Raw genomic sequence first — 55,296 nt, forward strand, 5'->3', positions numbered from 1 at the left:
ATTGCTGCTGCTGTTGCCGACGGCGGTGGTCAGCCTGCCGATCTGGCGCGCGCTCAGCAGCGTGCTGGATCATTCGATCCATGCGCAGGAGTGGGCGACACGCTTCAACGGCAGCATGTTCAGTGACGTCATGACGGCACTCAACATGTCCAACTGGTTCGGCGGCATCGCCTTGCTGGGCATGGTGCTGACCGCCCTGCTGTCGCCATTCCTCACCGGCATGGTGGTGGGTACCGGCCGCGCGGGTCGCACGCTGGGCTTCAGTCATCTGCTCCAGTGCGGCATCGTCGAATACGGTCGCATGTTCCGCCTGATGCTGTGGTCGATCCTGCCCTACGTGGTGATGGGCGCCCTGATCGGCGTGGCGATGCACATGGCCGACGACGTCGGCGACAAGGCCGTCCTGCAGTCGCAGGCTGATCGGGCCTCGCACCTGGCGCTGTTCGTCGCCGGCGTGCTGTTCGTGCTGGCCCAGTCGATTGTCGAGTCCAGCCGCGCCGCGTTCATCGCGGACGCCGGGCTGCGTTCGGCCACCCGCGCCCTGGGTCGCGGCTTCATGCAGTTGCTGCGTCGTCCGCTCAGCACCTTGCTCAGCTATCTGCTGATCAGCGTGATCGGTTACGTGATCGCCATGGCGATCGGGATCGGGCGGGTGAACACGCCCGCAGTGGGCGTGGCCGGACTGGTCATCGCCGTGCTGCTGGCCCAGTTGGTAGTGCTGGTGATCGGCTGGATGCGGGTGGCACGCCTGTTCGCGCTGGCCGAGGTGGCCCGCTCGCTGGTCTCGTCGCGCTCAGCCAGCGGGTTGCCGCCGGCGCTTTGACGAGGGGGCGGAGGGCGCTCACGCCCTCCGCCATCCGATGGCGCGGGTTTTCCGGCGCGCCCGCGAAGAGAAATCGTGGAGCTCAGCCGTAGGCGCGGCGCGGCTCGCGATGCGGCGGGTAGTAGGCAAACACGTGGCTGTGGCTGCCGTAGAAGTCCATGTCTTCGATGTGCTCGCCGCCCAGCCGCTCGGCGACCCGGTCCGAAGCTTCGTTGCCGATGCGCACCAGGCTGATCACCCGCTGCGCGTGCAGCTGGTTCCAGGCGAATTCCAGCACCGCCGTGCCCGCCTCGGTGGCGTAGCCGTGGTGGCGGTGTTCGGGCTTGAGCATCCAGCCCATTTCCAAGTCGGGCCAGCCATCGGGATACATCAGGCCGGCGCGACCGATGAACTCGCCGGTGGCTTTCAGTTCCAGCGCCCACATGCCGCAGCCGCGCAGTTGCCAGTGGCCCAGCAGCATGGCCAGCGAGCGCCAGGCATTGGTGCGGTCCAGTGGCTGGCCGTCGCCGATCCAGCGGGTGCTGGCAGGGTCGGCCAGCATCGAGGCGTAGTCGTCGAAATGACGTTCGGTCAGCGCAGTCAGGCACAAGCGCGCCGTTTCAATGGTTGGGATATCAAACATCACGATCAGCGGTGGGCGGCAACCAGCAGTTCGGCCAGTGCATGAGTGCTGCTGGCGAGGCTTTCTTGCCAGGACAATCCGGTGATTGTCTCACCTGTGACCGAATCGACAAAATCCTCGGCCTGGCCCGGCGGCAGCAGGTGCCGGTAGTCCACCGTGATCTCGGTCCCCGGCGGGAGCTCGGCCAGGGCAAACACGAAGCCCAGGTGCCACAACCCGTTGGGCGCGAAGCTGTGGTTGATGTAGCACTCGTCGGGCCAGTCCGGCGACAGCGTGTAGCGATCCTCGAACCAGCGGGCGCTGGCGTGGAACTGCGCGCGCAGCTCCGCCGAGGCCATGATGTCGGCGTAGCGGAAGGTCTGCGTGATGGCGTCCGGTGCGGTGATGATGCTGCCCGCGGCCACCGTTTCGTCGAGGAACAGCCCGTTGCCGGCGCCGTGGATGGCCGAAGCGGCAATGTGATAGCGCGGCAGGATCATGACCGGGATGGCGGTGAGCTGGGCGCGCGAGTGTAACGCAAGCGGCGCGGCCCGCCATGGACCGCGCCGCCACTGCCGGCCTGCCGGGGCCGCTTATTTCTCGCTCGCGGCCTTCCTGCTCTTGTGGGCGGGTTTGGCGGGCGCGTCGGCCTGGGCGACCGCTTCCGGCGTGTCCCCCGCCTCCAGCTGGATCGCGCTGCGATTGCGCTCGATCGTGGCCTTGCCGATGCCCTTGACGTGCTTGAGGTCGTCGGCCTTCTTGAACGGGCCGTGCGCCTCGCGCCAGGCCACGATGGCCTCGGCCTTGGCCTGGCCGATGCCGTCCAGCGACTTGGCGATGGTGGCCGCATCCGCCTGGTTGATGTTGACCGGGGTGGCCGCCAGCAGCAGGCCGGGCAGGGCGAGCGTCAGCGCGAGCGCAACAGCGACGAGTTTGTTGAACATGGCTTTCTCCTTGGGCGGTGGTCACGGCATCCGTGTGCCGTCGGCGAACTATCCCGCCGCCGCCCGGCCTCGCACAGTCGGAAGCGCGACAGGTCGCGCGTGCGTGGTCGTCGTGCGCCCGCGTGGGGCGCGGCCCGTCGGTTGTCGGTGCGACGGAAGCGCGCTGGTACAATGGCGCACTTGTCTGCCTGCTGGAGTGATACCGATGGATACTGCCCGCCTCTCGCGTTTTGTCAGTGGCCTCTGGGACGACGAGATCGTGCCGCAGCTGGTGGAATACATCCGCATTCCCAACAAGTCGCCGATGTTCGACAAGGACTGGGTGGCGCACGGCTACATGGATGCGGCGGTGAAGCTGATGGAAACCTGGGCGCGCTCCAAGCTGGGCCAGCTGCCGGGTGCCACGCTGGAAGTGGTGCGGCTGGAAGGACGCACGCCGCTGATCTACATCGAAGTGCCGGGCACCGGCGACGACACCGTAATGTTGTACGGCCACCTGGACAAGCAGCCGGAGATGACCGGCTGGGCCGAGGGCCTCGGCCCGTGGACGCCGGTGATCAAGGGCGACAAGCTGTATGGCCGCGGTGGCGCCGACGACGGCTACGCGATCTTCGGTTCGCTGGCCGCCTTGCTGGCGCTGCACGAACAGGGCATCCCCCACGCGCGCTGCGTGGTGATGATCGAGGCCTGCGAGGAATCGGGCAGCTACGACCTGCCGTTCTACGTCGACCACCTGGCCGAGCGCATTGGCAGCCCGTCGCTGGTGGTCTGCCTGGATTCGGGCTGCGGCAACTACGACCAGCTGTGGCTGACCACCTCGCTGCGCGGCATGACCGGCGGCAACCTCAGCGTGCAGGTGCTGGAGGAAGGCGTGCACTCGGGTGACGCCTCCGGCGTGGTGCCGTCCAGCTTCCGCATCCTGCGCGAGTTGCTGTCGCGGCTGGAGGACCCGGCCACCGGCACGATCAAGCCGAAGGAGCTGTACGTCGACATCCCGCAGCAGCGCATCGACCAGGCCAAGCTTTCGGCCGAGGTGCTGGGCGACGACATCTACGACAAGTTCCCCTGGGTCGACGGCATGCAGCCGGTAACCAGGGACCTGGCCGAGCTGGTGCTCAACCGCACCTGGCGTCCGCAGCTGGCGGTCACCGGCATCGGCGGCATCCCGCCGCTGGAAAGCGCCGGCAACGTGCTGCGTCCGTTCACCTCGGTGAAACTGAGCCTGCGCGTGCCGCCCACGCTGAGCGGCGCCAAGGCCGGCGAGTTCGTCAAGCAGTTGCTGGAGAAGGACCCGCCGTACGGCGCCAAGGTCACGTTCACCCTGGAAAAGGACGGCTCGGGCTGGAACGCGCCGGCGCTGTCGCCGTGGCTGGAACAGGCGGTCAGCGACGCCTCGCAGAACCACTTCGGCGCACCGGCCACCTACATGGGCGAGGGTGGCAGCATCCCGTTCATGGGCATGCTGGGCGAAAAATTCCCCCAGGCACAGTTCCTGATCACCGGCGTGCTGGGGCCGCATTCCAACGCCCACGGTCCGAACGAGTTCCTGCACATCCCCACCGGCAAGAAGGTCAGCATGGTGGTGGCCGAGGTGGTGGCGAAGCACTTCGCGCAAGGCTGAGAGCGAGGAGTGAGAGGAGAGGGGTGAGGAGTGGGAGAAGGCCGCGTCACGCTTCGCTCCTCTCTCACTCCTTAACTCCTCATTTCTCACTCCTTTCCCGCGGAGTCCGCAAGATGCCTACCCCCTCCCACCTTGCCGCCAACTGGTCCGACATCCGCCGCCGGGTGGATGAGGCCTGCCGTGCCGCCGGGCGCGACCCGGCCGAGGTCGACGTCCTGCCGGTCAGCAAGACCTTCGGGCCGGAGCTGATCCGGGCCGGCGTGGCGTTGGGCATGCACCGCTTCGGCGAGAACAAGGTGCAGGAGATCCGCGACAAGTCGCCGCTGCTGGCCGACTGCGGCATCGACTGGGTGATGATCGGCCACCTGCAGACCAACAAGGCGAAAGACGTGGCGCGGCTGGCCAGCGAAGTGCAGTCGCTGGACCGGCTGGAACTGGCCGAGGCACTGGATCGGCGGCTGCAGCACGAGGGTCGCGGCATCGACGTGCTGGTGCAGGTGAAGACCTCCGTCGAACCCAGCAAATACGGTCTCCCGCCTGAACAGCTGGCCGACTTCCTGAACGCCTTGCGCGGCTATCACAGCTTGCGCGTCCGTGGCCTGATGACCTTGGCCATCCACTCCGTCGACGCTGACGAGGTACGGGCCTGCTTCCGGCTGCTGCGCGAGCTGCGCGACCGCTCCATGCTGCAAGGTCATGATATCCCACGGTTATCCATGGGGATGAGCGGTGATTTCGGGCTGGCCATCGCCGAAGGGGCGACTGAGGTGCGGATCGGCACGGCGATCTTCGGCCAGCGTGCCTACCCGGACTCGCACTACTGGCCCGAAGCTGGCGCCTGAGCCATTATTTCAATAAAAATCATTGGCTTGTGTAAAGTGTGCGCGCTATCCCGATTTTTCGGAACGGCAGAGTTCAGTTAACCTCAATCCAACATCTGCACGCCATCTTCTTGTTAAGTTCACTCCATCGTCACGTCGTCGGCACCTGCTGTGCGGCCAATCCTGTGAACAACAAGGGATTTTTCCCAGCATGTCCTTCAAGCACCTGATTGCCGCCACCGCGCTCCTTTCCGTGCTGCTGGTTTCCGCTCCGCTTCAAGCGAAGTCCCTTGCTCCCCTCGCCGTCGTTGCCGGCCAGACCGCCACGGCGGCTCCCGCCGTGCTCGATGATGCCGCGATCGCGCGCGTCAGCGCACCGCTGCTGGGGCAGTTGCCGATCTTCAATCCGACGGCCGGGCTGGCCCAGGCCGTGGTTCCCGACGCCGGCGCCATGATCGCCGTGAAGGCCGCCGTTGCCGCCGACACCAGCGAGCAGAGCGACGCCGCTGCCAGGGTCAGCGCCAACATCACCGACCTGCGCAAGTCGTTGCTGGTCGTGGCGATGGGCCTGCGCGACACCCGTTACGTCCGCGGTGGTCGCGACCCGTCCACCGGCTTCGACTGCAGCGGTTTCGTGCGTTACGTGTTCGCCCATGCGGTGGGCATGCAGCTGCCGCGCAACTCGGCCTCGCAGTTCCTGGCCGGCCTCAAGGTCAAGCGGGCCGACATGCAGCCGGGCGACCTGGTGTTTTTCCGTACGCACGGCAAGCGCGCCATTTCGCACGTGGGCATCTACATCTCGAACGGCCGCTTCATCCACTCGCCGGCCACCGGCAAGTCGGTGGAGATCTCCAGCCTGAAGGAAGGCTACTGGGCCAAGCGCTTCGCCGGCGCCAAGCGTCCGGAAGCGATGGCGCAGGTGGCCGACAAGGGCTGAGCGCGGCCGCACACGTTTTCCGTGGAGCCGCCGCGAGGCGGCTTTTTTCTGCCTGCCGTGGCTGAACGAAAGCGGCGCGGCGCGGTCATCAAGCGAAGCCACCCACGCCTTGCCAAGGCACTCTCCGGAACCTGTTGATGCCTTTTGACCTGCCGCCCGTGACCCGCAACCTGCTGATCGCCAACGTCGCGGTGTTCCTGCTGCAGAAGGTGATGGGGCAGGCGTTGCTGATGAACTTCGCGCTGTGGCCGCTGGGTTCGGGCCTGTTCGGGGTGTGGCAGATCGTCACCAGCGCGTTCATGCATGGCAGCCTCGCCCATATCGCGTTCAACATGATCGCGCTGTACATGTTCGGCGGCACCATCGAGCGCACCTTCGGCGCACGCAATTTCACCATCTACTACTTCGTCTGCGCCATCTCCGCCTCGCTGCTGCAGCTGGCCGTGCTGTGGTTCTTTCCGGGCCAGGTCGGCCCCACGCTGGGCGCGTCGGGCGCGATCTTCGGCTTGCTGCTGGCGTTCGGCATGCTGTATCCGCAGGAGAAGGTGATGCTGATCTTCCTGCCGATCCCGATGCCGGCGTGGCTGTTCGTGAGCCTGTACGCGGCCGCGGAGCTGACCATGGGCGTGACCGGCATCGAGCCGGGCGTCGCCCACTTCGCCCATCTCGGCGGCATGCTGGGCGGCATCGTGCTGATCCAGTACTGGCGCGGGCGGCTGCCGTGGAAGCCGCGGCGACGCCTGCTGCGCTGAGAGGTTGTGATTTTTCAACCTCGAAGCCCGGCCATGGTGAGGGCATGGATGCCCGAATTGAGGCAACGCAGGAGCAATTGCTCGATGGCCGGACGTGGATCGGTCACGCAAGTGACTGATTCACGTGAGCACGTCCGGGCATGTACCGGACGTGCGATAGAAGAAAACCACAGGAAGTGGTTTTCTTCACAGGCTCTGAGCGGTGAAGCAGCCCTGCGAGGTTCGGGCAGGGGCCGGCGTCAGCGCAGGGCGAGGAAGTCCGCGCTGACCACGAAGCGTACGGCGTCCAGGCGCAGCCGTGACTGCGGCAGGGCGCCCAGCAGTTCGGAGCGTTCGGCGACGACCGCGGCGATTTCCGCCTCGCTGACCGACGGATTGACCGCACGCAGCGCCAGCAGCCGCGACAGCTCGGCATCCAGCGTCGTGGTGGCCAGGTCGGTGGCTTCCTCGATCCGCGTCTTCGCCTGCACGCCGGCCAGTGCCTCGGCGCGCTCCAGCATCGGCGGTACCAGCTTGCCCAGGAACTTGCGGTAGCGCACCACTTCAATGTTGCGGTCGCCCGCCTTGCGCAGCGCGATGTCGCTGGGTTCGAAATCGGCGCGTTCGGCGAGTCGGGTGTCCACCGTGATCACGATCGGCAGGATCGGCAGGAAGCGCTCGGCGTCGAGCCGGCGATCGGCGACGCACTCGAGCAGGAACACCGCCTGCAGCAGCGCGCTGCGCGGCGGCAGCGCGTCGTCGACCATGAACGCGGCGTTGCCCTGCTCGCCGGACAGCGCCAGGTCCATCGCGCCGGCGACCAGCGGGTGGTCGAGCCGCAACAGCGGCAGTTCCTCGCGGGCCAGCGCCACGTCGCGCACGAAGGTGACCGATTGCGGACCGTCGGCGAAACCGGGCAGGGCATCGGTGGACAGGTATTGCGGATCGAGCAGCAATACCTGGCCGCCCAGCTCCTCGGGATGGATGCCGAACGCTTCCAGCAGGCGCTGCACGAAGGCGTCGCGGGCGGGGTCGTGGTCTTCGCGGGCGAACGCCTGCTGCAGTTCGTCGGCGTGCAGGTCGCGGGTGGCGGCCAGTTCCAGCAGGTGGTCGCGGCCACCGCGGATCAGCTCGGCCATCTGTTCATGGCTGGCATGGGTTTCGGCCAGCAGGGCGTCCAGTTCCTGATCGCGGTTGTCGTCGCCGCGGGCGTGCTCGTCGGCCAGCCGGGTCAGCAGCTCGCCGTAGCGGCGCAGCAGTTCGCGGCCGTCGGCCGGGCTCATGCGGAACGCGTCGACGCCTTCGTCGTACCAGCGCGCCAGCACGTGCTGGGCGCTGTCGGCCACGGCCAGGATGTGGATGTTGATGTCGTGTTTCTGGCCGATGCGGTCGAGTCGGCCGATGCGCTGTTCGAGCAGGTCCGGGTCCAGCGGCAGGTCCCACAGGATCAGTCGATGTGCGAACTGGAAGTTGCGCCCCTCCGAGCCGATCTCCGAACACAGCAGCAATCGCGCGCCGTCAGGCTGGGCGAAGTAGGCGGCGTTGCGGTCGCGCTGGATGATGCCGAGGCCTTCGTGGAAGCGCGCCACGCCGACGCCGCTGCGGGTGCGCAGCACTTCTTCCAGCGCCAGCACCTTGGCCTGGCTGCGGCAGATCAGCAGGAACTTGTCCTGCGGGTGCTGCTCCAGCAGGCCGATCAGCGCATCCACCCGCGGGTCGGCGCTGTAGTCGATCTCGATCAGCGCCGGCGGCTGCAGGATGTCGGCATGGAACTCGGCCAGCAGCGACTGGCGCGTGCTTTCGTCCACCGTGTCCGCGTCCAGCAGGTGCCATTCGGGCAAGCGCTTCGGGAAGCCGCCCACGCCGGCGCGGTTGTTGCGGAACATCGCGCGGCCGGTGCCGTGGCGATCGATCAGCGCGGCCAGCAGTTCGCGGGCATTGGCCGGACTGGTCGAGTCGGCCAGTCGCGCGGTGAGCGCCGCGTCGCCGTGGAAGGCGTCGGCGAGGGTGGCGCGCTGCAGGTCGTCCAGCGGCTCGCCGTCGAGCAGCCGGTCGGCGATCTTCGACAGCGCCTGGTAGGTATCGGCCTCGGCCAGATAGCCGTCCAGATCGTGGTAACGCTGGGGGTCGAGCAGGCGCAGGCGGGCGAAGTGGCCGCTGCGTCCGAGCTGTTCGGGGGTGGCGGTGAGCAGGATCACGCCGGGAATCGCCGCGGCCAGTCGCTCCACCATCGTGTAGCGCGGGCTGGCCGCTTCCGGCGACCACGCCAGGTGATGGGCTTCGTCCACCACCAGCAGGTCCCACGGCGCTTCCAGCAATTGCTTCGCGTATTTCGGCGAGCTTTCCAGGAAGCCGAAGTCGGCGATCACCAGTTGCTCGTCCTCGAACGGATTGCCGGCGTCGCCGGCCTGTTCGAGTGCCTCGCAGCGCTCCTCGTCGTAGATCGCGAAGCTGAGGTTGAAGCGGCGCAGCATCTCGACGAACCACTGGTAGACCAGGGTGTCGGGCAACAGCAGCAGCACCCGCGAGGCGCGGCCGGTGGCAAGCTGGCGCGCGATGATCATGCCCGCCTCGATGGTCTTGCCCAGGCCGACCTCGTCGGCCAGCAGCACGCGGGGCGGCCGACGGGCGGAGGCAATCCCGGCCACGCGCAGCTGGTGCGGCACCAGTCCGATCCGCGCCGCGCCCAGGCCCCACATCGGCGAACGGCGCGCCTCGGCGCGCCGCTTCAGGCCTTCCAGGCGCAGCTCGAAGTGCGCCACGGTGTCGGTGCGGCCGCCGATCAGGCGGTCGTCGGCCTGGCTCACGCTCTGCTCGTCGTCGAGCTGGCCTTCCTCCAGTTCGCGCCCTTCGCCCCGATAGATCAGCAGTTCATCGCGGATCTCCACCCGCTCGACCAGGAACGCGATGCCCTTGCCGGCCACGCGCTGGCCGGCGCGGAACTCGGCGCGCAGCAGCGGCGCCGAATCCATCGCGTAGGGGCGCAGTACCCCGGCCTTGGCGAACAGCACCTGCACGCCGCGTCCCTCGACGCGCAGTACGGTGCCGAGGCCGAGCTCGGGTTCGGCGGAGGAGATCCAGCGTTGACCAGGAACAAACATGTTTCAGCCGCGTTTTGCAGGGGGTCGACAATTATCCGCTCCGCGGCGCGCGGTGGGAACCGTTGTCTGCGGTCGGCCCGGCTCAGCGCCTGTGAAGAAAACCACTTCCTGTGGCTTTCTTCCATCGCATGTCCGGTACATGCCCGGACGTGCTCACGCGAATCAGTCACTTGTGACTGCTCCGCGACCGGCCGTCCGTGGCCGACCCGAGAGGTTGAAAAACTCAACCTCTCAGGTCTCCGACCACTGCCGCAGCAGGTTGTGGTAGACGCCGGTCAGTTGCAGCACCGCCGCCGGGTCGGCAGCCGTTTGCGTCAGGCGCTGGATCGAGCCGTCCAGTTCGAACAGCAGGCGACGGCGGCTGTCGTCGCGGACCAGGCTTTGCACCCAGAAGAAGGAGGCCACCCGCGCGCCGCGGGTCACCGGGGCGACCCGGTGCAGGCTGCTGGACGGGTAGACGATCAGGTCACCAGCCGGCAGCTTCACCTCGTGCTCGCCGTAGGTGTCGTTGACGATCAGCTCGCCGCCGTCGTATTCGTCCGGTTCGCTGAGGAACAGCGTGCAGGACACGTCGCTGCGCAACTGCGCGTCGGCGGACAGCGCCATCACCGCGCCGTCGACGTGGTAGCCGTATTCGCCGCCGCCCTCGTAACGGTTGAAGCGTGGCGGCAGGGTGCGCAGCGGCAGGGCCGCCGCGTGATAGAGCGGATTCTTCGCCAGCGCCGCCTGCACCAGCTGGCCCAGTTGCAGGCGCAGTGGCGAGGCGTCGGGCAATTGCAGGTTGCGCTTGACCTTCGCCCCCTGCACGCCGACGGTTTCGCGGCCGTCGGTCCACGCGGCCGCGTCCAGCTCGGCGCGAATCCGGGCGACCTGCGCGGGATCGAGTACCTCGGGGATGTGCAGCAGCATGAAGCACCTGTGACTTAGGGCGGGAAGCCGAGGATCAGAAACGGATGTTGGCAGTGAGCATCGCCGCGCGCGGCGTGCCCGGGGTGTAACGGTAGCCGCTCTTGTTGATCGCCGCGACGTAGTCCTTGTCGAACAGGTTGTACAGGTTCAACTGCAGGTCGAAATGCTTGCTGACCGGATAGCTGGCCATCGCGTCGAACACCCAGTACGCCTCGGTGAACGCCGGCGTGCCGATCGCGCCGTCGGTGCCGCGCTTCATTTCGCCGGCATAACGGGCACCGCCGCCGATGGTGAGGTTGAACGGCAGGTGGTAGGTGGTCCAGGCGGTGAATGCGCTCTTCGGGGTATAGGCCAGGTCGCTGGAACCGTCGTTGGCGACGGCCTTGCCGCTGGTCACCCTGGCGTCCATCGTGGTGTAGCCGGCGCTGACCGCCCAGTTGTCGGTGAGCTTGCCGACCATGCTCAGCTCGATGCCCTGCACGCGCTTCTCGCCGACCTGGTAATACTGCAGGTCGACCGGGTCCTGCACCAGGTCATTGGTGACGGTGGTGCGGTACAACGCGCCGGTCAGCAGCAGTCTTTCGCCGAGCAGGTCCCACTTGCTGCCCAGCTCGACGGTGCGGGCCTTCTGCGGATCGAAGTCGGGGTTGTCGGCGCTGTTGGCCGAACCGCTCAGGGTCAAGGTGTTGCCGCCCGGCGGCTCCTGCGACACGGCAAAGTTCGCATAGATGCTGCCATTGGCGGCCGGCTTGTACAGCACGCCGAGCTTGTAGCTGGGCAGGTTGCCGGACTTGTCGGCGTCCACGCCCGGCAGCACGCTGCCGGCGGGCAGGGTGCCGCAGGCCGGGGCGTTGCGGGAGCCGCAGACGACCATGCTGTCAAAGTCGGTCTGGTAGTGGTCCAGGCGCAGGCCGGCATTGACCTGCCACTGCTCGTCGAACTTCAGCGTGTCGAACAGGTAGGCCGCTTCGGTATCGGTCTGGCCATGCGTGTCGGCGCCGTTGCTGCCGTAGAGCAGCCCGCTGACGTCGGCCTCGGGGTGGTAGAGATTCGCGGCGGGCCAGGCGCTGCCGGCCAGGGTGGCCATGCCGATGGTGTCGGCCTTTTCGCGGGTCAGCTCGATGCCGGCGCTGAGGTTGTGCGTGACGCTGCCGGTGTCGAAGCTGGCGGTGAGGTTGGTCTGGTTGGTGACGATGCGGTTGGTCTGGTTCTTGTACGTCGGCAGGCTGCGCGCGATGGTCCAGGTCGAGGGATCGGCGGCGTCCGGGGTGAGCAGGTTGGCGGTATCGCCGCGGAACGAAGTCAGCAGGTAGTCCTGGTGGGTGCGGCCCCAGCGCGTGGTGTTGTGCAGCGCCACGTCGGTCGTGAAGTCGTGCTCGACGATGACGGTGAACATGTCCGCCTTGACGTCGTCATGGTCGGAGGTGGTGCCGTAGAAGTTCGACGGATCGACCATCGGCGCGTCGGCGAGGAACGGCCGGGTGGCATCCGGGCTGCTGTAACCGGGCAGGCCCAGGGTCGGCACGCCGCCGTCGGGCAGGTTGTTCTGCTGCACGTGCAGGAAGTCGATGTAGACCCGAGTCGGCGTCTTCAGGCCGAACGCCAGCGACGGCGCGACGCCCCAGCGGTTCGCTTCGACCTTGTCGCGCCCCGGCGAGCCGCTGTCCTGGCCCATCAGGTTGAGGCGGAACGCGGAGTTGGCGCCCAGGGTCTGGTTCCAGTCGGCGGTGGCGCGGCGGTGCTGGCCGCTGCCGTAGCCGATTGATCCGGAGATGCCGTCGCCCAGTTGCGGCTGCTTGCTGGCCAGGTTGACCGAGCCGGTGGGCGCGGTGCGACCGTAGTCGGTGCCGGCCGGACCCTTGGCCACTTCCACCTGTTCGATGTTGAACACGTCGCGCGAGATCGAGCCGAGGTCGCGCACGCCGTCCACGAAGATGCTGCCCGAGGTGTCGAAGCCGCGCATGTAGATGCTGTCGCCGGTGTTGGTGCTGCCGTTCTCGCCGACGTAGAAGGTGCCCACGCCCGGGCTGTTGCGCAGCGCTTCGGTCAGCGTGGTGGCGCCCTGCTGCTGGATCAGTTCCTTGGTGATCACGCTGATGGTCTGCGTGGTGTCCAGCAGCGGCTGGGTGTATTTCGGCGAGGACAGCTTGTCGACGCGGTAGTCGTTGCCGGTGACCGCTTCCACCTGCACGCCGGGCAGGCTCTTGGCCTGCGCCACTTGCGCGCCGGTGAAATCGGCGGGTGTGGTATCCGTGGCGGCCGCGGGGAAAGCCAGCGCCAGGCCGGTGAACAGGGTTGCCGCCTTCAGCGCGCTCGTCGTCGGGACCTGCCGCTGCGAGGCGACGGGATGCTTGCGCGATTTGATCGGTGTCATGAGAGCTCCATGGGTGAACGGGATTTGCATGCGGACAGGGCCTGGCGGGTCTGGCGCATGCAAAGGTCTTGCATTGGCTGGATGCAGGTTTCGGGGCCAGCCGAACGCGCACCGAAGCAGATCAGCGTGCGTCGTGTCGTCCGACGGGAAACAACCTGGAAATGGCGAACATTCCGGCTTGCTGCGCGAATGCGCTGGCGGCCGGAGAAGGTGCCTAAGATACTTTAATGAGAATGATTTGCAATACCCAACAAGCCGGCATCTGTCATCCCGCGCTGCAGCGGCAGGGCGCACACCATGAAAAAGGCCCCGCATTCGCATGCGGGGCCTTCGTTTCAAGCCGCGATGAATTGCGGCCGGTGTCGATATGGAATTACCAGATCTTCACCTGCTTGTCGGCCGGGGCCACCATCGCGTCGCCGCTCTTGCACTGGAACGCGCTGGCGAAGGTCGGCATGTTGGACGGCGCGCCCATCGCGCGGAACTTCATCGGCGAGTGCGGATCGGCATTCAGATAGACCATCTGCGCCTTTTCGCGGATGTCGCCACGCCACACGCGGGCCCAGTTCAGGAAGAAGCGCTGGTCCTGGGTGTAGCCCTCGATCTTCGAGGCCGCTTCGGTCGGGTTCTTCTTCAGCGCGGTCTGCAGCGCGTCATAGGCGATGTTGAGGCCGCCCAGGTCGGCGATGTTCTCGCCCAGGGTCAGCTTGCCGTTGACGTGCAGCTCGGGGTGGTCGGCCAGCGGGGCGTAGCCGTTGAACTGGTCGACCAGCTTGCCGGTGCGTGCCTCGAACTGTTTCTTGTCCGCGTCGCTCCACCAGTTGAGGTTGTTGCCGTCGCCGTCGAACTGGCTGCCCTGGTCGTCGAAGCCGTGGCTGGCCTCGTGGCCGATCACCGCGCCGATGCCGCCGTAGTTGATCGCGTCATCCGCCTTGGCATCGAAGAACGGCGGCTGCAGGATCGCGGCCGGGAAGTTGATCGTGTTGTCGGTGGGGTTGTAGTACGCGTTGACCGTCTGCGGGGTCATGCCCCAGTCCTTGCGGTCGGTCGGCTTGCCGATCTTGGCGATGTCGTACTCGTAGTTGAACTTGCTGGCCGCCTGCATGTTGGCGTAGTAGTTGTCCTTGGTGATGGTCAGGCCATCCCAGTTGCGCCAGGTTTCCGGGTAGCCGATCTTCGGCAGGAACTTCGACCACTTGTCCAGCGCCTTGGTCTTGGTCTCGGCGCTCATCCAGTCGAGGTTCTCGATGCGCGTCTTCAGCGCGTCACGCACGTTGGTGACCAGCTCCTCTGCGCGGGTCTTCGCCTCGGGGGTGAAGTACTTGGCCACGTACAGCTGGCCCAGGGCCTGGCCCATCGCGCCGTTGACCGAACCCAGCGAACGCTTCCACTGCGGCTGCTGCTGCGGCTGGCCGCGCAGGGTCTTGCCGTAGAAATCGAACTGCGCATCGACGAACGGTTCGGACAGGGCAGCGGCCGAGTTGGAGATCGTGCGGGCCTTCAGGTAGGCCTTCCACTCGTCCATCGGCGCGCTGGCGAGCAGCTTGTCGAACTCGGCGAAGAACTTCGGCTGCGACAGCGAGAAGCCCTTGTCGATGGTGACGCCCTGCGCCTTGAAGAACGCGTTCCAGTCGAAGTGCGGGGTGACCTTGTTCGCTTCGGCCACGGTCGCGAAGTGGTACTGGTTCTCCGGCTTGCGCATTTCCACCCGCGGGATGGAGTGCTGCGCCAGGTCGGTTTCGAACTTCATCGCCAGCGCGGCCTGCTTGCTGGCGTCGGCGGCGCTGCTGCCGGTCATCTCGAACAGCTTGGCGAGGTACTTGACGTAGGCGTCGCGCACTTCCTTGTTCTTCGCATCGGTGTAGTAGTCCGGCGTGGGCAGGCCGAGGCCGCTCTGCTCGGTGTAGGCGATCTGGATCTTGGCGTCCTTGAAGTCGGCGCCCGAACCGAAGTTGAACACCGCGCCGTCGCCCTTGGCGAAGGACTGGTTCAGCCAGGTCGGGAGCTCCTTGTTGGACTTCAGCGCGTCGATGCCGGCCAGGTCGGCCTTGATCGGCTCGAAGCCGGCCTTGTTGCGCGCGTCCATGTCCATGCTGGAGTGGTACAGCCAGCCGATCTTCTGCTCGATCGAACCGGCCTTGGCGCTGTCGGCGTTCTTTTCCGCGTCGTCAACCAGCTGGTGCTGGTCGGCCAGGCTCTTCTCGTGCAGCACGCTGAAGGCGCCCCACACGGTCTGGTCGGCCGGGATCGGGTTGGCCTTGACCCACTTCGCGTTGACGAAGCCGTTGAAGTCCTGGCAGGCCAGCGCGCTGTCGCCCAGTTCGCTGACGTCGAAGATGCTCTTGCCGAGGTCGGCCGCGGCGGTGCCGGCCGCGGCCGGCGCGGTGCTGGCCGGCGCCGGCGCGTTGTCGGCGGCGTCGTGCTTGCCGCAGGCGGCCAGCGCCAGGCTGACGGCGAGCGCCAGTGCCATGGGCTTCAGATACTGCTTGGTCATGGATGTCCCTTGTAGGTGGTGGTGAGTGTGCTTGTTCGGCCGCGTCACAAGTCCCCCCGGACGCGGACGCATGCCCATCCACGCTAGGCCAAACGTCATGGGCCAGACAGTGTCAAAGGTCAGGGGCACCGGCCGGGGAAAAAAAGGCCCCGCATCTGCATGCGGGGCCCTGGGGTCGCATCAGGTCGCGATGCATCGCGACCGGGATGATCGCCGGATTACCAGATCTTCACCTGCTTGTCGTCGCCGCGCACCATCGCGTCGCCGGGCTTGCACTGGAACGCGGTGGCGAACGCCGGCATGTTCGACGGCGCGCCGATCGCGCGCAGCGAGGCCGGTGCATGCGGATCGGTGTTCAGGCGCAGCAGCGCCTGCTTCTCGCGGATGTTGCCGCGCCACACGCGGGCCCAGTTGAGGAAGAAACGCTGGTCCTCGGTGTAGCCGTCGATCTTCTTGCCCGCTTCCTCCGGGTGCTGCTTCAGGGCCACCTGCAGCGCGTCGTAGGCCACGTTCAGGCCGCCCAGGTCGGCGATGTTCTCGCCCAGGGTCAGCTTGCCGTTGACGTGCGCGTCCGGCTGGTCCTTGATCGGCGTGTAGTCGTTGAACTGCTGCACCAGCTTGGCGGTGCGGGCGTCGAACTTGGCACGGTCGGCCTCGCTCCACCAGTTGACGTTGTTGCCGGCGCCGTCGAACTGGCTGCCTTCGTCGTCGAAGCCGTGGCTGGCCTCGTGGCCGATCACCGCGCCGATGCCGCCGTAGTTGATCGCGTCGTCGGCCTTGGCATCGAAGAACGGCGGCTGCAGGATCGCGGCGGGGAAGTTGATCGTGTTGTCGGTCGGGTTGTAGTACGCGTTGACCGTCTGCGGGGTCATGCCCCATTCCTTGCGGTCGGTCGGCTTGCCGATCTTGGCGATGTCGTACTCGTAGTTGAACTTGCCGGCCGCTTCGAGGTTGGCGTAGTAGTTGTCCGGCACGATCGTGAGGCCGGTCCAGTCGCGCCACTTGTCCGGGTAGCCGATCTTGGGCAGGAAGGTGTCCCACTTGGCGATCGCCTTGGCCTTGGTCTCGTCGCTCATCCAGTCGAGGTTCTGGATGCGTGCCTTCAGCGCGTTGCGCACGTTGGTCACCAGCTCCTCGGCGCGGCTCTTCGCTTCGGGGGTGAACTCGGTCTTGACGTACAGCTCGCCCAGCGCCATGCCCATCGAGCCGTTGACCGCGCCCAGCACCTGCTTCCAGCGCGGCTTCTGCTCCGGCTGGCCGGACAGCGTCTTGCCGTAGAAGGCGAACTTGTTGTCGCGGAAATTCTTGCTCAGCGCGTCGGAGGCGTCATCGATGGTGTGGAAGCGCAGGTAGGCCTGCCACTGGCTGACCGGTGCGCTGGCCAGCAGCTTGTCGAACTCGGCGAAGAACTTCGGCTGCGACAGCGAGAAGCCCTTGTCGATGGTCACGCCCTGGGCCTTGAAGAAGTTCTCCCAGTTGAAGTGCGGGGTGACCTTGTTCGCTTCGGCGACGCTGACGAAGTGGTACTGGTTTTCCGGTGTGCGCAGTTCCACGGGTGCCAGCGACGCGGCAGCCAGCTTCGTCTCGAACGCCATCACTTCATCGGCCTGCTTCTTCGCGTCGGCGGCGGACACGCCGGTCAGCTGCAGCGTCTTGGCGATGTAGTCGAGGTAGGCCTTGCGCAGGTCAGCCTGCTTCGGGTCGGTGTAGTAATCCTTGGTCGGCAGGCCCAGGCCCGCCTGGAAGGTGTAGCCGATCTGGGTTTCGGCGTGCTTGAAGTCGGCGCCGGAGCCGAACTGGAACACCTGCATGTCACCTTCGGCGAAGCTCTTGTCGAGGTATCCGGCTACGTCCTTGCCGTTCTTCAGCTGGTCGATCGCGGCCAGCTTCGGCTTGATCGGATCGAAGCCGGCCTTGTCGATGGCGGCCTCGTCCATGCCGGACTTGTACAGGTTGCCGATCTTCTGCTCGATCGAGCCGGCGGCGGCCTGGTCGGCGCCCTTGGCGGCGTCCTCGACGATCTTGTGCTGGGTGTTCAGGCTGTCCTCGGCCAGCTTGTCGAACGCGCCCCAGCGGGTGCGATCGGCCGGGATCGGGTTGGCGGCCACCCACTGGCTGTTGACGAAGCCGTTGAAGTCGGCGCAGGCGTTGATCTTCGGATCCAGTTCGCTGACGTCGAAGATGCTCTTGCCGAGGTCGGCTGCCGCGGTGGTGGCGGCTGCGGCGGGCGCGCTGGTGCTGGCGGCCGGCGCCGACTCCTGCTTGCCGCAGGCGGTCAGGGCAAGCGCCACGCTGATCGCCAGCGCGATGGGCTTCAGATACTGCTTGGTCATGGATATCCCTCTGTATGGATGGATGCCGGCGGTGGCCGGGGAGCTTTCATGATCGTGCCTCCGCGTCCCCCCGGCGGCCGTCAAGACCGCCGACGCTAGGCCAAACGTCATGGGCGATACAGTGTCATAGGTCAGGGGTGGGCAGGGGAAGCCTGGCCCGGCAGTGCCCTGAGCTGCGCCGGGTCCAGCCGCAGCACCGGGTAGGCGCCCACGTGCTGGTCGGCGTACCAGGGCGAACGCTGGAAAAACCAGTGCAGCCTGGCGTAACCGTTGGCGGCGAAGGCGGGGTCGTCGTGCAGCTTCTGTTCGAACGAGGCCTTCAGTGCAGGGTCCTTCGCCATCATCTCGCGCGCCAGTTTTTCCAGCACGCGCGGTTCGCCGTATTCCTTGGCCTCGAAGATCGCATCGAGGTCACCCCACTGCAGCAGCGAATCCGGCGCCTGCGGTTCGAGCAGGTTGATCGCCACGTTGGCCGCCCGCTGGTTCATCGGCACGATCACCGAACCGGCCGGCAGGGTGGCTTCGCGCGCCACGGGATGCAGCTTGAAGTCGCGCAGCATCACGTGTCCTTCGAACGACTTGTTCGCCCATTGCGGGTCATCCAGCTGATAGCCCGTCGCGCGGATCGTCATCGGCGCGCTGGTGCGCCGGTAGACGATGCCGTGCGCGTCGAGCTTGTCGATGATCTGCGTCCATTGCACGGGCACCACGTAGGCCGCCGGCGGCGTCACGGAAATGGCCGGCAGCAGGCCATTCCAGTTCGGGATGGTGTACGTCTTCGGCTGGCTCGGGTCGTAGCGGATCCACGGGCTGTTGGAGATGTCGCTCGGGGTCAGCGTGAACGCAAAACCCTTCAGCGTGTACGGCGTGGATTGCGGATCGGGCCTGAACGTGAGCGGCACCGTGGCGTCCGCGTCGGCGGCGCGGGCGACGGTATCGGCATCGGCCTTCGCGGTGGCTGCGAGCAGGGCGGCGGGATGGCGGTTGACCTGCTCCAGCATCAGCTCGACCAGGTCGTACACGGCGTGCACGCGGTTCGCATAGGACTTCAACATGTGCGTTTCGATCAGCAGCGCCGGCCGGTTCTGCAGCGCCGCGTAGCCGGTGGAAAAGCGCGGTCCCGAACCGAAGTTCACGATGCCCTGGCGTGGATCGGTGCCGTCCTTGAACTCCAGGTAGATCGAGGCGAGGTGGCCGCGCTTCTCGTACGCCGGCAGCGCGTGCCTGACGATCGTGTCCTGCTGCCACTGGCTCACCGCCGGATCGAGCTTGTGCGGGTCCTCGGTGTACCAGGTGAGGTCGTACTGGTAGTCCGCGCCGTCGGTGGTGTGCACGTCGATCAGGAAATCCGGCAGCCACTGCTGCCACAGCTTCAGCCACGCGCGCATTTCCGGCGCATCGGCCTTGACGTAGTCGCGGTTGAGGTTGAGGTACTGCGACTGGCCGCGAAAGCCCATGCTGGCCGGGCCGTTCTGGTTGATGCGGTGGTACGGGCTGGAATTCTCGTGGCCATCCACGCTGAACACCGGGATGTAGACCAGCACCAGGTGATCGAGCACGTGCGGATACTTCTTCGTGATCGCGATATCGCGCAGCAGCATCAGCCCGGCATCCTTGCCCTCGATCTCGCCCGGGTGGATGCCCGCCTGCACCAGCACCACCGGCTTGTGCGCGGCGCGTGCGGCAGCCGGGTCGAACGTGCCGTCGGCGCTGGCGATCACCACCGTCATCGGGCGGCCTTCAGGGGTGCTGCCGAAGGTTTCCAGATGGATCATCCCCGGCGCCGCCTGCTGTAGCCGCTGCAGGTAGGCCAGCGTGTCGGCGTAGCTCGGCGTAGTGCGGAACTGCGCGGCTTCCGCCGGCGTGGTCCAGTCAGTGTCGGCGGCATGAGCGCCGCACGCCGCTGCGCCGAGCAGGGCGAAACACAGGAAGTGGCGGAGGTTCATGCGTGCGGCTCCGGGGTGTCCTGGCGCAACTGGGGTGGCGAGGCCGGCAAGGTGTCGGGCGCCACCGCGCCGCCGGAAATGATGAAGGCCATCGCCTGATCCATGGTCCAGTCTGTCGGCGTCAGCTCATCCACCGGCACCAGTTCCAGATAGCCGCCGGTGGGGTTGGGCGTGGTCGGAATATAGACAGCCGCCATCTCCCGACCGCTGCCTTCCTCGATCATCACCCGGGTGACGAAACCCACCACCTTCATGCCGCGACGGGGAAAGTCGATCAGCACCACCCGCTGCATGCCGCTGGGCTTGTTCTGCAGCACCGCCATCAGCTTCTTGGTGCCGCCGTAGATCGTCTGCACCAGCGGGATGCGTGCCAGCAACCCGTCGAACGCCGTGAGGAAGCGCTGGCCGATCACCCGGTTCGCAATGAAGCCGAGCAGGTACAGCGCCACCAGGGTGATCACCAGCGCAAGAATGAAATTCAGCCACTCCATGTTCAGCGACTCGGCGGTGCGCGGAGCCACCAGCGCCAGCGTGCCGAGCAACCCCGCCACCAGCGGCGCGCCGATGCCGGCCAGCATCCCGAGGATGAACTTGAACACCAGCCAGGTCACCCACAGCGGGATGAAGGTGAGCAGGCCGGTGAGCAGGTAGCGCTTGACGCGAAACGGTCGCATGGGGTGAGGGTCCGGGATGCGGGGGATGCCCGCATTGTAGGTGGGGGCGAGTCGCCGCGTCGCCGGGGAGCATGGTCGGGCCGTTCCGGCGAAGGCCGGCGTCGCGCTCGCTGTTGGGGGTGACGCTTTTGCGTGGCCTTGTGCATCAGAGCAAGAGCTTTCGCCCTCCTGCGGAGTGAGAGTCACTTTCCGCCTCTTGCTTCGATGTGCCTAGAAGCAAAAGCTTCAAGTGCAGAGCGGTCGATCGCCTTCGGCGACCGAGTCACTTTTCTCTTGCGTGGCCAAGAGAAAAGTAACCAAAAGAGAAGGCCACCCCGCTTGGCGCTTGTTGGGCATCCTGCCCAACAAGTCCGTGAGCCGGGGCCGGGCTTTTCGAACGGGCATCCTGCCCGTGCGAAAAGGCGTTGCCATCCCTGGCAACGCCCGCTGCGCGGCCTGTCGACCCCGGCTCACCGCCGCACAAGGGACCCCGGTAAAGCAGCGGGCCATCGTGGCCCGCACTCGGTGATGAAGCTGAAAGGCAAAAGCAAAAAGCCAGAGCAAAAGCTCCGGGTCGCCGCTTTGCTCTTGATCCCGCTCTTCTGAAAAGTGCGGGCCACGATGGCCCGCTGCTCTACCCGGGGCCCCTCTGCAGCGGCGAGGCGGGGTCGACAGGCCGCGCAGCGGGAGCCGACAGGGATGTCGGCTCCTTTTCGCCAGGGCAGGATGCCCTGTCGAAAAGCCCGGCCCCGGCTCGCGAACCTTGCGGACAGGATGTCCGCAAGGCGCGGAAGCGGGGTGGCCTTTCTCTTGGGTTACTTTCTCTTTGGCCACTCAAAGAGAAAGTGACTCGCCCTCCGTAGGAGGACGAAAGCTCTTGCTCTGAACGCACCAAGTGCATCGCGCACAAGGTGCACTCCTACAGATACGGAGGATGAAAGCTCATGCTTCACCACTTTTGATTCTCCGGAAAACGCACGATACAAGCAGGACCACCGTAGCGAAACGCACCAGACGCCAGCGCGGAATTGCGCATCAACGCCCACCAGCACGAACGTGCGCCCAGCGCGCGCGATCCATTAGGCTATGCGCCAGCATCACCCAGCCACACTCACACCGCCAAGGAATGCCCATGTCAAACGCTACCCCTCGGGATCAATCTGTGTTGGCCATCGTCGCTGTCGCCCTGTTCTTTGCTGCGCTGGCCTGCGGTCTACCCCTTGCCGGCATCGCCGGTGTAACGATTGCCCTGGCGGGCATGGCATGGCGGCGGCAGCCGGCGCATCGCAAGGCCGGCACCGCGCTCGTCTTCGGAGGCTTCGTGCTCGTACTGGTGGCGATGATGTTCAACGTGGGCTACCAGTTGGGCAAGGACATGGCCCATCGCGACCACATGCGGGAAACGGCCGCGCACATCCGCCTGCCGTGAGCGTGGTCGCGCGGCGAGGGTGTCACCGCAACGGATGCCGTCGCCCCTCAACGCGGAAACCGCGATACCCGCGAGCGAAGGCGCCGCCAGCCACGAGTACCCACACCAGCAGGCTGACGTAGACGCCGATGGCCGGTATCACGCGCAGGAAATCGAGCTGCAGCGCCCGCGCCAGTTCGTAGGTGCCGACCGTGTACATGCCCAGCGGAAACACGATGTCCCAGTCATCCGCCTCGTAGCGCAGCGGCACATGGCGCCAGGCGTGGCGCCAGAGCTCCAGCATCACCAGCAGCGGAATCCACCACGTCGCGGTGGCCCAGAAGAACACGGTGAAACCTTTCACGAACGGCATCAACTCATGCAGCGGGCTGGTGGCCGGCGTATGCAGCACGAGCAGACTGCCGGCGAGGGTGGTGATCGCCAGGGCGCCCATGTCGATCCAGTACGGCGGGGTGAATTCGCGGGCGCGCAGCGGAAAGAACACCATGCGGTAGACGACCAGGGTGATGATCAGCAGGTACAGCGCGCCGCCGAGCAGGTACAGGCACAGCGCGCCGAACAGCCAGCCGGGGCCGGCGGCGGGATCGTTCGCGATCAGCAGGGTCATCAGCACGGCCAGCGCCTGGGTCGACACCACCGCGACCAGCCAGCCGCCGTTGATGCTGCGGGTGAAGCCGGGCTTGATCCGTGCGGTGATGGCGGCGGCGAAGAACAGGTAAATCAGTGCTGCCCAGAACAGCGCGCCGAGCAGGGCGAGCGCGCGGGCCAGTGTCGGCAGGTGCACCACCATCAGGCACTGGCTGCCGAACACGCAGGTGGCCGCGGCCAGGGTGAGGAAGCCGGCGCCGCGGCCCGGGTGCACGAAATCGGCGACCAGTTCGCGGCGGAAGCGGACCAGTCGCACGGCAGTGAGTGCCAGCAGGATCAGCCAGGCCAGCAGGTTCGCGCCGAACAGCACCAGCGCCAGTGCGCGCAGGCCGTGCTGGTTGAGGTCGATCGAGACGATGCCGGTGGCCATGACCAGGGCGAAGCTGCCGGGGCTCAGGTGGCGTGCGCGGGACAACACGAAATCGACAGCCGTCATCGCAGCCTCCGTGGCGAAGGGGCGGATTCGATGCATAGTGCGCCTGCCGGGCGGCAACCGCCGTGATTTTTTTCGCGGCCCTGCGAATCATGGGATGAACAAGGGGAAGATCAGCATCCATGACGGCCAGACCACACCAGCAACGCTTCGAATCGCTGCTGCACGAACATCGCCGGATCGTGTTCAAGGTCGCCGGCCTGTACAGCCGCAGCGCCGCCGACCGCGACGACCTGGTGCAGGAGATCAGCGCGCAGCTGTGGCGTTCGTTCGGCGGGTATGACGAGGCGCGCGCGAAGTTCTCCACCTGGATGTACCGCATCGCGTTGAACGTGGCGATCTCGCAAGCGCGGCGCGAGCGCTGGTCGGAATCCGACCGTTTCGAGCCGCTGGAAACGCACCACCTGGAGACGGTCGGCGGAGGCGAGGGCATCGCCGAACCGGACGAACGGCTGACCGCGCTGTACGCCTTCATCGGCCAGCTCGATCCGCTCAATCGCGCGCTGATCCTGCTGTACCTGGAAGACCGCAACTACACCGAGATGGCCGAGATCCTCGGCATCAGCGAAACCAACGTGGCGACCAAGATCAGCCGCATCAAGCAGAAGCTGCGCGGCCAGATGACCGCCGCACAAACCACCGGAGCATGACGATGGAACTGGATGACATGAAGCTGGCCTGGCAGGTGCTGGATCGCCGGTTGGCGCAACAGCATTCGCTGAACCTGCAGCTGTTTCGGGACGGCAAACTGGAGCATGTGCGCCGGCGCCTGCGACCGCTGGCGTGGACCTTTGCCCTGCAGATACCGCTGGGTATCGCGATGATGCTGTGGGGCATCAGCTTCTGGTCGACCCACCTGGGCGATACCGGCTCGATGGCGTGCGGGATCGTCATGCAGGTCTTCGGCACCCTGTCGGTGTTCTTCCCGGCGCGGGCGCTCGCGCTGGTGCAGGCGATCGACTATGCCTCGCCGGTGCTGGAAATCCAGCGGCGTATCGCCGATCTCCGCGCATGGCGGGTCAAGGTGGAGGCGCCGGTCTTTGCGGTCATCGGCTGCGTGATCTGGATTCCCGCCTTGATGATGCTTGCGCAATACGAAGGCGACCGCGTCGGGGTGAGCCTGTGGGACCACCTCCGTCCGGGGACGGCGAGCTGGCTGGTGCTGTCCGCGGTCGTCCCGTTGGCCGCGGTGGGCCTGGCCTGCCTCGTGCTGCGCCGGATGGGCCGACTGCCATGGCTTGCGAACCGCCTGGCCGGCGCAGCCGTGCAGCGCGCCGAGGCCGAACTCGAAGCGGTGATGCGCTTCGAGCGGGAGAACGGCTGAGCCCGGGTCAGCGCACTCGTGGCTTGAGCCGCACGTAGATCTGCTTGCGCACCACGGCGATGACCTTGCCTGACGCCGTGGTCACTTCAGTCTCGAACCAGCGCAACACCTTCTCGCCGCCGGCGGCGGCCGCGCGCAGTTCGTCGACCACGCCGGGTTCGAGCTTGAAGTGGGCGTAGACGTCCTCGTAGCCCGGTGCCACGAAGTCGATCGTGCCGGCCTTGTCCCACACGAAGTAGTCGCTGCCCAGCTGGTGCATCGCCAGCAGCATCCAGAACGGATCGACCATGGCGAACAGGTTGCCGCCGAACTGGCTCTTCACGTAATTGCGGTTCCACGGGCGCAGCCGCAGCACCACCTTCGCCTCGGTGTAGTCGTCGCTGAGCGACTGCAGGCGGATCGCGTTGAACAGGAACGGCGGCCACAGGTTCAGCAGGCGGCGGAAGGTGGAGGCGCGCATGGGGATTCGTCGGATGCCGGGGGAATGACGGATCTTACATGAGCATACGGTGGCGTACGGATTGGCATGCCTCGCCTCGCGGCCGCCTTGCTCCTCCCCCAGCTTGCCCGGAGGGCGAACAGGGGAGGTTGGGAAGGGGTTGTGGAGGGTGGAATGCTTTGCGTTCCCCCGTGCCCAACAATCAGAACAACAGCGACGCCATCTTCCGCCGGTAGCGGCTGACCAGTTCGGCGTCGTCGAGGGTGGCGAAGGCCGCCAGCAGGCGCTTCTTGCCCTGGCCGTCGTTCCAGTCGCGGGCCTTCTGCAGGATCAGCAGGAACTGGTCGAGCCCGCCGGCGGCGTCGCCTTCGAGCAGCAGGCGCACGCCGAGTTGATCGTGGGCTTCCCAGTCCTCGGCGTTGGCTTGCAAGCGCTGTTGCAGCGTCGCCCGTTCCGGCGCGTCCTGCAGCGAATGGGCCAGCTCCAGTTCGCTGCGCAGGCGCACGGCGCGTGCGTCGGTGGCGAGGTTGGCAGGCAGGGCGGCGAGTTCGGCTTCGGCCGCGTCGATCTGCTCGTTGCGCATCAGGGCCACGGCCAGGTCCAGTTTCAGCTCGGGCTTGTTCGGCTCGGCGGCGATCGCCTGCTGCAGGCGGTTCACGGCCTGGGCGGGGTCCTCGGCGGCGGCGACTTCATCGCCCGCGGCTGCTTCCAGTGGCTGCACGTGGCGCAGCAGGAATTCGCGCAGCTGGCCTTCGGGCAAGGCGCCGGCGAAGCCGTCGAGCACCTGGCCATCCTTCACCAGCATCACGGTGGGGATGCTCTTGATGCCGAACATCCCGGCCAGCTCCTGCTGGCTGTCCACGTCGACCTTGCCCAGCCGGAACGCGCCGTTGAACTCGGCGGCGAGCTTTTCCAGCATCGGGCCCAGCGTCTTGCACGGTTCGCACCAGGTGGCCCAGAAGTCGACCAGGATCGGCGTGCTCAGCGAGGCCTGCAGCACGTCGGCTTCGAAGGTCTGCTGGTCCACGTCGAAGACGTGGGAAACGGTGGCAGCATCGGTCACGGGAAACTCCAGCTTGGTGAATGTCGGTTCAGATCAGGGTTCCCGCGCAGCATATCAAGCAGCGCGTTCACGCCAGATTTGCGAGAATCCACGGACTGTCACGCCGAAGCAAGGCACCGGGTGCATGGGCAAGGCCTATCCAGAAAAGCTGCTGATCTGCGAGCACTGCGACACGGTCTACCGCCGGCGCGCGCTGGAGCGTGGGGAAGTGGCGCGCTGTGCACTGTGTGCCGCGGAGCTGGAGCGGCACCATCTGCTGAGCGTGAACGCGATGCTGGCGCTGATCCTGACCGCGGCGATCGTGTTCGTGCAGGCCAACCTGTGGCCGATCGTGACCCTGGGCCTGAGCGGCCAGCACAGCAGCACCACCTTGTGGGGCGTGATCCTGGCGATGTGGCGCGAGCATTCGCAGATCGTCTCGGTGCTGGTGGCCGCCACGCTGTTCTTCTTCCCTCTGCTGAAGATGTCCCTGCTGGGCTGGCTGCTGTGGTTTGCCCGCGCCGGCCGCCGCGCGCCGGGTTTCGTGCCGCTGATGGTGATCCTGCACCGGCTGGGGCCGTGGACGATGAGCGAGGTGTTCGTGCTGGGTGCGCTGGTGGCGATCGTCAAGGCGCACACCTATTTCGACGTCACCGCCGATCCGGGCATCTACGCCTACGCGGCGCTGACCCTGCTGATCACCATCTTCGCGGGGGTGGATCTGCGCCAGTTGTGGAACGAGGACCTGGAGTCGGCCGCATGAGCGCCTTGCCGCGCGCCGCCGAGCTGGGCCTGATCGCCTGCACGGTATGCGGGCTAGTGTGCCGCAACGTGCCGGGCGACGCCCAGCTGGACGGCGACGGCGTGGACGATGCGATGGCCTGCCCGCGCTGCGCCAGCACGCTGCGCCGGCGCAAGCCGGACAGCTTCGCGCGGACCTGGGCGCTGCTGATCGCCGCGTTCCTGATGTACATCCCGGCCAACGTGCTGCCGATCATGCGCACCGCCAGCCTCAACGACATCGACGACAACACCATCATCAGCGGGGTGGTGGAGTTGTGGCGGGCCGGCTCGCCGAACCTGGCGGTGATCGTGTTCACCGCCAGCATCGTGGTGCCGGTGCTGAAGTTCCTCGCCCTCAGCGTGCTGCTGGTGAGCAGCCAGCAGGGCAGCGGCTGGGCCCGGCTGCAGCGTGCGAAGCTGTACCGGCTGGTCGAGCTGATCGGCTACTGGTCGATGCTGGACGTATTCGTGGTGGCGCTGCTGACGGCGCTGGTGCGCTTCAGCGTGCTGAGCCTGGTGGAACCACTGCCGGGCGTGATCTTTTTCGGGCTGACCGTGGTGCTGACCATGTTTGCCTCGATGAGTTTTGACCCCCGCCTGATCTGGGACGGCAAGGATTCGGATGACTGACGACATGCAAACCCAACCGGTACCGCCAGACGACGGCGACTTGCCGAGGCCGGTGGTGAAGCGGCGCCGCTTCAACGCCTCGCTGATCTGGCTGATTCCGGCGCTGGCGGCCCTGGTCGGCCTGTCGCTGGTGGTCAGCAACTGGCTGCAGGCGGGCCCGCACGTGGTGATCAGCTTCCAGAGCGCCGAAGGGCTGGAGGCGGGCAAGACGCCGGTGAAGTACAAGAACGTGGTGATCGGCCGGGTCAGCAAGATCCACCTCAGCAGCGACCGCAGCCACGTGCTGGTCAACGTGGCGCTGGAGAAGAGCGCCGAGGGTTTCGCCACCGCCGACACGCGGTTCTGGGTCGTGCGTCCGCGCATCGGGCTGGGCGGCGTGTCCGGCATCGACACCTTGCTGTCCGGCGCGTTCATCGGTGCCGACGTGGGTGACTCCACCGAGTACAAGGACGACTTCAAGGGCCTGGAGATTCCGCCGCCGGTGACCCACGGCGCGCCCGGTAGGAGTTTCGTCCTGCACAGCGACGACCTGGGCTCGCTCGACATCGGCTCGCCGATCTATTACCGGCGCATCCAGGTGGGTCGGGTGGTGTCCTACCAGCTGGACAAGGACGGCAAGGGCGTCTCGCTGCAGATCTTCATCGACGGTCCGAACGACCGCTTCGTCACCCGCTCCTCGCGCTTCTGGAATGCCAGCGGCGTGGATGTGTCGCTGGGCGCGAACGGACTGACCCTCAACACCCAGTCGCTGGCCACCGTGCTGGCCGGCGGCGTGGCCTTCCAGGACCCGCCCGGCCCGCACGACGGCACGCCGGCGCCGGAAGACAACGCCTTCAAGCTGTTCGGCGACCAGGCCACCGCGATGGCGCCGCCGGATGGCACGCCGCACTACATCCGCATGCGCTTCGAGCAGTCGGTGCGGGGCCTGGCGGTCGATGCGCCGGTGGAGTTCCTCGGCATCAACATCGGCAAGGTGGTGTCGGTGCGGCTGGATTACGACGAGCAGAAGCAGCGCTTCCCGGTGGTGGTGGGCGCGGTGATCTATCCGCAACGACTCGGCGCCGCCTACGACAAGCTGGAGGCACTGGCCCGGGAGCGCGGGGAGAATCCCGACCTTTCGCAGATGATCGGCCGGCTGGTTGACCACGGCCTGCGCGCCCAGGCGCGCACCGGCAACCTGCTCACCGGGCAGTTGTATGTGGCGCTGGACTTCGTGCCGAAGACACCGAAGGTGGCGTTCGACCCGAGCGCGAAACCGCTGACCCTGCCGACCGTGCCGGGCAGCTTCGACAAGCTGCAGGAGCAGCTGGCCGAGATCGTCGACAAGCTCGACAAGATCCCGTTCGACAGCATCGGCCAGAACCTGGACCAGACCCTGGCTGGCCTCAACGCCACGCTGAAGCAGGTCAATGGCGAGACGCTGCCGGCGGTGAAGGACACCCTGCACGGCGTGGAGCAGACCATGGGCACGGCCAACGATGCGCTGGCCAGTGATTCGCCGCTGCAGCAGAACCTGGGCGCCACGCTGGAACAGGTGCAGCGCATGGCGCGTTCGCTGCGCGTGTTGACCGATTACCTGGGCGGCCATCCGGAGTCGCTGATCCGCGGCCGTCGTCCGGACCCGGCGCCGTCGACCCCGAAAACCACCGCACCGAAAACCGCCGCGCCGGCGCCGCAGCCGGCCTCAGGGAGCAAGCCATGATCCGTCGCGTCACGCAGGTTTCAGCCACGCTGGCGGCGGCCCTGCTGCTGGCCGCCTGCGCTTCCGCACCGCTGCATTACTACACCCTGGTGGCGCCGGCCGATGCGGGCGCGCCGACCCCGGCCGCCGGGTCGCTGCCGTTCGAGCTGTTGCCGGTGGGTATCCCGGCCCAGGTCGACCAGCCGCAGCTGGTGGTGCGCGAGGGCGCCGAAGGCATGGCCGTGCTTGGCAGCGAACGCTGGATCGCGCCACTGGGCGACGAAGTGCGCAGTGCGCTGGCCGCCGATCTGGCGCGCGAGCTGCACAGCCAGGACGTCAGCGGCCTGCCGGCCGGCAGCCAGCCGCTGCTGCGGATCAAGCTGGACCTGCGCCGGTTCGATTCGCAACCCGGCGGCCAGGCGCTGATCGAGGGTGCGTGGAGCGTGCGCCTGCTACACGGCGCGCAAGCGGCCACGCTGTCGTGCACCAGCCTGGTCAGCGAGCCGGTGGGGCCGGGCTATCCGGCCCTGGTTCAAGGTCACCAGCGGGCGATCGCCCGCATCGCGGCGCAGATCGCCGCGGCCGGGCGTGCGCTGGGCGCAGGGCGGGCCGCCGCGTGCCTGCAGGAATAGCGTTCCGGCTTGGCGGCCGGCCCGCGCTGGGCTAGTCTGACCAGTTCCCTCGGGCCGGCTTTCGCCGGTCCGCATCAATCGCATATGGCAGCATGATCATGCAGGACACCCAAGCCCCGACCACCCCCGAGCAGGACGAAACCGGCTATCGCCCGCGGGCCGTGGAGGCCGCCGCCCAGCACTACTGGACCGCGCAGCGCGCGTACGAGGTGGTCGAGGACGACACGCGGCCGAAGTTCTACTGCCTGTCGATGCTGCCGTATCCGTCCGGCGCGCTGCACATGGGCCACGTGCGCAACTACACCATCGGCGACGTGATCAGCCGTTACCAGCGCATGCAGGGCAAGAACGTGCTGCAGCCGATGGGCTGGGACGCGTTCGGCCTGCCCGCCGAGAACGCCGCGATCAAGAACAGGACCGCGCCGGCCAAGTGGACCTACGCCAACATCGACCACATGCGCAGCCAGCTGAAGTCGCTGGGCTACGCGATCGACTGGACCCGCGAGTTCGCCACCTGCCGGCCGGGCTATTACCGCTGGGAACAGCTGATGTTCACCCGCCTGCTGAAGAAGGGCATGGCGTACCGCAAGAACGCGGTGGTGAACTGGGACCCGATCGACCAGACCGTGCTGGCCAACGAGCAGGTGGTCGACGGCCGCGGCTGGCGCTCGGGCGCCGTGGTGGAGAAGCGCGAGATCCCGCAGTGGTTCCTGAAGATCACCGACTACGCGCCCGAATTGCTCGACGGCCTGGACACGCTGCCGGGCTGGCCCGATGCGGTGAAGACCATGCAGCGCAACTGGCTGGGCCGCAGCGAGGGCCTGGAAATCCGCTTCGACGTCAACGACGACGAGGCGTCGGTCGAGCCGATCACGGTGTTCACCACCCGGCCGGACACGCTGATGGGCGTGACCTTCCTGTCGATCGCGGCCGAGCATCCGCTGGCCCAGTACGCGGCGCTGGCGCGTCCGGCGCTGGCCGAGTTCATCGCCGGCCTGCGCCAGGGCGGCGTCTCCGAAGCGGAAATGGAGACCCAGGAAAAGCGCGGCATGGACACCGGCCTGCGTGCCGTCCACCCGATCACCGGCGAGGCGCTGCCGGTGTACGTGGCGAACTTCGTGCTGATGAACTACGGCACCGGCGCGGTGATGGCGGTGCCCGGCCACGACCAGCGCGACTGGGAATTCGCCAAGCGCTACAGCCTGCCGATCAGGATGGTGGTGGTCGACCGCAGCGTGCTCGACGCGGTGCGCGAAATCGGCCATGACCTGTCCCTTGGCGTCGGCGCCGATCCGATGCGCGCGGCACTCGGCGGCGGCGATACCGATGCCTACGATACGAAGTCCGCGGTGCAGGTCATCGAGGATTTCGAGCAGCGGGTGATGGAGCAGTGCGCCTTCACCGAGCGCGGCATCCTGGTGAATTCCGGCGAGTACGACGGCCTCGACTTCCAGCAGGCGCTGGACGCGCTGGCCAGGCGCTTCGAGGCCGAGGGCCGCGGCCAGCGCCGGGTCAACTTCCGCCTGCGCGACTGGGGCGTCAGCCGCCAGCGCTACTGGGGCTGCCCGATCCCGGTGATCTACTGCCCGCAGTGCGAGGCGGTGCCGGTGCCGGAAGACCAGCTGCCGGTGGTGCTGCCCGAGGACGTCGCGTTCTCCGGCGTGCAGTCGCCGATCAAGGCCGATCCGGAGTGGCGCAAGACCACCTGCCCGCAGTGCGGCGGCCCGGCCGAACGCGAGACCGACACCTTCGACACCTTCATGGAGTCGAGCTGGTACTACGCGCGCTACACCAGCCCCGGCGCGAACGCGCAGATCGACGAGCGCGCCAACTACTGGCTGCCGGTCGACCAGTACGTCGGCGGCATCGAACACGCGATCATGCACCTGCTGTACTTCCGCTTCTATCACAAGCTGCTGCGCGACGCGGGCATGGTGCATTCGGACGAACCGGCGCAGAACCTGTTGTGCCAGGGCATGGTGATCGCCGAGACCTTCTACCGCGACAACGCCGACGGCTCGAAGGACTGGATCAATCCCGCCGATGTCGAGATCCAGCGTGACGACAAGGCGCGCGTGACCGGTGCCGTACTCAAGGCCGATGGCGAGCCGGTGAAGATCGGTGGTACCGAGAAGATGTCGAAGTCGAAGAACAACGGCATCGACCCGCAGACCATGGTGGACAAGTACGGCGCCGACACCGTGCGGCTGTTCTCGATGTTCGCCGCACCGCCGGAACAGTCGCTGGAATGGAGCGAGGCCGGCGTCGAAGGCATGGCCCGGTTCCTGAAGCGGCTGTGGCGCGAAGTGACTACGCATGCGGCAGGACCCGATCATGCGGTGACTGATCCGGCCAGCCTGGACGCAGGCCAGAAAGCCTTGCGTCGCCAATTGCACGAGACCATCCAGAAAGTCAGCGACGATTTCGGTCGCCGCCACGCGTTCAACACCGCGATCGCGGCGCTGATGGAACTGCTCAATGCGCTGGGCAAGTTCGCCGACCAGAGTGACCAGGGCCGCGCCGTGCGCCACGAGGCGCTCGAGGCGATGGTGCTGCTGCTGAACCCGGTGGTGCCGCACGTCAGCCACGCGCTGTGGCAGGTGCTGGGCCACCCCGAAAGCGTGCTGGAAGACCAGCCGTGGCCGCGGGTTGATCAGACCGCGCTGGTGCGCGACACGCTGACGCTGGCGGTGCAGGTCAACGGCAAATTGCGCGCTACCATCGAGGTCGCCGCCGGCGCCTCGAAGGAAGACGCCGAGGCCATGGCGCTGGCGCAACCGCAGGTGGCCCATTTCCTGGAAGGCTTGACCGTGCGCAAGGTGATCGTGGTGCCCGGCAAGATCGTCAACATCGTCGCAGGATGAACTTCATGAAAACCGCTCGCCTGTTGCAGCTCGCGTCGCTGCTGGCCACCACGCTGGTGCTGTCCGCCTGCGGCTTCCACCTGCGCGAGAACGCGAACCTGCCCGCCCAGATGCAGCGCATGCACGTCACCGTCAATGGCGGCGGCGAGCTCGAGCGCCGGCTGACCCGTGCGCTGGAAACCTCGGACGTCACGATCGAGGACGCTGCCGGCCCGGGCATCGCCGAGCTGCGTGTGCCGACGGCCCGGTTCAGCACCGAGACGCTGAGCGCCGGCGGTTACGTGCGGATCACCGAGTACGCGGTGCGCTACCACGTCGAGTTCGACGTGACCGATGCGGACGGCCATCCGCTGCTGCCGGTCCAGCGCATCGACATGTCGCGCGAGTACAGCTACGACGCCAGCAATACCGTCGGCAACGAATCGCAGGTGCAGGAGCTGCAGCGCAGCCTCAATGACGACATGGTGCAGGCGATCCTGTTCCGCCTGCAGGCGGCCAGCAAGCACCAGCTGGCCGAGCCGGCCAGCGCCGCCAGCACGCACTGATGCCGCTCAACCCCGGTCAGTGGCAGAAGGCGCTGGCGGGCGACAGCCTGCAGCCGGTCTACCTGCTGGCCGGCGAGCAGTTGCTGGTGCTCGAAGCTGCCGACGCCCTGCGCGCGCAGGCGCGCCGGCTTGGCTACGGCGAGCGCGAGGTGCTCGAGGTCGGCCAGCATTTCGACTGGAACGACCTGGCCCGCTCCGGCGCGGCGATGTCGCTGTTCGCCAGTCGGCGGCTGATCGATCTGCGCCTGCCCACCGGCCGTCCCGGCATCGAGGGCGCCAAGGCGATCACCGCGTTCTGCGCCGATCCGCCGCCGGACGTCACCTTGCTGATCACCGCGATGGAGTGGAGCAACAAGCACGACGGCGCCTGGAGCAGGAAGCTCGACGCCAGCGGCACGATGGTGGTGTTCAACGCGCCGCGACCGAACGAATGGGCCAGCTGGATCACCACGCGGCTGGCCTCGCGCAAGCTGTCCGCCACGCCTGACGCGGTGGCCCTGCTGGCGGAGCGCGTCGAGGGCAATCTGCTGGCCGCCGCGCAGGAAGTCGACAAGCTCGCCGTGCTGCACGGCGAAGGCCGCATCGATGCCGCCGAGATGGAGAACCTGGTCGCCGACAGCGCCCGCTACGACGTGTTCAAGCTCACCGACGCGGCCTTCCTGGGCGACGGCGCCCGCGCGCTGCGCATCCTGGCCGGGCTGCGCTCGGAAGGCGACGAGCTGCTGGCGCTGATGGGCTGGCTGGTCAATCAGCTGCAGCTCGCCCTGCGCCTGGCCAATGCATCGGACTTGGCTGCCCAGTTCCGCGCCGAACACCTGTGGCAGGCGCGCGAGAACCTGTTCCGCCAGGCGCTGCGCCGCGCGCCCCGCGAACACTGGCTGCAATGCCTGGCGCGCGCCTCGCGCATCGACCGCATGGTCAAGGGTCGCGAGCAGGGCAATCCGTGGCAGGAGGCCGAACGGCTGATCGCCGCACTGGCGGAGCCGCGGGCAGCCAGGGCGCTGGCGTGACCCTCGCGATCTTCGGCGGCACCTTCGATCCGGTGCACTTGGGACATCTCAGCGTGGCGTGGGAAGCGGCCGAACTGCTCGACGCCGAGGTGCGCCTGATGCCGGCCAGCGTGCCGCCGCATCGCGACGCGCCGATGGCTTCGGCAGCGCAGCGGGTGGCGATCCTGCGCGCGGCGCTGCAGGGCCAGACACGGCTCACCCTGGACACGCGCGAGCTGGATCGCGCCGGCCCTTCGTACACCATCGACACCTTGCACGAGTTGCGCGCGGAGCAGGGCGAGCGGCCGCTGGTGCTGCTGGTCGGCGCCGATGCCTTCGCCAACCTGGCCAGCTGGCATCGCTGGCGCGAACTGTTCGCGGTGGCCCATGTCGGTGTGCTGAGCCGGCCCGGCGTATCGGCCACCTTGCCGGATGAACTGGAAGACGAGGTGGCGGGCAGGCGCGTCGTCGACACCGCGGATGTGCGCGGCGCGCCGGCCGGCAAGGTCATCGAACTGGCGGTGACGCCGCTGGAAATCTCCGCCACCCGCATCCGCGAGTTGCTGGCCGCCGGCCGCGATCCGCGTTACCTGCTGCCGGCCGGGCTGTTCGACGAACCCGCCTTGCTGGCCCCTTACCGGGCCTGATCCGCCCACACGCTGTTGCCGTCACCGTGGCGGCTGCGCCGCGACGCCGCACGTGCCAGCGAGGCGAAGCCCGCCGCCAGCGCCAGCGCGCCCAGGTCGATCGCCAGCAACGCGCCGTGACCGGCCGCGGCGCTGCGCCAGAACCACCAGCCGGTGACGAAGCCATGGGCCAGCGGAACCAGCGCGGTGACGATCGCGGCGAGCCACAACAGTTCCCGGGCAGCACGCAGGGGCGCGCGCCATGCTGCCCAGGCCACGCACAGCGCCCAGCTGCCGAAGCAGATCCAGCGTTCGCCGGCATCGACGCGCCAGCCTAGCGCGGGCAGCAGTTGCGCCGCCACGAAGGCCGCGGAGATCGCCACGCAGACGCCGAGGCACACGCCGACCGTGGCGCGCGCCATCACGATCGAGGAGCGCCCCTGTTCGGCCTGCCGCCGCTTGCGCCGCGACTCGATCCACAACAGGTTGCCCGAATAGAACAGGAAGGCGCCGCCCAGGCCCAGCAGGAAGTACAGCCATCGCACCGCGACATTGCCGTAGTCGCCGAAGTGCAGCGCGTAGACCGCGGACAGCACCGCGTGGTTGGCGTCGCGCGAACCGGGCAGCTGGGTGGCCAGCACGGCGCCGCTGGTGGCATCCAGCGCCACCGCGCCGGCACCGAGTCCGCGCGGCGAGGTGCCGGTGATCTCGACCACGGCATGGGCATCGCCGGCATGGGCGAGTTTCAGATAGCCGGGCACGAAATCGGCGACGCCATGTTCCGCCGCCACCGCGATCGCGCGTGCGTGCCAGCTTGCCAGTGGCGACAGCGACCGGGAAACGTCCGCCTTCTGCACGATCGGCGCGGTGTCCATCGCCGCGGCCGACGCGGCCATCAGCTTGCCGTCGTGGACCAGCGGATTCAGCGCCAGCATCAGCACGAACAGCAGGCACAGCAGCGCGCCGGTGACCGCGAACACGATGTGGAACGGCAGGCTCAGCACGCCGATCACGTTGTGTGCGTCCTGCCAGAAGCGCTTGAGGTTGCGCCCCGGGCGCAGCGCGAACAGATCCTTGAACAGCCGCGGCAGATGGATCACGAAACCCGACACCAGCGCGACGCCGTACAGCAGGCTGACCAGCCCCATCAGCCAGGTGCCGACCAGCGGCAGGCCCAGCGTGTAATGCAGTTCGTTGACCAGCTCGGGCAGGCTGGCGCCCGGCGGGGTCGGGCTGCCGGCCAGCTGTTGCGGGGTGGCGAATTGCCAGACGCCTTGAGCGTCCTGCCAGTACGCGGTGGGCTCGGCCAGCTCGTAGCCGGGGAAGGTCATGCCCAGGTGTTCGCGTGCTTCCGGGTGGCGCGCCAGCACCTGGTCGAGCAGCTGTTGCGCATCGTCCAGCGAGGCGGTGGCGGCAAGCTGCGGGCTGGCCCATTGCTGCAGCGAATGATGGAACACGGTGATCGCGCCGGCGTAGAACGCCACGAACAGCGCGAAGCCCGCCAGCATGCCCACCCACGAATGCAGGGTGGTGAAGGTGCGCAAGGTGGCCGGTTTCAATTTCATCGTGACATGCTCAGCCGACCCAACCCGATGCCTGTAGCAACCGCAGCAGGCTTAAGCCCGCCACGGCCGCGATGCCCAGGCAGAGCCACGCGCGCCGTCCGCTGGAGAACCGCAGCGCGGCGCAGACGATGCCGATCCACAGCGGGAAGAACGCCAGCAGGCCGACCATGATGGTCGATTCCCACCTGCCGGGCAGCAGCCAGCTGACCAGCCCGAGCAGCGCGGCGGCGAGGAAGAAACCCGGCGCGATGCCGGCGCTGAGCCGCGCCCACATCAGCTCGCTTTCCTGCGGCGGCGGATCATGCTTTGTCATCCGCCGTGGTGTCGGCATCCGGGCTGCCGATGAACAGGGCCAGGTACGGTTGCGCGACCAGCACCAGCATCAGGCTGGCGAGCGTGGCGCCGAGGCCGGCGGCGACGCCGAACAGCTGCGTCCAGGCGAACAGGGACGCCAGCGCGAGCAGCGTGCCGATCAGCCGTGCGCTGCGCGGCCGCCCGCGCAACACGCGCCACATGCAATGCGGTGAGCCGGCGTACAACGCGACGGCGGACAGTGCCGCCATCGCGAAGGCCACCACGCCGAGCCAGGCCGTCATGCGCTTACCAGCGGTAACGCGCGCTGGCGGTGACCGTGCGCTCGTAGCCGTAGTAGCACCACACGGCGCTGTTGCAGGCCGAAACGTAGGTCTTGTCGGTGAGGTTGCTGACGTTCAACTGCAGTCGCCAGCCACCGGTGTCGTAGTGCACGGCCGCGTCGAGCAAGGTGTACGACGGCGTCTTCCAGTCGTTGTAGATGTCGCCGTAGTGCTCGCCCACGTAACGCACGCCGCCGCCGAAACCGAGCCCGGCCAGGGTTCCGCCGACGATGGTGTAGTCGGCGCCCAGCGAGGCCTGCTGTTTCGGCAGCAGGGCGATCTGCCTGCCTAGCGAGGGCAGGTCGTTGGTCCGGGTGACCTTCGAATCGCTGTACGTGTAGTCGCCGTACACGCTGAGGTTGCGGCCGATGTTCCAGCGGCCTTCCAGCTCCACGCCGCGCAGGCGCGTTTCACCCTGCTGCACCTGGTACAGCGTGTGATTCGGGTCGATCGTCAGCGAGTTCTGCTGGGTGATCTGGTAGACGGATGCGCTGAGCAGGCCATTGCCGCCGGCCGGCTGGTATTTCAGGCCCGCTTCGTACTGGTCGCCGGTGGTCGGGCTGAACGCCTTGCCCGCGAAGTCGGTGCCCACGGTGGGCTGGAACGAATGCGACCAGGACACGTATGGCGCCAGGCCGCTGTCGAACAGGTAGTTGACGCCGACGCGGCCGGAGAATGCATCGTCGGTCTGGCCCGTGGTGGTGCCGCCGATCAGGTTGTCGGTGGCGGTTTTCACGTGATCCTGGCGACCGCCGACGGTGATGCCCCAGCGCCCCAGCTTGATCTGGTCCTGCAGATAGACGCCCAATTGCGTTTGCGTCTGCAGCGTGTGACTGGTGTACGCAGGCACCGTCACCGGACTGCCGTAGACCGGGTCGAACACGTCCAGTCCGCCCACGTTGAAGTCGAACGCCGAGGCGTAGTCGTCCTTCGCGCGGCGATAGTCCACGCCGGCCAGCACGATGTGCTGCACGCTGCCTGCGTCGAAGGTGTACTGCAGGTTGTTGTCGACGCCGAAGGTCTTCGTGTGGTTCTCGTTCGGGAACAGGTAGCGCAGCAGGGTGCGACCGTCGCCGAGCAGGCCGAACGCACCCACGTTGCCGCCGTTGTTGTCCACGTCGGCCTTGCCGTAGCGCAGGTTCTGGTTGAAGGCCAGGCCGCTGGCGAAGTCGTGGTGGAACTCGTAGCCGATCGAGGCCAGCGTCTTGTCGTAATCGTTCTGACCCGGCTCGCCGGTGAAGCGATGGCGCGGGATCTTGCCGTTGGGGCTGGGCAGCAGGGTGCCTTCGGCGGGCAGGAAGCCACCGCCGGACGCGGTCGCGGATTTCTGGAAGTGCGACAGCACGGTCAGCGAGGTGCTGTTGTCGGGCTTCCAGGTCAGCGCCGGCGCCAGGTAATAACGATCATCCTTGATGTGGTCGACCATGGTGTCGCTGTTGCGGGCCAGGCCCGTGAGCCGGTACAGCAGCGTGCCTGAATCATTCAGCGGGCCGCCGAAGTCGAACGTGCCCTGACGCAGGTCGAAGCTGCCGACTTCCACGCCCACCTCATGCAGCGGCTGTTCGGTCGGCCGCTTGCTGACCATGTTGACCATGCCGCCCGGCGGCATCGCGCCGTAGACCACCGACGAGGGGCCCTTCAGCACTTCCAGTCGCTCCAGCCCGTACGGTTCGATGCGGGTGATGCCGGTGCCCGAGCCTTCGGCCAGCGCCAGCCCGTCCATGTAGCGCGCCGGGGTGAAACCACGCACCAGCAGCCAGTCGCTGCGAGAATCGGGGCCGTAGCCGCCGCCCTGGGCGCCGGCGGTGTACCACACCGCTTCCTCGATGCCCTGGATGCCACGCAGGCTCATCTGTTCATCGGTGATCACCGACACCGACTGCGGGATCTCGATGATCGGCGTATCGGTCTTGGTCACCGAATTGCTGTCTTTGGCGATCGGCGCGGTGACCTGCACGCCTTCCAGCGTGGTCGCGGCGTTCTGTTGCGCGTCGCCGCCGGTGTTCGTGGCGGCCGGGGTGTCGGCGGCATGGGCGGAGACGCCGAAGCTGACCAGCGTCGCCAGCCATGCCATGCGGATCGCGTGCGGCAGCGCGGAGCGGTGGCGCGGAGCGGTGCTCGCCACGGACGAAGAGGGGATCGATGACATCGGAAGCCTTGTGAGCAGGTTGGCGGGAAGCGGCTGCACGCGTCGAGGCGGACCGGGATGTTGACCCGGCCGCCACCGCGCGATGGCTGTGTTCCTGCACCGGATGGCGACAGGCGCGCGTCGACCGCCACGCCATGCCGGGGAGCCATCAGGTGAGAATGATTCTTATTGTAGGAGTGGCCGGCTTGCCCGGCAACCGATGCCGCGCCGTTGCCCCGCGGCGCAATGCCGCGGGACAACGTGGCTCATCAGCCGGACAACTGCGCGCTCACGTCGTTGATCGAATCGCGGATGCGCTTGCTGAAGACCGAATCGTCGTGGTGGATCAGCAGCAGGTGTTCGGTGGCGCGGGTCATCGCCACGTAGAGCAGGCGGGCTTCGTCGGCTTCGCTCTGGCCTTCCTTGGGCAGGCCGCCGATGCCGGGGATGATCACGAACGGGAACTCCAGGCCCTTGCTGGAGTGCATGGTGACCAGCTTCACGCTGTCCTCGACCACGAACAGCGTCTGCTTGCCGGCGTTGTCGGCCAGCCGGCTGGGGATGTCCAGGCGCTTGAGCACTTCGTGCAATTTCTCGCCTTCCCACTGGTTGCGATAGATCACCGCCATCTCCGAATACGGACGGCCGTGCGCGTGCTCGTCGCGCAGCCGGGCGATCAGCACGTCCATCTGCGCGCGGGCGGTGTCGGTGCGCACCAGCTCGGGCACGGCGCCGCGGCGGCCAGCGCTTTCCGGCGGGATCAGCGGCACGCCGTCGCCGTCGGCATCGTCGAGGCGCGCGGCCAGCAGGTCCTGGGCGAAGGCGCGCGCCACCGAGAGGATTTCCAGCGTGTTGCGGTAGTTGAGCTTGAGGATGGTGGTGCGGCCCTGGGCCTGCACGCCGAGGCTTTTCCAGCTGATCTTGCGGCGATTCGGGTTGCCGTAGATGTTCTGCGCGTCGTCGTACAGCACCAGCAGCGAATTGGTGGCCGGGTCGATCATCTGCACGATCAGCTTGTACCAGTCCGGCTCGAAGTCGTGGCCTTCGTCGACCAGCACCGCGCCGTACTGGGCGCGCGGAATCTGGCTGCGGTCGACGCCGGCGATCACCGCCGGCGGCAGCGCCTCGATGAAGGCCTTGCCGCTGCCTGCCGGCAGCGGCTCGTTGTACGCCACCAGCATCTTGCGGCACCACTTGTGGAAGTTGTAGACCTGCACCTTCTCGCCCAGGCCGCGCTCGCCGATCAGCTGTTCCAGCCGTGCGGCGAGCGTCCTGTTGTAGCAGAGCACCAGGATGGGTTTGGTCAGTTCGCGCGCCAGCTGCATCGCGCGGAAGCCCAGGATCATCGTCTTGCCCGAACCGGCCACGCCGTGGATCACGCGGTGCTCGCCGCCCAGCGAACGCGCCAGCTGTTCCTGCTGTCCGTCCATCACCTTGATCAGGTCGGGGATTTCCAGCGGACGCACCGCGGCATCGGTGGGACCGAACAGGCCGAACTGGCCGCTGCCGGCTTCCACGCGCAGTTCGGGGAACAGGTGCCAGCGCACGCGATCGATCTGGGGCAGGGTCATGGTCACCGGAAACACCTGCGGGAACATCGCCCACAGCCGCTCCTGGAACGCTTCGGCGTCGACCGTCTCGTACAGTTCGTCGCGGCAGATCACCAGGTGTCCGGGCAGCACCTCGCCCAGCGCGCCTTCGTCGAACTGCTTGCGGGTGATGTTGGCCAGCACCACGCCCCAGCCCCACGGCATGATCAGTTTGCCGGCGTAGCGCGAGCCTTCCGGATAACGCAGCGCCGGGTCGCGTTCCAGCACCACGCCGATCTCCAGTGCATAGGCACGCGCCTGCAGCAGCGGATTGTTCTCCTTGATCAGGCCGCGCTCGGTGACCAGGGTGAACTGGGTGCTGTCGGCATGGCGGATGGTGTCGGCCTTCCAGTCCTTCACCTCCAGCACCAGCAGACCGCGGCGCGGGTGGAACACCACGAAATCCGGATGGCGCTGCTTCAGTCCCACCGGTACGTCGTACCACAGCAGGTAGTCGTCCTCGAGTTTCTGTTCGAGCCGCTCGGAGACGCGCTTCTCGCCGCCGGTCATCCGCGGCAGGCAGCTGTTGCGGCTGGGAATGAGTGTCGCCACGAGAACCCCTGGAAGTGCGTGCCCGCCGACGTTAGCCGATGGGGCGGGACTGTCAATCCTGGATGGTCAGTCCGGGCCCGTCAGTCTCGGCCGGCCGGCACGTTCCACCGGTGCAACTGCTCGGGCGGCATATCCATGCGCCGGCAGGCGCGGCTGGCAATGCCGTCGCGCAGGGCGGCGCGGAAGGCTGGCGCCATCAACCACAGCGCGCGGGCGGCAACGCGGGCCTGGCGCTGCTGGCGTGGCGTGCGCTCCAGCAGCGTGATGGCCCAGTCCGGCAGCAGGGCGCTGCCGGCCAGCAGGAACAGGTCGCGCGACAGTCCGGCGGCCGGCACCGGCAGGCGCACCTGGCCGAGCAGGCCGAGCACCACGCGGGAACGTTCGGTATAGGCCAGTTCGGGCTGGATGCGCCGGAAATACGCGGCGACGTCCCGTTCGCTGGCGGGAACATCGCGCGCGCCCAGCGCCTCGGCGATCTGCCGTACTTCGTCGTAGTAGCGATCGGCCGCGCCCGGCGGCATCGCGATGTGGCTGTAGCTGCGGTAACCCTGCAGGAAGCAGTAGGCCTCGCTGACATGCACCCAGGTCAGCAGGTCCGGATCGTTGGCGCTGTATGGACGTCCATCCTCGCCGTGGCCGGTGATGTGGCCGTGGATCATCCGCACGTGTTCGATCAGCGCCTCGGTCTGCGCGCGGGGCGCGTAGGTGGTGCCGCCGACGAAGGCGGTGGTGCGGCGCAGCCGGCCGATCAGGTCGTCGCGGAAGTTGGAATGATCCCAGACCCCGGCCAGGGCCAGCGGATGCAGGGTCTGCAAGGTCAGCGCCGCGAGGCCCCCGGCCAGCATGCCGGGGAAGTCCGAATGCACGCGCCAGGTGGCGCTGTCCGGCCCGAACAGGCCCGGATCACCGTGCGGATGGTCGTAGTCGAGGCTGCCGGTGTCGGCGCGCGGAAAGGCGCGCAGCACCCAGTGGCGGATCGGTTGGCGGAGCACGTCGATGGGCGATGGCATGCGCCCAGTCTATCGTCTGGATGACGGGAAGTTTGATTTGGACGTCCATTGTGTTATCAATGACGCCATGCATTCCGCCACCGCCCGCCTGTTCTTCTGGTTTTACGGCTATCCGAAGCCAACGGCGGCGGCGCGGGCGCGATCGTTTTGAACTGATCGACACAACCTCACCGAACCGCCAGCCTCCCTGGCGGTTTTTTTTGGCCGCCTCCGGGGAACCCACCAGGAGAACCGCCGCCATGCACACCACCGACGACCTGCGCATCCGCGCACTCACCCGCCTCAGCACGCCGGCCGAGGTCATGCGCGACTGCGCCGCCACGGCGCCGGCGATCGCTACGGTGGAAGCGGCGCGACAGGCGCTGCACGGCATCATCGGCGGCAGTGACGACCGCCTGGCTGTGGTGATCGGGCCGTGTTCGATCCATGACCCGAAAGCGGCGCTGGAGTACGCCGGGCGACTCGCGCCGCTGCGCCGTGAACTCGGCGACGCGCTGGAAATCGTGATGCGGGTGTACTTCGAGAAGCCACGCACCACGGTGGGCTGGAAGGGCCTGATCAACGACCCCGACCTGGACGGCAGCTTCCGCATCGACAAGGGCCTGCGCATCGCTCGCGTCCTGCTGCGCGACATCAACGCGCTGGGCGTGCCGGCCGGTTGCGAGTTCCTGGACATGATCACGCCGCAGTACATCGCCGACCTGGTGGCCTGGGGCGCGGTCGGCGCGCGCACCACGGAAAGCCAGGTGCATCGCGAACTGGCGTCGGGACTGTCCTGCCCGGTGGGTTTCAAGAACGGCACCGACGGCAATGTGCGGATCGCGGTGGATGCGGTGCAGGCGGCGGCCCAGCCCCACCACTTCATGGCCGTCACCAAGGACGGCCAGGCCGCGATCGCCAGCACCAGCGGCAACACCGACTGCCACGTCATCCTGCGCGGCGGCAGGCAGCCGAATTACGACGAGGCGAGCGTAGAGGCGGCCTGCGCCTCCATCGGCAAGGCCGGCTTGCCCGCCCGCGTGATGATCGACGTCAGCCATGCCAACAGCGGCAAGCTGCCGGAGAACCAGCCGAAGGTGATCGACGACCTCGCCCAGCGCATGGCCGCCGGCGAACGGCGCATCCTCGGCGTGATGGTGGAAAGCCACCTGGTCGGTGGCCGCCAGGAATTGCTTGTTGGGCAACCGCTGCGTTACGGCCAGAGCATCACCGACGGCTGCATCGACTGGGACACCTCGGTCGGCGTGCTGACGAGGCTGGCACAGGCGGTGCGCCAGCGTCGCCAGCACGAGGCGTCCGCTGCCACGGCGGAGGCCATGGCGGCGGCCTGAGCTGCGCGTCAGAGCAGGCGCGCCTCCAGCGTGATCTTCGCATTGAGCACTTTGGATACCGGGCAACCCTGTTTGGTCTCCTCGGTGATGCGCTTGAACGCGTCCGCTTCCGCGCCGGGCACGCGAGCCTCGCAGTCGAGATGGACGGCGGTGATCGAAAAGCCGTCGCCATCCTTGTCCAGCGTCACCACGGCCTTGGTGTCGATGCTGTCGGCGGTCAGTCCGGCGTTGCCCAGGCCCAGCGACAGCGCCATCGAATAGCAGGCGGCATGCGCCGCGGCGATCAGTTCCTCCGGATTGGTGCCGGGGCCGCTCTCGAAGCGGGACTTGAATCCGTACGGCGCTTCGCGCAGGGCGGCGGTCTCGGTCGAGATCGTGCCCTGGCCATCCTTGATGCCACCGGACCAATGGGCGGATGCGGATTTCTTCATGGCGTGCTCCTGCGCGGCTGTGGGGTGAAGGCCGACTGTGCGCCCCCGGCCATGTAACTGGCGCGAACGAAGTCGGTGCGGTGCTTCACGCGCGATTGCCGTTGGCGCCGTACCATCGCCGTTTGCGCCCCAGCAGGAACCGCCATGTCCTACGTCATCCGCCACGACCGTGCCGCCTACCGTTTCCAGACCGAGGTGGAGGGTGTGCCCTGCGTGCTCGATTACCTGCTCGCCGCGGGCGTGATGACCATCACCCATACCGGCGTGCCGGCCGAAGTGGGTGGCCGCGGGATTGCCGCGGCGCTGGTCCAGTCCGCGATGGACACGGCGCGCAACGAGGGCTGGAAAGTCGTCCCGGCCTGCTCGTATGCTGCCGCATGGATGCAACGCCACCCCGACTACGCCGACCTGCTGGCCTGACCCTGCGCTGGTCCAGCGCGTGGTGAGCGAGGGCTCCACGCCGGATCGACCGGCCCGGCCGCGCCGGCGGGCATCGCGCGGCTGGCGGCCGTGGGCATTCGCCAGGGGGCGCCCACGAACGATCGGTTCGATGCTGGTGTTCGTGGTCGCGGTTGCCGGATTGCTGGTCAGCGGCATGCGGCTGGCCAACGCGGTACTGCTGGCCTTCGATCTCGCCGCGGTGATCTTTCTGGGCGTGATGCTCCATCTGTTCAACCGGTCCACGCCGGACACGATGCGCAGCCAGGCGCAGGCGATCGACACCGGTCGCTGGGGCGTGCTGCTGGGTGGAGTGCTGCTGTCGGGCGTGGTGCTGGGCGCGCTGGGCATGGAACTGCACGCGGCACGCAGTGGTGGCGTCCTGGCGCTGGGCGTGGGCGTGCTCAGCGTGATCCTCAGCTGGCTGTTCCTCAACGTGATGTTCGCGATCCATTACGCGCATGGCTACTACGGCGATTTCGGCAAGCAGCACGCCGGCCTGGAGTTTCCGCATACGCCCGACCCGGACTATTGGGATTTCGCCTATTTCTCGATCGTGATCGGCATGACCTTCCAGGTCTCCGACGTGCAGATCACCAGCAACTACCTGCGCCGCGTGGTGCTGATGCACAGCGTGATCGCATTCTTCTTCAACGTGTTCATCATCGCGATCACGGTGAACATCGTGGCCGGGCAGGGCGGCTGACCCGGCGGTGTAACCCGGGCGTGGGCCATGGCGAATGGAGAGGTGGAGCGGCCCGACCGCTCTATCCCTTTTCGAGGAATGACCGATGATGAATGCACGCCTTGCCCTTGCTCTTGCCGCCGCCATGACCTGCGGCCTCGCCACCAGCACCGCGTTCGCCCAGGACGCGATGGCTGCCAGCTCCAGCACCGCGATGTCGCACGACGCCATGTCGAAGGATGCGATGAAGCAGGATTCGATGAAGATGGACGCCATGAAGCACGATGCCATGAAGCACGATGCGATGAAGGCTGATTCGATGAAGCACGATTCGATGAAGCACGGTTCGATGAAGAAAGATGCGATGAAGAAGGATGCGATGAAGAAGGACGCGATGAAGAAGGACGCGATGAGCTCCGGCGGCTGACCGGGCGCCGCCGACGGGGCATCGCGCGGCGACGCGCCGTCGGCGGCTTCAGTTGCCTTGGGTGGCGGTGGATACTTGGCCATCCTTCCCGCAGGCCATCCGCCATGAGCGCGTCGTTCGCCAGCCGGCTCGGCATCGAGCATCCGTTGATCCAGGCGCCCATGGCCGGATCGACGTCACCTGCGCTGGTTGCGGCGGTGTCGAACGCCGGCGCGCTGGGTTCGCTGGGCGCCGGTTATCTGGAACCGCAGGCGATCCTCGATCAGGCCGCGGAGATCCGTGCACTGGGCGACCGCCCATATGCGATTGGCCTGTTCGTGTTGCCGGATGAATTCGAGGCCGACATGGCGGCGGTGACGCGAGCGCGCGAACAGCTCGACGCGCTGATGATCCGCGAAGGGCTCGATGTCCGCACCGCCGTGCCCGCGCGCTGGGCGCCGCGATTCTCCGACCAGTTCGCCGCCCTGTGCGAGGTGCGTCCAGCGGTGGCCAGTTTCGCCTTCGGCGTGATCGGCCCCGCGCAGATGCGCGAGCTGCGGCAACGCGACATCTACGTGATCGGCACCGCCACCACGGTGGCCGAGGCGCGCGCCTGGGTCGAGGCGGGCGCGGACGCGGTTTCGATGCAGGGAGCCGAGGCGGGCGGCCATCGCGGCAGCTTCCTGCATGACGCGGAGGACGCGATGATCGGCCTGTTCGCATTGTTGCCGCTCACCGTGCGCGCGCTGGCGGCCAGCGGCCGGGAGGTGCCGGTGATCGCCGCCGGCGGCATCATGGACGGTCGCGGCATGCTGGCGGCCGAAGCGCTGGGCGCGGCGGCCAGCCAGCTCGGCACGGCCTTCCTGACCTGCCCGGAATGCCCGGCGGCTACGGCGTGGAAGCAGGATCTGTCCCGGGTCGAAGAACACCGGGTCACCACCATCCGCGGCTTCTCCGGTCGCGCCGCCCGCGGCCTGCGCAACCGTTTCGTCGAGGCGATGCCGGCGGCGGCGCAGGGCCTGCCGTACCCGATCCTCAACGCGCTCACCGCGCCGCTGCGCCGCGCCGCCGCTGCAGCGGGCCGTGGCGACCTGTTGTCCGAATGGTGCGGCCAGGCCGCCGCCCTGGTCCGTCCGCAACCCGCCGCCGAACTGGTCGCGCGACTGATGCACGAGTACCGGCTGGCCCGCCGTTCCCTGGCGCATTGATCCACTCGCGACATGACGGCGGGACGCGTGCCCGCCGTCGTCCCCATGCCGCCGTGGTGGCAAGCTGGCCGTCCGGTCCGGGTTTGGCTAGCCTAGTCCTCACTTTGTCATGATGGTGACTGGGGCATTGACCATTCCTCGAAGCGAGGTGCGGCGCGGCAGTTTGCGCGCACCGTGGGTTCACGTGGCGCTGCTGTTTGTCGCGTACATCGTGATCCTGACCGTCTACTTCGCCCGCCTGCCCGCGCTTCCCGGGGCGACGCTGATATCGAGCGTGCTGTTCGCCGGCATGCTGGAAGCCCTGGCGTTCGGCTGCCTGTGCACGCTGCTGCTTGGCATGGGGCCGTTGCGCGGAAGCCTGCCGCGCACCGTGCTGTACGCCGTCATCGTCATCGTGTTCACCATGACCTCCGTGGTGCAGGGCTATGCCCTGTTGATCTCCAACAGTTTTGTCAGCGTGCTGGCGCTGGAAAACACGGAGGAGGCTTTCCTCACCGCCAGCCTTGCAAGAAATGCGTTGTTGGTGGCAACGGGGGCGGCCTGCGTCGTTATGCTGCTGTACTCGTGGCGCAGCGCCGGAAGGCAGCTGCCGCGACGACGGCAGCTCGGATTGCTGCTTGCCGCGTTGCTCTGTTGCGCAGGCGTAGCCGCGCTCAATGGCGGCACCTCATCGGCTGGCAGCGAAGCCCATCTTGCATCCGGCCAGTCGCCGCTCGCCGCCATGATTCGCGCCGGCCTCGACTTGCACACCCCGGATGAGGTGTCGGATGGATCGCCTGGGCCGTCCGCGGGGGAATCCGTTTGCGGCGTGATCCTGGGTTCCGGTCGTTATCCGTTCCTCAGGGACGGACTGGGCGCTGCGCAGGCGCTGCCGTTTCCCGCGACGCGGGCGGTGCAGCAACCGAACGTGATCGTGCTGTTTGTCGAAGGAGAATCCGCCCGCCTGTTTGAAACCTATGGGGGACGCTATCCCGGTCTCACGCCGAACGTGTCGCGGATGGCCAGCCAGGCGATGGTGGTCGACAATTACTTCAACCATACCGCCGCCACGTTTCGCGGCCTGCAAGGGGTGCTGACCTCCGGCTACCCGTTCCACGGCGGAGCGGACGGCGGGGCCGGCTGGCGCGAGGGGAATGCATCGTCCTACGCAAGGCGCTCGTACGCCTCGCTGCCGAAGCTGTTGCATCGGCGCGGCTATGAAACGGTGTTCTTTTCCCCGCACCCGCGGTCGGATGCGTTGACCTCGCTGGTGGGCATGCTGGGATTCGACGATATCTACACGGCGACCCGAAGCCGCAGCGAGCTGCTGCATGTGGACGAACCCCTGTTCCGCCAGTCGCTGACCGATCGGGAGGCGTACGGCTCGCTGACCCGGTTCCTGCAGCAACGAAAGGACGCGAGGCCGTTTTTCGCCAGCCTGTACTCGGTCGGCACGCACGCCTTCCTGGACATTCCCGCCGACGGCGTTCCCTATCGCGATGGCGACGAGCCGAGCCTGAATACGCTGCACACGACCGATGCGGAATTCGGCGCGTTCTACGACTATTTCATGTCGTCGCCGTATGCCGCCAACACGATCCTGGTGCTGACGGTCGATCACGCGCACTATGCCGAGCCGCCGTACGTGCGCGTGGCGGGTGACCATTACAAGCCGTATTTCGTCGATCAGGTGCCGCTGCTGATCCACGCGCCCTGGCTGCAATTGCCGGCACGGCTGGACGCGCATGGGCGCACCTCGGTGGACCTCGCTCCGACCCTCCTGCAATTGCTCGGCATCGACAAGGTCCGCAACAGCTTTCTGGGGTACTCGCTTTTCGACCGTCGCCACGACCGGGGTTTTTCCGTCGCGGCGATCGGCCGGGCGGTCTATGCGATCTACCAGGGGCAGGTCTACGCTCCCGGCGAGATACCGGATCAGATCGCGGCCGGCTATGCGCAGTGCCGGGCGCTGGTGAAGACCTATTACATGCACGAGGTCGCCAATACGATTTTCCCGGCGGGCGCCGGCCATGGCGAAACGGTGGCGCCTGCGCCTGCGACGGACGATGCCGGGCTGGATGGTTATGCCATTCGCCTGCCGGCTTCCGTGCTGGCTGCGGCCAGGCCTGCCGGCCACTGCGCGCTCGATCGCGTGGACGGCAACACCCTGAAGCGGGGAGTGGCCACCACGGTCCGCCCGGGACAACCGTTCACTACCGGCGGCTGGGTGGTGGATGGCGGCGGTACGGCGCCGGCACAGTTCAGGCTGCTGCTGCGGGGCGACAGCGAGGCGTATGGCTTCCAGGCCCGTACCGGGGTGCCGCGCCCCGATGTGGCCCGGGTGCTGCAGGCCAGCGAGGCAGTGCGTTCCGGGTTCAACATCACCGTTTACCCGGACGACGTGCCGGCGGGAACCTACCGGATGATGAGCCTGGTGGATCGCGGGGCGGCCGGCACGGAAATCTGCGACATGCAGCGGCAGTTGCTCGTCGGCCCCGGGCATGCGCCCTGATCTGCGGCCGCGCCGGCAGGGCGGTTATACTGCGCCCGCGCCATCCTGCGCTGCGACTCCGCACCGAGGCCCATCCTCTTGAGCACTGCCCGTACCAACAAGTCCGTCACCACGGCCACCCTGCGCAAGTCGGTCATCGACGCGCTGGAAGAACTGAAAGCCAAGGACGTGCGCGAGATCGACGTCCGTGGCAAGACCTCCATCGCCGACCTGCTGGTCATCGCGTCGGGCACCTCCGCCCGCCACGTCAAGTCGATTGCCGACGAAGTGGCCAAGTTCGCCAAGAAGGCCGGCGTGATGCCGCTGGGCGTGGAAGGCGAAACCGAGGGCGAGTGGGTGCTGGTCGACCTGGGCGACGTGATCGTCCACGTCATGCTGCCGCGCATCCGCGAGTTCTATGGCCTGGAGCGGCTGTGGACGGTGGGCGACCACGGTCACGAAAGCGAGACTGGCGGCGAAGCCGCACAGGCAGGCTGAGCCGCCGCGTCGATGCGCGCGCGCCTGATCGCCGTCGGTGAACGCATGCCCGGCTGGGTGGCCGAGGGCTTTGCCGAGTACCGCAAGCGGCTTTCGCACGACCTGCCGCTGGATCTGGTTGAGCTGAAACCCGGCACCCGCGGCAAGGGCCGCGATGATGCACGGGCGATCCAGGACGAAGGCGCGGCGATCCTCGCCGCCCTGCCGCACGACATCCATGTGGTCGCGCTGGACGGCCGCGGCAAGACCTGGTCCAGCGAAGAGCTGGCTGCGCAACTGGAGAAGTGGCGCATGGCCGGGCGCGACCTGGCCTTCCTGATCGGCGGTCCCGATGGCCACGCGCCCGAGGTATTGCAACGCGCCGACCAGCGCTGGTCGCTCGGGCCGCTCACCCTGCCGCACATGCTGGTGCGGCTGGTGCTGGCCGAGCAGTTGTATCGTGCGACCACGATCATGAGCGGCCACCCCTATCATCGGGCTTGATGCTTCCAAGGAGCGCGCGTATGTCCTTCTCCGTCCGTCCCGCAACCCGTTCCGATCTCGATGCGCTGGTGCCGCTGTTCGATGGCTACCGGCAGTTCTACGGCCAGCCGTCCGATCCGGCGCGCGCGCACGAGTTCCTGGCGGCGCGGCTTGCCCGGCATGAATCGCTGATCCTGCTGGCCTGCGACGAACACGGCGAAGGGCTTGGCTTTACCCAGTTGTATCCGCTGTTTTCCTCGGTGCGCACGGTGCGCACGTGGCTGCTCAACGACCTGTTCGTCAACGCGTCGGCGCGCCGACGTGGCGTGGCGGCGGCCTTGCTGCGCGCGGCGGCGGACCAGGCGCGCGCGCTGGGGGCAGCCAGTCTGTCGCTGTCCACCGCACTGGACAATGCGCCGGCGCAGGCGCTGTACGAATCGCTGGGCTGGCAACGTGACTCGCAGTTCTGCGAGTACGGGCTGACACTCTGACTTTCCCCGCATCCGTCGGACTTCGCATGCTGTATCTCGCCTCGCAATCGCCACGCCGCCGTCAGTTGCTGGAGCAGCTGGGCGTGGCCTTTGCGGTGATCGATGTCGAGGTGCCCGAACAGCGCGAACCGGGTGAATCACCGCAGGATTACGTGAGCCGCGTGGCCCGCGACAAGGCCCGTGCCGGCCTGGCGGCGCTGCCCGATGCGTCGGCGTCCCGGGTGCTGGGCGCGGACACCGAGGTGGTGCTGGACGACGAGGTGTTCGGCAAGCCGCGCGATGCCGCGGATGCGGCCGCGATGCTGCAGCGGCTCTCCGGTCGCACGCATACGGTGATTTCGACGCTGTGGCTGGTCGACGGGCAGGGCGAGTACCGGGAGGAATGCGTTTCCCTGGTGCGGTTTGGCGCGCTGGATGACGGGGCGATCCAGGCTTACGTAGCCAGCGGCGAGCCGTTCGGCAAGGCCGGCGCGTACGCCATCCAGGGACGCGCGGGGGCCATGATCGAGCATCTGGCCGGCAGCTATTCCGGGGTGATGGGGCTGCCGCTGTTCGAAACGGCGCGACTGCTGCGTCGTGGCGGAGTCACCCCGTCGCCTTGATGGCGATGAACCAGCCGGCGACGGCCAGCAGATTGTTCATGCCGTGCGCCAGCACGGCGGGCCAGATCGACTTCGAACCCAGGCGCAGGATCGCCAGCAGCACCGCCAGCAACAGCAGGCTCGGCACCGCATACCACTGGTAATCCAGCCCCGGCAGATGGATCAGCGCAAACGCCAGTGAACTGAACGCCACCGCCAGGCCGGCACGGCAATGCCTCATCAGGGCCGACAGCAGCACGCCGCGAAACAGCAGTTCCTCCACGACCGGGCCCACGCCGACCACCACCAGCACCAGCAGGAGGCGCGATGCCAGCGGAGTCCGCGCGCCGATCTGCTGGATGTCCTGGGTCACCGGATGGCCCTGCGCAAGCCATTGCGTCAGCAGCGAACCGATCCACGGCAGCAACAGGCCGGTGGCGATGGCCAGTGCGAAGAACCAGGCCCGGCTGGGCGCGACGAAACCCAGCCCCGGCGGCTGACCCGTCGACCACCACGCGCCCCATTGCCGATGCGCCAGCCACAGGGTCAGTGGTGCGGCTGCGCCCAGCGAGACGATCGCCAGCCAGGCCTGCATGCCTGGCCGGGCGAGGGTGGTGCCGACGGCAACTTCCAGGCCGGTCGCCGGGTGATCGAACATCTCGGCGAACATGGCTACCAGCGCAAACGCGAATCCGGCCAGCAATTGCAGCGCAAAGTAGCCCGCGATGATGCCTGCCGCGCCGCCCAGGCCCGGTGGCAGTCGATATTTCGTGCTGGAGGGCAGGGCGGGTGGCCGGGGTGTCTGGGTACCACTGACTTCCATGCGTTGATCATGCCTGCGGGATGCGGGTGAAGGCGCGGCGCGCGCTTCGAGGTGTCACCCGCCGGACAGGTCTTCACCCGTGCCGGGAGCGTGCGTGGGCCACGGCTTGCAGCGCGGGGTCATGCCGCTACTATGCCAAACAGCAGAAGCTTGCGTCACCAGTGGCTACAGGGGGTGTGATGGCTATCGACTTCGGCAGGACGGCCGCTGACTACGCGCGCCATCGGGCAGGGTTCCCCGAGATCTTCTTCGAGCGCCTGCTTGGCGACGGCAGCGTCCATCCCGGTGACGCGGCGCTGGATCTGGGCACCGGCACCGGCACGGTGGCCCGCGGGCTGGCCTTGCGCGGCTGCGAAGTCACCGGGCTGGATCACTCCGCCCCGTTGCTCGCGCAAGCCGCGGAGCTGGATCGCGCCGCAGGCGTGCAGGTGAAGCAGGTCAGGGCCCGGGTCGAGAACGCCGATTTCGCATCGGCTTCGTTTGACGTGGTGACAGCCGGGCAATGCTGGCACTGGTTCGAGCGGGCCCGCAGCGCCGCGCTGGTGCGCAAGTGGCTGCGGCCCGGTGGCCGCTTCGTGATCGCGCATTTCGACTGGGTGCCGCTCAACGGCAACATGGTGCAGGACACCGAGCGACTGATTCTTGCCTACAACGCGGGCTGGACCATGCACAGCGGCAGTGGCCTGTATCCGGCATGGCTCAAGGACCTGGCCGAAGCCGGCTTCAACGACCTGCGCACCTGGTCGCTGGATGTGGAGGTTCCCTACAGCCACGCCGACTGGCGGGGGCGCATCCGCGCCAGTGCCGGCATCGGTGCCAGCCTGGACGAGGCGAAGGTGCAACGCTTCGATGCCGAGCTGGCCGAGATGCTGGCCAAGCGCCACGCCGGCGAGCCGATGGCGGTGCCGCATCGCTTGTGGGTGTTGAGCGGCACCGCTCCGGGTTTGCTCGACTGACTTCAGCCGACCATCATCGCGCGCGCCACGCCGATGCAGGCCATCACGAGCGCCGCGGCCCAGCCGAGCATGCTCACCAGATAACCCGGTCCGCGCTTGCTGGCGTCGCGCAGATAGGCCAGGGCATACCACACGCGGCCGACCAGCCAGACCAGGCCCGCGATGCCGGCCCATCCGGTGAAGCCGTAGTGAGCCGCCAGCCACAGCGTCGGCAGGAACATCACCGTGGCCTCCAGCGTGTTCATCTGCACCCGGTAGGCCCGCTCGAAGGCCGGGTCGCCGGTGGTCGCGGGCGCCTTGACGCCGTACTTGCCGCGGGCATGGCCAACCGCCCACATGGTGCCGAACAGCAGCAGTACGGTGAGCAGGGTAACCAGGGCGGGCAGGTGGGTCATGCTGAAATCCTCACGAAGGGTGGCCTACTTTAGCCGTGATGTCCGACGTGGCGCGATGCGCGGCAGCGCGCTATCGTCGCCAGACAGCGCCGAGGCGCACGTACCAGCACTGCGGGGGATCTATGGATTGGCGAAAGGGTGGCAGCAGCAACAATGTCGAGGTCGACAGTGGCGGCGGCGGTGGCGGCCGGCGCTTCGGCGGCGGTCGTGGCATGGGCCTGGGCACCATCGTGGTGCTGGCGCTGATCGGCTGGATCTTCTTCAAGAACCCGATGGCGTTGCTGGACCAGGGCAGCATCCAGCCCGGCGCCGGCAGCCAGACCGGCGTGCCGGCCCAGGTCGATCCCGAGCAGAAGGATTTCGTCAGCGCCGTGCTGCATTCCACCGAGCAGAGCTGGGGCGAGATCTTTCGCGAACACGGCGCCACCTACGTCGAGCCCAAGCTGCACCTGTTCAGCGGTGGCGTAAGCACGGCCTGCGGCAGCGCCAGCACGGCGGTGGGTCCGTTCTATTGCCCGGGCGACCAGAAGGTCTACCTGGACGTGGCGTTCTTCCAGCAACTGCAGGACGAGCTGCATTCCTCCGGCGACTTCGCCCGCGCCTACGTGATTGCGCACGAGGTCGGCCATCACGTGCAGAAGCTGACCGGCGTGTTCGACAAGGTCGACCAGGCGCGGCGCCAGGGCGCCCCGATGGATGGTGCCGACGGCTTGTCGGTGCGACAGGAACTGCAGGCGGACTGCTATGCCGGCGTGTGGGCCAATCACAGTCAGCAGGAGTTGAACTGGCTGCAGCCGGGTGACATCGAATCGGCGCTCAACGCCGCCAGCCACATCGGCGACGACACCCTGCAGCAGCAGGCGCAAGGCCGCGTGCGTCCGGACACCTTCACCCACGGCACCTCGGCCCAGCGCGTGAAGTGGTTCAAGACCGGCTTCGCCAGCGGCGACATGGCCCAATGCAACACCTTCGCCGGAGAGCCATAAAGCGAGCAAGCGCTCGACCTTGAGGTCGAGCGCTTTCCGTCTACCTCCCCTGCAAGCAGGGGAGGGCAAGGGTGGGGTCGCTCTTGCAAGCAAGCGCTCAACTTCCGGTCGAGCGCTTTCCGTCTACCTCCCCTGCAAGCAGGGGAGGGCAAGGGTGGGGTCGCTCTTGCCGCACTCCTGCAAAAGGGGGTCAAAGCGACGTCGCTCCCCACTCCCCAACCGCCTTCCCGCGCACTAGAATCCGCTCCCTGCGCGCCTCGGGGCGCGCCTGGTCGGTTCGATGGATCATCCCTGTCTGCGTTGCGGTGCCTGCTGCGCGTTCTTTCGCGTGGCCTTCCATTGGTCGGAAGCGGAAGCGTTGCTCGGCGGCTGCGTTCCGCCCGAGCTGACCGAAAAACTTGATCCGCACCGGCTGGCCATGCGCGGTACCAACGCCGCGCAGATACGCTGCGTGGCGCTGCAGGGCGTGGTGGGCGAGGCCGCCCATTGCGGCATCTATCCGCAACGACCGTCGGTATGCCGCGAAGTGCAGCCGTCGTGGGAGTCCGGCGCGGTCAGCCCGCAATGCGACAAGGCGCGGCTGGCCCATGGCCTGCCCGTGCTGACGCCGGAAGACTGGCTCGACCCGTTCGACGCCGGCGAACCGCCGCTGCCGCAGAGCGCCTGAGTGAAGGCTTGAACCTCCTGTCGTCCCGACGAAAGCCGGGATCGAGTGTCCCGCTGGACCCATTGCCGCCGCGGTATTCCCCCTCCTCGCCGGAACGACGAAGCGGATGTTCTCAGGGAGTCCCTGGCGCGTCGCTGCCGTTCGTGCGCTGGCGCAGCTCCTGCGCGAATTGGCGCAGGGTGGCCGGGTCGACGTCGGACACCGCGACGTAGTGCATGCCGTCCTCGATCCAGCGCAGCACGGTATAGCCTTGCTGCCGCGATTCGCGCAGGGCGGCGGAGGCGTCGGGCGTGGCGGCCGGCCACTGGTACACGCTGATCAGGTGCAGCTGCCGGCGGTACACCAGTGCCGCGACGCTGCGCCCGTTCAGCGCATCGAGGCGGCCGCCGGCCAGCGGGAAGCCGGCGCCGGCCAGGTCCACCACGCGTGGCGAGAAGTCCAGCTTGCCGTCAAACCACGGCTTCACCGTGTGCTGGTTGGTTGAGGCCACGTCCATCAGATGCTGCGGCTGCAGCGCGCGCAGATGGCTGGAGACGGCCTCGTCGACCAGGGCGGCGCCGGCCACGCGGCGCTGCTGTACGGTGTAGAACAGCGGCGTGGCCAGCACCAGCGCAGCGGCGAAGCCCGCTGCCGCGG

At 67.4% G+C, this 55,296-nt stretch carries 53 protein-coding genes (2 of these 53 only partly in view); 30 read left to right on the forward strand and 23 right to left on the reverse strand.

Annotated elements, in window-relative coordinates; translation table 11 throughout:
- Positions 1-823: the 3' portion of a hypothetical protein gene (locus I6J77_RS05530; protein ID WP_204110853.1), read on the forward strand. The gene continues 95 nt to the left of window position 1, outside the view; the window shows 823 of its 918 coding nt (coding positions 96-918); the start codon falls outside the window, past its left edge; it ends in the stop codon at positions 821-823.
- 82 nt (positions 824-905) lie between these two features.
- On the opposite strand, the gene I6J77_RS05535 is transcribed toward I6J77_RS05530, so the two are convergent.
- The 3 genes from I6J77_RS05535 to I6J77_RS05545 all read right to left on the reverse strand — a co-directional run bounded on the left by I6J77_RS05535 (position 906) and on the right by I6J77_RS05545 (position 2,368).
- Positions 906-1,445 carry a GNAT family N-acetyltransferase gene (locus I6J77_RS05535; protein WP_204110854.1) on the reverse strand — a complete coding sequence of 180 codons (540 nt, stop codon included), beginning with the start codon at positions 1,443-1,445 and terminating at the stop codon, positions 906-908.
- A 5-nt stretch (positions 1,446-1,450) separates the two neighbouring features.
- Entirely contained in the window at positions 1,451-1,924 is a 474-nt protein-coding gene (locus tag I6J77_RS05540) for an SET domain-containing protein-lysine N-methyltransferase (protein WP_056717908.1), read from the reverse strand.
- Between the two features lie 93 nt (positions 1,925-2,017).
- Positions 2,018-2,368 carry a helix-hairpin-helix domain-containing protein gene (locus tag I6J77_RS05545; RefSeq protein ID WP_056764309.1) on the reverse strand — a complete coding sequence of 117 codons (351 nt, stop codon included), beginning with the start codon at positions 2,366-2,368 and terminating at the stop codon, positions 2,018-2,020.
- Between the two features lie 205 nt (positions 2,369-2,573).
- On the opposite strand from I6J77_RS05545, the gene I6J77_RS05550 reads away from it, so the two are divergent.
- The 4 genes from I6J77_RS05550 to I6J77_RS05565 all read left to right on the forward strand — a co-directional run bounded on the left by I6J77_RS05550 (position 2,574) and on the right by I6J77_RS05565 (position 6,499).
- Positions 2,574-3,989 carry a M20 family metallopeptidase gene (locus tag I6J77_RS05550; RefSeq protein WP_204110855.1) on the forward strand — a complete coding sequence of 472 codons (1,416 nt, stop codon included), beginning with the start codon at positions 2,574-2,576 and terminating at the stop codon, positions 3,987-3,989.
- 113 nt (positions 3,990-4,102) lie between these two features.
- Positions 4,103-4,831: a YggS family pyridoxal phosphate-dependent enzyme gene (locus I6J77_RS05555; RefSeq protein ID WP_204110856.1), complete on the forward strand. Its 729-nt coding sequence runs from the start codon at positions 4,103-4,105 to the stop codon at positions 4,829-4,831.
- A 190-nt stretch (positions 4,832-5,021) separates the two neighbouring features.
- Positions 5,022-5,747: a C40 family peptidase gene (locus tag I6J77_RS05560; RefSeq protein ID WP_204110857.1), complete on the forward strand. Its 726-nt coding sequence runs from the start codon at positions 5,022-5,024 to the stop codon at positions 5,745-5,747.
- A gap of 137 nt (positions 5,748-5,884) precedes the next feature.
- Positions 5,885-6,499, forward strand: a complete 615-nt coding sequence (locus I6J77_RS05565) for a rhomboid family intramembrane serine protease (RefSeq protein WP_204110858.1) — start codon at positions 5,885-5,887, stop codon at positions 6,497-6,499.
- Between the two features lie 239 nt (positions 6,500-6,738).
- Here I6J77_RS05565 and rapA read toward each other — a convergent pair whose 3' ends face one another.
- The 7 genes from rapA to I6J77_RS05600 all read right to left on the reverse strand — a co-directional run bounded on the left by rapA (position 6,739) and on the right by I6J77_RS05600 (position 20,309).
- A complete protein-coding gene (gene rapA / locus I6J77_RS05570) occupies positions 6,739-9,579 on the reverse strand; it encodes an RNA polymerase-associated protein RapA (protein WP_204110859.1) in 2,841 nt (946 codons plus the stop codon).
- Positions 9,580-9,810: 231 nt separating this feature from the next.
- Complete coding sequence (locus tag I6J77_RS05575) at positions 9,811-10,488, reverse strand: Fe2+-dependent dioxygenase (RefSeq protein ID WP_204110860.1); 678 nt, start codon at positions 10,486-10,488, stop codon at positions 9,811-9,813.
- A 34-nt stretch (positions 10,489-10,522) separates the two neighbouring features.
- Positions 10,523-12,862, reverse strand: coding sequence for a catecholate siderophore receptor Fiu (locus I6J77_RS05580; RefSeq protein ID WP_204110861.1), 2,340 nt, complete (start codon positions 12,860-12,862; stop codon positions 10,523-10,525).
- A gap of 373 nt (positions 12,863-13,235) precedes the next feature.
- Positions 13,236-15,356, reverse strand: coding sequence for a M13 family metallopeptidase (locus I6J77_RS05585; RefSeq protein WP_204110862.1), 2,121 nt, complete (start codon positions 15,354-15,356; stop codon positions 13,236-13,238).
- A 218-nt stretch (positions 15,357-15,574) separates the two neighbouring features.
- Entirely contained in the window at positions 15,575-17,689 is a 2,115-nt protein-coding gene (locus I6J77_RS05590) for a M13 family metallopeptidase (RefSeq protein WP_204110863.1), read from the reverse strand.
- A gap of 131 nt (positions 17,690-17,820) precedes the next feature.
- A complete protein-coding gene (locus I6J77_RS05595) occupies positions 17,821-19,635 on the reverse strand; it encodes a M14 family metallopeptidase (protein WP_204110864.1) in 1,815 nt (604 codons plus the stop codon).
- The gene (locus I6J77_RS05600) at positions 19,632-20,309 is read right to left on the reverse strand and encodes a DUF502 domain-containing protein (RefSeq protein WP_007804625.1); all 678 of its coding nucleotides are present in this window, start codon (positions 20,307-20,309) and stop codon (positions 19,632-19,634) included. Before I6J77_RS05600 ends, I6J77_RS05595 begins: the two co-directional genes overlap by 4 nt.
- A 1,111-nt stretch (positions 20,310-21,420) precedes the next feature.
- On the opposite strand from I6J77_RS05600, the gene I6J77_RS05605 reads away from it, so the two are divergent.
- Entirely contained in the window at positions 21,421-21,717 is a 297-nt protein-coding gene (locus I6J77_RS05605; RefSeq protein ID WP_204110865.1) for a hypothetical protein, read from the forward strand.
- A gap of 22 nt (positions 21,718-21,739) precedes the next feature.
- Here the strand turns inward: I6J77_RS05605 and I6J77_RS05610 are convergent, their stop codons facing one another.
- Entirely contained in the window at positions 21,740-22,801 is a 1,062-nt protein-coding gene (locus I6J77_RS05610) for a tellurite resistance/C4-dicarboxylate transporter family protein (RefSeq protein ID WP_204110866.1), read from the reverse strand.
- A 119-nt stretch (positions 22,802-22,920) separates the two neighbouring features.
- On the opposite strand from I6J77_RS05610, the gene I6J77_RS05615 reads away from it, so the two are divergent.
- Together I6J77_RS05615 and I6J77_RS05620 are read left to right on the forward strand one after the other, a co-directional pair.
- Positions 22,921-23,448, forward strand: coding sequence for an RNA polymerase sigma factor (locus I6J77_RS05615; RefSeq protein ID WP_204110867.1), 528 nt, complete (start codon positions 22,921-22,923; stop codon positions 23,446-23,448).
- 2 nt (positions 23,449-23,450) lie between these two features.
- On the forward strand, positions 23,451-24,122 hold the full coding sequence (locus I6J77_RS05620; RefSeq protein WP_204110868.1) for a hypothetical protein: 672 nt from the start codon (positions 23,451-23,453) through the stop codon (positions 24,120-24,122).
- 7 nt (positions 24,123-24,129) lie between these two features.
- On the opposite strand, the gene I6J77_RS05625 is transcribed toward I6J77_RS05620, so the two are convergent.
- Both I6J77_RS05625 and trxA read right to left on the reverse strand, forming a co-directional pair.
- Entirely contained in the window at positions 24,130-24,582 is a 453-nt protein-coding gene (locus tag I6J77_RS05625; RefSeq protein WP_056764336.1) for a DUF4442 domain-containing protein, read from the reverse strand.
- A 181-nt stretch (positions 24,583-24,763) separates the two neighbouring features.
- Positions 24,764-25,624 (reverse strand): thioredoxin, encoded by an 861-nt coding sequence (gene trxA, locus I6J77_RS05630; RefSeq protein WP_204110869.1) that lies wholly within the window; start codon positions 25,622-25,624, stop codon positions 24,764-24,766.
- Between the two features lie 124 nt (positions 25,625-25,748).
- Between trxA and I6J77_RS05635 the strand changes: the two genes are divergently transcribed.
- From I6J77_RS05635 to nadD, 8 genes are all read left to right on the forward strand, one after another.
- Positions 25,749-26,366: a paraquat-inducible protein A gene (locus tag I6J77_RS05635; RefSeq protein WP_204110870.1), complete on the forward strand. Its 618-nt coding sequence runs from the start codon at positions 25,749-25,751 to the stop codon at positions 26,364-26,366.
- Positions 26,363-27,016, forward strand: coding sequence for a paraquat-inducible protein A (locus I6J77_RS05640; RefSeq protein ID WP_056764342.1), 654 nt, complete (start codon positions 26,363-26,365; stop codon positions 27,014-27,016). The genes I6J77_RS05635 and I6J77_RS05640 overlap by 4 nt, the downstream gene beginning before the upstream one ends.
- A complete protein-coding gene (locus tag I6J77_RS05645) occupies positions 27,009-28,718 on the forward strand; it encodes an intermembrane transport protein PqiB (RefSeq protein WP_204110871.1) in 1,710 nt (569 codons plus the stop codon). Before I6J77_RS05640 ends, I6J77_RS05645 begins: the two co-directional genes overlap by 8 nt.
- Positions 28,715-29,329, forward strand: a complete 615-nt coding sequence (locus tag I6J77_RS05650; RefSeq protein WP_204110872.1) for a membrane integrity-associated transporter subunit PqiC — start codon at positions 28,715-28,717, stop codon at positions 29,327-29,329. The genes I6J77_RS05645 and I6J77_RS05650 overlap by 4 nt, the downstream gene beginning before the upstream one ends.
- Before the next feature lie 98 nt (positions 29,330-29,427).
- Complete coding sequence (gene leuS / locus I6J77_RS05655) at positions 29,428-32,193, forward strand: leucine--tRNA ligase (RefSeq protein ID WP_204110873.1); 2,766 nt, start codon at positions 29,428-29,430, stop codon at positions 32,191-32,193.
- Entirely contained in the window at positions 32,190-32,738 is a 549-nt protein-coding gene (gene lptE, locus I6J77_RS05660; protein ID WP_204110874.1) for an LPS assembly lipoprotein LptE, read from the forward strand. Before leuS ends, lptE begins: the two co-directional genes overlap by 4 nt.
- Positions 32,738-33,748 carry a DNA polymerase III subunit delta gene (gene holA, locus I6J77_RS05665; RefSeq protein WP_204110875.1) on the forward strand — a complete coding sequence of 337 codons (1,011 nt, stop codon included), beginning with the start codon at positions 32,738-32,740 and terminating at the stop codon, positions 33,746-33,748. Before lptE ends, holA begins: the two co-directional genes overlap by 1 nt.
- The gene (nadD, locus tag I6J77_RS05670) at positions 33,745-34,374 is read left to right on the forward strand and encodes a nicotinate-nucleotide adenylyltransferase (RefSeq protein WP_204110876.1); all 630 of its coding nucleotides are present in this window, start codon (positions 33,745-33,747) and stop codon (positions 34,372-34,374) included. Before holA ends, nadD begins: the two co-directional genes overlap by 4 nt.
- Here the strand turns inward: nadD and I6J77_RS05675 are convergent.
- From I6J77_RS05675 to I6J77_RS05700, 6 genes are all read right to left on the reverse strand, one after another.
- Positions 34,362-35,918 carry a PepSY domain-containing protein gene (locus I6J77_RS05675; RefSeq protein ID WP_204110877.1) on the reverse strand — a complete coding sequence of 519 codons (1,557 nt, stop codon included), beginning with the start codon at positions 35,916-35,918 and terminating at the stop codon, positions 34,362-34,364. The two genes, nadD and I6J77_RS05675, sit on opposite strands and share 13 nt — an antisense overlap.
- Positions 35,919-35,928: 10 nt before the next feature.
- On the reverse strand, positions 35,929-36,231 hold the full coding sequence (locus tag I6J77_RS05680) for a hypothetical protein (RefSeq protein WP_239309199.1): 303 nt from the start codon (positions 36,229-36,231) through the stop codon (positions 35,929-35,931).
- Positions 36,218-36,514, reverse strand: a complete 297-nt coding sequence (locus I6J77_RS05685; RefSeq protein ID WP_204110878.1) for a hypothetical protein — start codon at positions 36,512-36,514, stop codon at positions 36,218-36,220. The genes I6J77_RS05680 and I6J77_RS05685 overlap by 14 nt, the downstream gene beginning before the upstream one ends.
- A gap of 4 nt (positions 36,515-36,518) precedes the next feature.
- On the reverse strand, positions 36,519-38,702 hold the full coding sequence (locus I6J77_RS05690; protein ID WP_204110879.1) for a TonB-dependent siderophore receptor: 2,184 nt from the start codon (positions 38,700-38,702) through the stop codon (positions 36,519-36,521).
- Between the two features lie 248 nt (positions 38,703-38,950).
- A complete protein-coding gene (locus I6J77_RS05695; RefSeq protein WP_204110880.1) occupies positions 38,951-40,822 on the reverse strand; it encodes a 3'-5' exonuclease in 1,872 nt (623 codons plus the stop codon).
- Between the two features lie 80 nt (positions 40,823-40,902).
- Positions 40,903-41,832: an oxygenase MpaB family protein gene (locus tag I6J77_RS05700; RefSeq protein WP_204110881.1), complete on the reverse strand. Its 930-nt coding sequence runs from the start codon at positions 41,830-41,832 to the stop codon at positions 40,903-40,905.
- On the opposite strand from I6J77_RS05700, the gene I6J77_RS05705 reads away from it, so the two are divergent.
- Together I6J77_RS05705 and I6J77_RS05710 are read left to right on the forward strand one after the other, a co-directional pair.
- Positions 41,831-41,983 (forward strand): hypothetical protein, encoded by a 153-nt coding sequence (locus tag I6J77_RS05705; protein ID WP_204110882.1) that lies wholly within the window; start codon positions 41,831-41,833, stop codon positions 41,981-41,983. The two genes, I6J77_RS05700 and I6J77_RS05705, sit on opposite strands and share 2 nt — an antisense overlap.
- Positions 41,984-42,071: 88 nt before the next feature.
- Positions 42,072-43,163: a 3-deoxy-7-phosphoheptulonate synthase gene (locus tag I6J77_RS05710; protein WP_056765413.1), complete on the forward strand. Its 1,092-nt coding sequence runs from the start codon at positions 42,072-42,074 to the stop codon at positions 43,161-43,163.
- Between the two features lie 8 nt (positions 43,164-43,171).
- On the opposite strand, the gene I6J77_RS05715 is transcribed toward I6J77_RS05710, so the two are convergent.
- Positions 43,172-43,594 carry an OsmC family protein gene (locus tag I6J77_RS05715; RefSeq protein ID WP_204110883.1) on the reverse strand — a complete coding sequence of 141 codons (423 nt, stop codon included), beginning with the start codon at positions 43,592-43,594 and terminating at the stop codon, positions 43,172-43,174.
- Between the two features lie 144 nt (positions 43,595-43,738).
- Between I6J77_RS05715 and I6J77_RS05720 the strand changes: the two genes are divergently transcribed.
- The 9 genes from I6J77_RS05720 (at position 43,739) to I6J77_RS05760 (ending at position 50,854) form a co-directional block, all read left to right on the forward strand.
- Positions 43,739-44,014 carry a GNAT family N-acetyltransferase gene (locus I6J77_RS05720; protein ID WP_204110884.1) on the forward strand — a complete coding sequence of 92 codons (276 nt, stop codon included), beginning with the start codon at positions 43,739-43,741 and terminating at the stop codon, positions 44,012-44,014.
- Between the two features lie 130 nt (positions 44,015-44,144).
- On the forward strand, positions 44,145-44,738 hold the full coding sequence (locus I6J77_RS05725) for a DUF1345 domain-containing protein (RefSeq protein WP_200946144.1): 594 nt from the start codon (positions 44,145-44,147) through the stop codon (positions 44,736-44,738).
- Positions 44,739-44,826: 88 nt separating this feature from the next.
- Complete coding sequence (locus I6J77_RS05730) at positions 44,827-45,144, forward strand: pentapeptide MXKDX repeat protein (RefSeq protein ID WP_204110885.1); 318 nt, start codon at positions 44,827-44,829, stop codon at positions 45,142-45,144.
- A gap of 104 nt (positions 45,145-45,248) precedes the next feature.
- Positions 45,249-46,331 carry a nitronate monooxygenase family protein gene (locus tag I6J77_RS05735; RefSeq protein WP_204110886.1) on the forward strand — a complete coding sequence of 361 codons (1,083 nt, stop codon included), beginning with the start codon at positions 45,249-45,251 and terminating at the stop codon, positions 46,329-46,331.
- Between the two features lie 184 nt (positions 46,332-46,515).
- Entirely contained in the window at positions 46,516-48,822 is a 2,307-nt protein-coding gene (locus I6J77_RS05740; protein ID WP_204110887.1) for an LTA synthase family protein, read from the forward strand.
- 78 nt (positions 48,823-48,900) lie between these two features.
- Positions 48,901-49,299 carry a ribosome silencing factor gene (gene rsfS, locus I6J77_RS05745; protein ID WP_082542717.1) on the forward strand — a complete coding sequence of 133 codons (399 nt, stop codon included), beginning with the start codon at positions 48,901-48,903 and terminating at the stop codon, positions 49,297-49,299.
- A gap of 12 nt (positions 49,300-49,311) precedes the next feature.
- The gene (gene rlmH, locus I6J77_RS05750) at positions 49,312-49,782 is read left to right on the forward strand and encodes a 23S rRNA (pseudouridine(1915)-N(3))-methyltransferase RlmH (protein WP_056715188.1); all 471 of its coding nucleotides are present in this window, start codon (positions 49,312-49,314) and stop codon (positions 49,780-49,782) included.
- 20 nt (positions 49,783-49,802) lie between these two features.
- Complete coding sequence (locus I6J77_RS05755) at positions 49,803-50,252, forward strand: GNAT family N-acetyltransferase (protein WP_204110888.1); 450 nt, start codon at positions 49,803-49,805, stop codon at positions 50,250-50,252.
- Between the two features lie 26 nt (positions 50,253-50,278).
- A complete protein-coding gene (locus I6J77_RS05760) occupies positions 50,279-50,854 on the forward strand; it encodes a nucleoside triphosphate pyrophosphatase (protein ID WP_204110889.1) in 576 nt (191 codons plus the stop codon).
- On the opposite strand, the gene I6J77_RS05765 is transcribed toward I6J77_RS05760, so the two are convergent.
- The gene (locus tag I6J77_RS05765; RefSeq protein ID WP_204110890.1) at positions 50,838-51,656 is read right to left on the reverse strand and encodes a CPBP family intramembrane glutamic endopeptidase; all 819 of its coding nucleotides are present in this window, start codon (positions 51,654-51,656) and stop codon (positions 50,838-50,840) included. The two genes, I6J77_RS05760 and I6J77_RS05765, sit on opposite strands and share 17 nt — an antisense overlap.
- Positions 51,657-51,835: 179 nt before the next feature.
- Here I6J77_RS05765 and I6J77_RS05770 point away from each other — a divergent pair, with 179 nt between their 5' ends.
- On the forward strand, positions 51,836-52,612 hold the full coding sequence (locus tag I6J77_RS05770) for a class I SAM-dependent methyltransferase (RefSeq protein WP_056715175.1): 777 nt from the start codon (positions 51,836-51,838) through the stop codon (positions 52,610-52,612).
- Positions 52,613-52,614: 2 nt separating this feature from the next.
- Here I6J77_RS05770 and I6J77_RS05775 read toward each other — a convergent pair whose 3' ends face one another.
- Complete coding sequence (locus I6J77_RS05775; RefSeq protein WP_056715173.1) at positions 52,615-53,007, reverse strand: MAPEG family protein; 393 nt, start codon at positions 53,005-53,007, stop codon at positions 52,615-52,617.
- A gap of 122 nt (positions 53,008-53,129) precedes the next feature.
- Between I6J77_RS05775 and I6J77_RS05780 the strand changes: the two genes are divergently transcribed.
- Both I6J77_RS05780 and I6J77_RS05785 read left to right on the forward strand, forming a co-directional pair.
- Positions 53,130-53,993: a neutral zinc metallopeptidase gene (locus tag I6J77_RS05780; RefSeq protein WP_204110891.1), complete on the forward strand. Its 864-nt coding sequence runs from the start codon at positions 53,130-53,132 to the stop codon at positions 53,991-53,993.
- 280 nt (positions 53,994-54,273) lie between these two features.
- A complete protein-coding gene (locus tag I6J77_RS05785) occupies positions 54,274-54,660 on the forward strand; it encodes a YkgJ family cysteine cluster protein (protein ID WP_204110892.1) in 387 nt (128 codons plus the stop codon).
- Positions 54,661-54,772: 112 nt separating this feature from the next.
- Here I6J77_RS05785 and I6J77_RS05790 read toward each other — a convergent pair whose 3' ends face one another.
- Positions 54,773-55,296, reverse strand: the 3' portion of a protein-coding gene (locus I6J77_RS05790) for an anti-sigma factor (RefSeq protein WP_204110893.1). It continues 274 nt past the right edge of the window; only the last 524 of its 798 coding nucleotides appear in the window; its start codon lies beyond the right edge, outside the window — the gene reads right to left on this strand; the stop codon is at positions 54,773-54,775.

This window comes from Rhodanobacter sp. FDAARGOS 1247 (assembly GCF_016889805.1).
In the GTDB taxonomy this organism is placed as follows: domain Bacteria; phylum Pseudomonadota; class Gammaproteobacteria; order Xanthomonadales; family Rhodanobacteraceae; genus Rhodanobacter.

Excerpts from the sequence above, each read along its gene's own strand:
- I6J77_RS05585 (WP_204110862.1), bottom strand. The coding sequence starts at position 15,356 with ATGACCAAGCAGTATCTGAAGCCCATGGCACTGGCGCTCGCCGTCAGC.
- I6J77_RS05620 (WP_204110868.1), top strand. The coding sequence starts at position 23,451 with ATGGAACTGGATGACATGAAGCTGGCCTGGCAGGTGCTGGATCGCCGG.
- I6J77_RS05545 (WP_056764309.1), bottom strand. The coding sequence starts at position 2,368 with ATGTTCAACAAACTCGTCGCTGTTGCGCTCGCGCTGACGCTCGCCCTG.
- I6J77_RS05785 (WP_204110892.1), top strand. The coding sequence starts at position 54,274 with ATGGATCATCCCTGTCTGCGTTGCGGTGCCTGCTGCGCGTTCTTTCGC.
- I6J77_RS05700 (WP_204110881.1), bottom strand. The coding sequence starts at position 41,832 with ATGCCATCGCCCATCGACGTGCTCCGCCAACCGATCCGCCACTGGGTG.
- I6J77_RS05590 (WP_204110863.1), bottom strand. The coding sequence starts at position 17,689 with ATGACCAAGCAGTATCTGAAGCCCATCGCGCTGGCGATCAGCGTGGCG.
- I6J77_RS05705 (WP_204110882.1), top strand. The coding sequence starts at position 41,831 with ATGCGCCCAGTCTATCGTCTGGATGACGGGAAGTTTGATTTGGACGTC.
- I6J77_RS05770 (WP_056715175.1), top strand. The coding sequence starts at position 51,836 with ATGGCTATCGACTTCGGCAGGACGGCCGCTGACTACGCGCGCCATCGG.
- I6J77_RS05555 (WP_204110856.1), top strand. The coding sequence starts at position 4,103 with ATGCCTACCCCCTCCCACCTTGCCGCCAACTGGTCCGACATCCGCCGC.
- I6J77_RS05765 (WP_204110890.1), bottom strand. The coding sequence starts at position 51,656 with ATGGAAGTCAGTGGTACCCAGACACCCCGGCCACCCGCCCTGCCCTCC.
- I6J77_RS05605 (WP_204110865.1), top strand. The coding sequence starts at position 21,421 with ATGTCAAACGCTACCCCTCGGGATCAATCTGTGTTGGCCATCGTCGCT.
- I6J77_RS05560 (WP_204110857.1), top strand. The coding sequence starts at position 5,022 with ATGTCCTTCAAGCACCTGATTGCCGCCACCGCGCTCCTTTCCGTGCTG.
- I6J77_RS05725 (WP_200946144.1), top strand. The coding sequence starts at position 44,145 with ATGCTGGTGTTCGTGGTCGCGGTTGCCGGATTGCTGGTCAGCGGCATG.
- I6J77_RS05735 (WP_204110886.1), top strand. The coding sequence starts at position 45,249 with ATGAGCGCGTCGTTCGCCAGCCGGCTCGGCATCGAGCATCCGTTGATC.
- rapA (WP_204110859.1), bottom strand. The coding sequence starts at position 9,579 with ATGTTTGTTCCTGGTCAACGCTGGATCTCCTCCGCCGAACCCGAGCTC.
- I6J77_RS05690 (WP_204110879.1), bottom strand. The coding sequence starts at position 38,702 with ATGTCATCGATCCCCTCTTCGTCCGTGGCGAGCACCGCTCCGCGCCAC.
- I6J77_RS05635 (WP_204110870.1), top strand. The coding sequence starts at position 25,749 with ATGGGCAAGGCCTATCCAGAAAAGCTGCTGATCTGCGAGCACTGCGAC.
- I6J77_RS05565 (WP_204110858.1), top strand. The coding sequence starts at position 5,885 with ATGCCTTTTGACCTGCCGCCCGTGACCCGCAACCTGCTGATCGCCAAC.
- I6J77_RS05575 (WP_204110860.1), bottom strand. The coding sequence starts at position 10,488 with ATGCTGCTGCACATCCCCGAGGTACTCGATCCCGCGCAGGTCGCCCGG.
- holA (WP_204110875.1), top strand. The coding sequence starts at position 32,738 with ATGCCGCTCAACCCCGGTCAGTGGCAGAAGGCGCTGGCGGGCGACAGC.
- I6J77_RS05710 (WP_056765413.1), top strand. The coding sequence starts at position 42,072 with ATGCACACCACCGACGACCTGCGCATCCGCGCACTCACCCGCCTCAGC.
- I6J77_RS05715 (WP_204110883.1), bottom strand. The coding sequence starts at position 43,594 with ATGAAGAAATCCGCATCCGCCCATTGGTCCGGTGGCATCAAGGATGGC.
- lptE (WP_204110874.1), top strand. The coding sequence starts at position 32,190 with ATGAACTTCATGAAAACCGCTCGCCTGTTGCAGCTCGCGTCGCTGCTG.
- I6J77_RS05720 (WP_204110884.1), top strand. The coding sequence starts at position 43,739 with ATGTCCTACGTCATCCGCCACGACCGTGCCGCCTACCGTTTCCAGACC.
- I6J77_RS05610 (WP_204110866.1), bottom strand. The coding sequence starts at position 22,801 with ATGACGGCTGTCGATTTCGTGTTGTCCCGCGCACGCCACCTGAGCCCC.
- rlmH (WP_056715188.1), top strand. The coding sequence starts at position 49,312 with ATGCGCGCGCGCCTGATCGCCGTCGGTGAACGCATGCCCGGCTGGGTG.
- I6J77_RS05685 (WP_204110878.1), bottom strand. The coding sequence starts at position 36,514 with ATGACGGCCTGGCTCGGCGTGGTGGCCTTCGCGATGGCGGCACTGTCC.
- I6J77_RS05680 (WP_239309199.1), bottom strand. The coding sequence starts at position 36,231 with ATGACAAAGCATGATCCGCCGCCGCAGGAAAGCGAGCTGATGTGGGCG.
- I6J77_RS05625 (WP_056764336.1), bottom strand. The coding sequence starts at position 24,582 with ATGCGCGCCTCCACCTTCCGCCGCCTGCTGAACCTGTGGCCGCCGTTC.
- I6J77_RS05650 (WP_204110872.1), top strand. The coding sequence starts at position 28,715 with ATGATCCGTCGCGTCACGCAGGTTTCAGCCACGCTGGCGGCGGCCCTG.
- I6J77_RS05595 (WP_204110864.1), bottom strand. The coding sequence starts at position 19,635 with ATGAACCTCCGCCACTTCCTGTGTTTCGCCCTGCTCGGCGCAGCGGCG.
- I6J77_RS05540 (WP_056717908.1), bottom strand. The coding sequence starts at position 1,924 with ATGATCCTGCCGCGCTATCACATTGCCGCTTCGGCCATCCACGGCGCC.
- I6J77_RS05760 (WP_204110889.1), top strand. The coding sequence starts at position 50,279 with ATGCTGTATCTCGCCTCGCAATCGCCACGCCGCCGTCAGTTGCTGGAG.
- I6J77_RS05535 (WP_204110854.1), bottom strand. The coding sequence starts at position 1,445 with ATGTTTGATATCCCAACCATTGAAACGGCGCGCTTGTGCCTGACTGCG.
- leuS (WP_204110873.1), top strand. The coding sequence starts at position 29,428 with ATGCAGGACACCCAAGCCCCGACCACCCCCGAGCAGGACGAAACCGGC.
- I6J77_RS05730 (WP_204110885.1), top strand. The coding sequence starts at position 44,827 with ATGAATGCACGCCTTGCCCTTGCTCTTGCCGCCGCCATGACCTGCGGC.
- I6J77_RS05600 (WP_007804625.1), bottom strand. The coding sequence starts at position 20,309 with ATGCGACCGTTTCGCGTCAAGCGCTACCTGCTCACCGGCCTGCTCACC.
- I6J77_RS05640 (WP_056764342.1), top strand. The coding sequence starts at position 26,363 with ATGAGCGCCTTGCCGCGCGCCGCCGAGCTGGGCCTGATCGCCTGCACG.
- I6J77_RS05755 (WP_204110888.1), top strand. The coding sequence starts at position 49,803 with ATGTCCTTCTCCGTCCGTCCCGCAACCCGTTCCGATCTCGATGCGCTG.
- I6J77_RS05550 (WP_204110855.1), top strand. The coding sequence starts at position 2,574 with ATGGATACTGCCCGCCTCTCGCGTTTTGTCAGTGGCCTCTGGGACGAC.
- I6J77_RS05615 (WP_204110867.1), top strand. The coding sequence starts at position 22,921 with ATGACGGCCAGACCACACCAGCAACGCTTCGAATCGCTGCTGCACGAA.
- I6J77_RS05645 (WP_204110871.1), top strand. The coding sequence starts at position 27,009 with ATGACTGACGACATGCAAACCCAACCGGTACCGCCAGACGACGGCGAC.
- I6J77_RS05775 (WP_056715173.1), bottom strand. The coding sequence starts at position 53,007 with ATGACCCACCTGCCCGCCCTGGTTACCCTGCTCACCGTACTGCTGCTG.
- I6J77_RS05580 (WP_204110861.1), bottom strand. The coding sequence starts at position 12,862 with ATGACACCGATCAAATCGCGCAAGCATCCCGTCGCCTCGCAGCGGCAG.
- I6J77_RS05780 (WP_204110891.1), top strand. The coding sequence starts at position 53,130 with ATGGATTGGCGAAAGGGTGGCAGCAGCAACAATGTCGAGGTCGACAGT.
- I6J77_RS05675 (WP_204110877.1), bottom strand. The coding sequence starts at position 35,918 with ATGAAATTGAAACCGGCCACCTTGCGCACCTTCACCACCCTGCATTCG.